This window comes from Streptomyces sp. NBC_00996 (assembly GCF_045162675.1).
In the GTDB taxonomy this organism is placed as follows: Bacteria; Actinomycetota; Actinomycetes; order Streptomycetales; family Streptomycetaceae; genus Streptomyces.
Genome location: NZ_CP108723.1, coordinates 7270664 through 7327302, shown reverse-complemented (window position 1 = coordinate 7327302; position 56639 = coordinate 7270664). Strand labels below are relative to the sequence as shown.

Sequence of the window (56639 nt, the reverse complement as noted above, 5' to 3'; positions counted from 1 at the left end):
GCACGTACGAGACCGCCAGGCCCACCGCGACGAGCAGGAGCGGTGCGGGGATCGGTGTGCGGCGAGCGGCCCCGGCGACCGCCGCGCTCCCCGCGACCAGCAACAGCAGTGGCAAAACGTGCATCGTCTTCCGCCCGCCCTCGTTTTCGCGCGGCTTTCCGCACACCCGACGTAACCTGGCAATCATGAAACAGTGCACGCACGCCGACGCGCTGCCTCACCCCGAGCCCGAGCCCCTGAGTGAGACCTGTCTGGAGTGTCTGGCCGCCGGCACGCATCCGGTGCAGCTTCGCCTGTGTCTGGAGTGCGGGCACCTGGGTTGCTGCGATTCCTCACCGCTGCGTCACGCGACGGAGCACTTCAAGGACAGCGGGCACCCGATCATGCGCACGTTCGAGCCCGGGGAGAACTGGCGTTGGTGCTTCACCGACCACGTCCTCGTTTGACGCGTGGACGGCATACTGAAAGAACTCGTGGATCACGAACGCGCGTGACCCTCGATCCCGACGGTTCGACGGTCTGACGCCTGGGTACGTCAACCCGGCGCGCGCTCTTCCTATTTGGGCCCGCAGACCCCTAGCCACTGTCCGTACTCATAGGCTTACTATGAGTGACAGCAAGGGGGCGGGGTCCCCAGGACAGGAAACTTGGGAGCGCGGTAGCGTCACCGCTGAACCACAATCGCGTTACCCCGGGGGGCGACCCTCGGCCCCGAGAGAGCTCGAATGAGCTTGTACCACCATGGAGGTGAGGGTGTCCCAGATCGCAGGCGAGCCCGCGACGAAGGACTTCGTGGAAGTCCGGCTGCCGGCCGCGGGTGCCTACCTGTCGGTGCTGCGCACGGCCACGGCCGGGCTTGCGGCCCGTTTGGACTTCACCCTCGACGAGATCGAGGACCTGCGCATCGCGGTCGACGAGGCCTGCGCAATCCTGCTGCAACAGGCCGTCCCCGGCTCGGTGCTCAGCTGTGTCTTCCGGCTCATCGACGACTCTCTGGAGGTCACGGTCTCGGCCCCGACCACGGACGGTCACGCCCCCTCCCGGGACACCTTCGCGTGGACCGTCCTCTCGGCCCTCGCCGGCAAGGTCGACTCGACCGTCGCCGAGGACAAGACCGTTTCGATCAGCCTCTACAAACAGCGCGGCGCGGGACCCGGGCCGGCGTGAGGAACGGGGACGGGCCGGTGCGGGACGAAGAGCGCGGCACACGGGAGCTTCCTGTCGAGCGTGTCGACGGCCTCGGCGGGCCGCGGCGCACGGCGGAAGGCGTCGACGGCATCCCCGAGCAGGCCCGACCGCACCCGGAGGACGGCGCCTCCTCGGCCGTATCCGCAGCGCCGATCGACGAGCACGAACGGGAGAAGCTCTCCGGCCAGGACGACGGGCAACGGGATCCGGAGGGTGCCGCGCGGAGCACGTCCTCGGAGGGGCGACGGCTGGTGACGGGCGGGACTATGAGCGAGCACGAGCGAGACGACGAGCTGGGAGCGCAGAGCGTGCAGGGCGCGCAGCACGGGCCGAGCGCCCAGCACATCCAGCACGACCCCCAGGACCGCAGCGGGGCACGGGCGATGTTCATCGAGCTGCGCAAGCTGAAGGAGGGCAGCGCCGAGTACGCCGAGCTGCGCAACCAGCTGGTCCGCATGCATCTGCCCCTCGTCGAGCATCTGGCACGCCGCTTCCGCAACCGCGGGGAGCCGCTGGACGACCTCACCCAGGTCGCCACCATCGGCCTGATCAAGTCGGTCGACCGCTTCGACCCGGAGCGCGGCGTCGAATTCTCGACGTACGCGACGCCGACCGTCGTCGGCGAGATCAAGCGGCACTTCCGCGACAAGGGCTGGGCCGTGCGGGTGCCGCGCCGGCTGCAGGAGCTGCGGCTCGCGCTCACGACGGCGACCGCCGAGCTCTCGCAGCTGCACGGCCGCTCCCCCACGGTCCACGAACTGGCCGAGAAGCTGGCCATCTCGGAGGAAGAGGTCCTGGAGGGCCTGGAGTCCGCCAACGCGTACTCCACGCTGTCCCTGGACGTCCCCGACACGGACGACGAGTCCCCGGCCGTCGCGGACACCCTGGGCGCCGAGGACGAGGCCCTGGAGGGCGTCGAGTACCGGGAATCGTTGAAACCGCTGCTCGAAGACCTCCCCCCGCGCGAGAAGCGCATCCTGCTGCTGCGCTTCTTCGGCAACATGACGCAGTCGCAGATCGCGCAGGAGGTCGGCATCTCCCAGATGCACGTGTCGCGGCTGCTGGCTCGCACGCTGGCGCAGCTGCGGGAGAAGCTCCTCGTGGAGGAGTGAGACCAGCCGAAGGGGGACCAGCCGAGCGGAACAAGCCGGAGTGGACCGGTTACTTCTGGTCCTGTGCGTCCCCGCCGGGCCCTCGGATTCCGAGGGCCCGCGTCGTTGCCGGGTTCACCAGCAGCACCAGGGCCGCGATCGCGACGACCGCCAGGGCGATGCCGCCGGGGATCGCGATGCTGTCGGCCTGGAGCAGGTTGTAGGCCACGGGCAGCGCCATGATCTGGGTGATGACGGCCGGGCCCCGGCTCCAGCCACGGCGCAGCAGCAGTCCGCGCGCGGCCAGCAGGGGCAGCAGGGCGAGCACGATCAGCGTGACACCGCCGGTGACGGCCTGCTGCCGGTCGTCGGGGTCGCCCGTGAGGCCCAGGACGAGCATGTAGCCGCCGCCCGCCACGAGGGCGAGCCCCTCCAGTGCGGCCAGCGCCGCCGCGGCGGTCAGCCGTCCGGGGCGGGATTCTGCGGTGGGGGCGTCAGGGGTGGGATTCTGCTCAGGGCTCACCCCTGAAGAGTAGCCGTCGACCCTGGGCCGCCGACGGCACCCGGTATACGGACTCTCGTCACCGGGTGGGCAGACTCACGTCCCCATCTCTTACCTGATCCCTACCTCGGTCTGGGATGAGTACCACCCAGTAGGTACGCTGCATCGCATGCGTGCACTTCTCGTGGTCAATCCGGCAGCAACCACCACAAGTGCGCGCACGCGTGACGTATTGATCCACGCGCTGGCCAGTGAGATGAAGCTCGAGGCGGTCACCACCGAGTACCGCGGACACGCCCGGGACCTCGGCCGACAGGCCACGGAGAGCAAGGACATCGACCTGGTCGTGGCCCTCGGCGGCGACGGCACGGTCAACGAGGTCGTGAACGGCCTGCTGCACCACGGCCCCGATCCGGAGCGCCTGCCCCGCCTCGCCGTGGTCCCCGGCGGCTCCACCAATGTCTTCGCCCGCGCCCTGGGCCTGCCCAACGACGCGGTGGAGGCCACCGGCGCGCTGCTGGACGCACTGCGCGAGGAGCGCGAGCGCACGATCGGCCTGGGCCTGGCCGCGGGCACTCCCGGCACGGAGGACGAAGCCGTGCCGTCCCGCTGGTTCACGTTCTGCGCGGGACTCGGCTTCGACGCGGGCGTGATCGGCCGGGTCGAACAGCAGCGCGAACGCGGCAAGCGCTCCACGCATGCGCTGTATCTCCGCCAAGCGATGCGCACATTTTTGGACGAACCTCACCGCAGACACGGAACGATCACATTGGAGCGCCCCGGTGCGGACCCGGTCGCCGATCTGGTCCTGTCCATAATTTGCAATACCTCGCCGTGGACGTTTCTCGGCAATCGTCCGGTGTACGCGGCGCCTAAGGCCTCGTTCGATACCGGGCTCGACGTACTCGGTCTCAGCCGCATGTCGACGACCGCTGTTGCCCGGTATGCCACGCAGTTGCTCACTTCGTCCCCCGAGCGCGGACCCCATGGCAAGCACGCCGCGTCTCTGCACGACTTGACAGACTTCACCTTGCATTCGAAGGTGCCGCTGCCCCTTCAGATGGACGGCGACCACCTCGGACTGCGCACCAGCGTGACGTTCACAGGCGTACGCCGTGCACTGCGTGTGATTGTGTGAGCGGAAGGGCTCAAAGTCCTTTCACTCGAACGTTTAGACCAGGATCCACCCCATGGAAGTACGGCTGTGACCTAGTCGACACCGAGGAATCAAAAAAAACTTTCCTGAAGGGGTTGTATCCGCCGCTGAGGTTTGCGAGTCTCTACGTGGCGCTCGGGACGGCCCGCAACATCGGCCACCACAGAGAGTCCAGAACCCCTCCTCAAATCACAGGACCACGCCAGTCCGTCTGGTAGTCGGCCCTTCACTTGTTGAGGGATTCGTGAAAGCGTTCACATTCACAAGCAACCTGCATGTAATACCAAGGAGAGGTAGCAGCCATGGACTGGCGTCACAACGCCGTTTGCCGCGAGGAAGACCCCGAGCTCTTCTTCCCCATCGGCAACACCGGTCCTGCGCTGCTGCAGATCGAGGAAGCCAAGGCCGTCTGCCGCCGCTGCCCCGTCATGGAGCAGTGCCTGCAGTGGGCGCTCGAGTCCGGCCAGGACTCCGGCGTCTGGGGTGGCCTCAGCGAGGACGAGCGCCGTGCGATGAAGCGTCGCGCCGCCCGCAACCGGGCCCGTCAGGCCACCGCCTGACACCCCACCCCGCACGAGCCTGAGCTTGGCGGCGCGTACAGCGAGTACGCATCTCCCGCCCCCGAGCCGCAGCGCGCAGTACCCCCGATGCGCATAGCAACGTGAGCGTGAGCCCCGAACCACCCAGTGGTCCGGGGCTCATTGCTGTTTGCGGTCGCAGGGATTGCTACTGAGCCTTGGTCACTTGTGCGGCCGCCTCGGTCACTTGTGGGCGAGCACCGGGATGTCCAGGATCACCTGGGTACCGCGCTCCGGGGCGGCCACCATGTCGAAGGTGCCGCCCAACTCGCCCTCCACCAGTGTCCGTACGATCTGCAGGCCGAGGTTGCCCGAGCGGTGCGGGTCGAAGCCCTCGGGCAGACCGACCCCGTCGTCCTGGACGGTGACCAGCAGACGGGCGTCCTTGGTGGTGCCGCCGCGCACGGCCGAGACCTCGACGGTGCCTCGGTCGCCCTCGCGAAAGCCGTGCTCCAGGGCGTTCTGCAGGATTTCGGTCAGGACCATGGAGAGCGGGGTCGCGACCTCGGCGTCCAGGATGCCGAAGCGGCCGGTGCGCCGGCCGGTGACCTTGCCGGGTGAGATCTCGGCGACCATGGCGAGCACCCGGTCGGCGATCTCGTCGAACTCCACGCGCTCGTCCAGGTTCTGGGAAAGCGTCTCGTGCACGATCGCGATCGAACCGACCCGGCGTACGGCTTCCTCCAGGGCTTCTCGGCCCTTGTCCGAGTCGATGCGCCGGGCCTGCAGCCGCAGAAGTGCCGCCACCGTCTGGAGGTTGTTCTTCACCCGGTGATGAATCTCCCGGATGGTCGCGTCCTTGGTGATCAACTCGCGCTCGCGGCGCCGCAGTTCGGTGACGTCGCGCAGCAGTACGAGGGAACCGACACGCGTGCCCTTGGGCTTGAGCGGGATCGCACGCAGCTGGATCACCCCGTCGCCGCTCTCGATCTCGAACTCGCGGGGCGCCCAGCCGCTGGCGACCTTGGACAGTGCCTCGTCCACCGGGCCGCGGGACGGCGCCAGTTCGGCGGTGGTCACACCGAGGTTGTGGCCCACCAGGTCGGCGGCCAGGCCGAGGCGGTGGTACGCCGACAGCGCGTTCGGTGAGGCGTACTGGACGATGCCGTCCGCGTCGAGCCGGAGCAGCCCGTCACCCACCCGCGGCGAGGCGTCCATGTCGACCTGCTGGTCGGGGAACGGGAAGGTGCCCGCCGCGATCATCTGGGCGAGATCGGAGGCGCTCTGGAGGTACGTCAGCTCCAGCCGGCTCGGGGTGCGCACGGTGAGGAGGTTGGTGTTCCGGGCGATGACACCGAGGACGCGCCCCTCACGCCGTACGGGAATGGACTCGACCCGGACCGGAACCTCCTCGCGCCACTCCGGGTCACCCTCGCGTACGATCCGGCCCTCGTCGAGCGCCGCGTCCAGCATGGGCCGGCGGCCGCGCGGGACGAGGTGGCCGACCATGTCGTCCTGGTACGAGGTGGGGCCGGTGTTGGGCCGCATCTGGGCGACGGAGACATAGCGGGTGCCGTCGCGCGTGGGGACCCACAGGACGAGGTCGGCAAAGGAGAGGTCGGAGAGCAGCTGCCACTCCGAGACCAGCAGATGCAGCCACTCGAGATCGGAGTCACCGAGGGCGGTGTGCTGGCGTACGAGGTCGTTCATGGAGGGCACGTCTGCGAGCGTACCCGGCGGATACGACATGCTCCGAAATCGGCCTTCGGCATCGGCTCCGGAAACACCCGCGGGCCGCGGCGCCTGGGAGGGACCCTCAACCCTCCCGGCACCGCAGCCCGGAGCAACAACGGCCGCGGGGTGTGCGGTCCCGGTCGGCCGAAGAGAGGAGCCGGAGCAGTCAGGGCAGAGAGCGCCGGTTCCTCGGTCCGCCTTCCTGTGCGGGGAAGACGGAGGCTTGTTCACTTGCCTGCAATGCCTTCGGTTGCCAAAGCATTGTGGACTAGACCATGGTCCTGCGTCCATGCGCCTTCTGTCCATGCGTCGACGGATGTTAGTTGTTGTCTGCTTATCGAACATCCAAAGGCATCCATCACGCAGACTAACCCGCTTCGGTTCATGAACGGGCCGGATTGGCGGATGAGGTGGCCCGGATTGACGCATGAAGGCGGCCGCCGCGGCTCATGGCCGGGGCCAGAGCGCCATGGCGAGTTCGGCGAGGGCCTCCAGCTGCTCCCTGGAGGCGCCGTCACGGGCTTGCTGGCTCATGCCTTGGATGATCGCTCCGGTGTGCCGGGCGAGGGCGGCCGCGTTCGTGTCGGCGGGCAGTTCGCCCGCGGCGATCCCCGCTTTTATACGACTCTCGAACGCGGCGATGTTGGCATTGCGCCGCTCGCGCAGGGACTGCTCCACCTCCGGTGAGGTGCAGTTGGTGGCCGCATGGATGACCAGACAGCCGTGCGGATGGCCCGGGGCGGTGTACTCGACCGCGGCCTCGCGCAGCATCCGCTCGACCGCGCCACGGGCCGTGGGCTCCTCAGCCAGCGCGCGTTCGCCGAACGAGCCGTACCTCGTGCCGTACTCGCGCACGACCTCGTCGAAGAGCGACCGCTTGTCGCCGAACGCCGCGTACAGACTCGGGGCGCCGATGCCCATGACGCGCGTGAGGTCGGAGACGGAGGTCGCCTCGTACCCGTGCTCCCAGAACGCGAGGATCGCCTTCTCCAGCGCGGTCTCACGGTCGAAGGAGCGGGGGCGGCCGCGCTGCCTGGTCACGGCCTTGGCGTCCTCATGCCTGGTCACGGCCTTGGCGTCCTCATGCCTGGTCACGGCCTTGGCGTCCTCATGCCTGGTCACGGCCTTGGCGTCCTCATGCCGGGCCGCGCCCACCTCGGTCTGCTGCCTGCTCACCATGAGGTGGATTTTATAGCGGGTGCTAGAGAAATGTCGGTGGGCTGTTGTACGGTTTTTCTGTAGCGGTCACTAGTGAAATGGGAAAGGGGCGCCGACATGGGCGTGCTCACGGGCAGGACGGCACTCGTCACGGGTGGCGGCAGGGGCATCGGGCGGGGCATCGCCGAGCGGCTCGGACGGGACGGTGCGCGAGTGGCCGTGCACTACGGCAGCAACGAGGCGGCGGCGAAGGAAACGGTCGCCGCGATCGAGGCGACAGGAGGATCGGCGTTCGCGATCGGGGTGGAGCTCGGACGGCCGGGCGACGCGACGGCCCTGTGGGACGCCTTCGACCGGCAGTCGGACGGGCTGGACATCCTGGTGAACAACGCGGGGATCGGTACGTCGCGGTCCCTCGAGGAGATCGACGAGGCGGAGTACGACAGGGTCTTCGCGGTGAACGTGAAGGCGCCGTATTTTATCGTCAAGCACGGCCTGGACCGCCTGCGGGACGGCGGGCGGGTCATCAACATCTCCTCCGGGCTCGCACGGACCGCCGTCATGCCGGACAAGATGGCGTACGCCATGACCAAGGGTGCCCTGGATGTCTTCACCCGGGACCTTTCCAAGGTGCTGGGTCCTCGGGGGATCACTGTGAACTCGGTGGCGCCCGGCATCATCGACACCGACAACACCGCCGAGTTGCTGCACGGGACCGAGGGCGGATGGGCGCAGGCCTCGGCGATATCGGCGCTGGGCCGGGTGGGGGTGCCGGCCGATGTCGCCGACGTGGTGGCGTTCCTGGCCTCGGACGACGGGCGGTGGATCACGGGGAGTTGGGTGGATGCGACGGGGGGTTCGCTGACATAGGGCCCGCCGTGACCGAGGTGTTGGACCGGGCGGCATGCCGAAGCCGTGCCGACGGAGTGCCGAGGGCCGTGCCGGCGGGGTGCCGACGTGCCGGGTCCGGCGGACCCTGAGTCTCAACGGGTCTCCGTCACCTTCGCGAGGGCGCGCGGCGCGTCCGGATCCTGACCGCGGGCGACGGTGACCTCGTAGGCCAGGAGCTGGAGCGGGAGGATCTCCAGGATCGGCTGGACCTCTTCGGCGACGCCCTCGGTCGGCAGGACGAAACCGGCCGAGGCCTGTTCGACCTGGGCCCGGGGGCCGATGACGACGAGGTCGGCGCCGCGGCCGCGCAGCCGGTCGAGCACGGGCTGGAGCGCTTCGCCGCCATGGCCGTCGGTGACGACCGCGATGACCGGCGAGATGTTGTCGACCATGGCGAGGGGGCCGTGCAGGAGGTCGGCACCGGAGTAGGAAAGGGCGGGGATGTAGCTGGTCTCCATCAGCTTCAGGGCGGCTTCCTTGGCGGTGGGATAGCCGTAGCCGCGCGAGGTGATCACCATGCGCTCGGCGAAGCGGTAGCGCGAGGCGAGGATCCTGACCTCGTCCTCGCGGGCGAGGAGACCGGCCGCGAGGTCGGGCAGCACCTTCGCGGGAGCGCCGTCGCCGCCGCGCAGACCTTCGACGAAGAGGTAGAGAGCGAGAAGGGAGGCCGTATAGGTCTTGGTGGCGGGGAGCGCCTTTTCCGGGCCGGCCATGATGTCGATGTGGTACTCGGAGACGGCGGCCAGCGGTGAGTCCGGGTTGTTGGTCACCGCGAGGGTGATGGCGCCGCCCTCGCGGGCGGCCCGGGTCGAGGCGACCAGGTCCGGGGAGCCGCCGGACTGACTGACGGTGACCACGAGGACGTCGGTGAGATCGGGGTGCGCGCCGTACGCCGTGGTCGTCGACATCGAGGTGAGCCCGCAGGGCAGGCCCAGGCGGATCTCCAGGAGGTACTTCGCGTACAGGGCGGCGTTGTCGGAGGTGCCGCGGGCCGTGAGCAGCACGAAGCGCGGCTTGCGGGAGGCGATCTGCCGGGCCACGTCCTGGATCCGGGGCGCGCCTGCGTCGAGGATCCGCCGCAGCACGTCGGGCTGTTCGGCCATCTCCCGGGCCATGATCCGGCCCGGGCGGTCGCCTTGGGATGCGCTGTGGGGAGCGTGCGGGGGCGTGGCGGTCATGGGTGCCTCCTTGTGTGCGGTGAGCCCTGTGCGGTGTGCGGTGTGCCGGGCGGTGTGCGGCGGGAGTCGGTGTGCGCTGGGCTGGGTGCGGGGTGCCGCGTGCGGCGTGAGTCGGTGTGCGCTGCGCCGGGTGCGGCGTGCCGCGTGAGTCGGTGTGCGGTTTCCATTGCACTCCCCCGGGTGGGGGCGCGCGCGTCCGGGTGAGGCCTTGGGGGCGACGGGCGAGTGACGCTCTGCTAGATTGGTCTATACCACATGTCTCCCCCTTCGGGTTCCAGTTGAGTCCCCTGAGTCCCCTCTCCAGATCGGCAGGCCCAGCGTGGAAGTTGTCATCGTCCCGGACGCCAAGGCGGGCGGCGAGCTGATCGCCGAGGCCATGGCCGAGCTGCTCCGGCGCAAGCCCGACGCCCTGCTCGGCGTGGCCACCGGCTCGACTCCGCTGCCCATTTACGAGGCTCTGGCGGCCAAGGTGAGCTCCGGTGCCGTGGACGCCTCGGGCGTACGGATCGCGCAGCTCGACGAGTACGTGGGGCTGCCGGCCGAGCATCCCGAGTCGTACCGTTCGGTGCTGCGACGGGAGGTGCTCGAGCCGCTGGGCCTGGACATGGACGCGTTCATGGGGCCGGACGGCACCGCGCAGGACGTGCAGGCCGCGTGCGAGGCGTACGACAAGGCGCTGGCGGAGGCCGGTGGGGTGGATCTGCAGCTGCTCGGGATCGGGACGGACGGGCACATCGGGTTCAACGAGCCCTGCTCCTCGCTCGCCTCGCGGACCCGGATCAAGACGCTGACGGAGCAGACCCGGGTCGACAACGCGCGGTTCTTCGAGGGCGACATCGAGCAGGTGCCGCACCACGTCATCACCCAGGGCATCGGCACGATTCTGGAAGCGCGACATCTGGTGCTGCTGGCGACGGGTGAGGGCAAGGCGGACGCGGTTGCCGCGACGGTGGAGGGACCGGTTGCCGCGGTGTGCCCCGCTTCGGCCCTTCAGCTTCACCCGCACGCCACGGTGGTCGTGGACGAGGCGGCGGCTTCCAAGCTGAAGCTTGCGGACTACTTCCGGCATACGTTTGCCAACAAGCCGAGCTGGCAGGGGATTTAAGCCGGGCTGGTGTGTGCGAGGGCGCCGGAACTCCCTTTACAGGGGCTCCGGCGCCTTCTCATGTCGGACTCACGGCCGTCGGACGGGTGCGGCCCGGCGGGCGGTGGCTGCCCACCCTCCCCCAAGCTCTCGGCTTCCCTCGAGCAGGGAGACCCATCGTCGAGCAGGGGGACCCCAACGCCCCTTGCGGAATGCGCGCCCACACACCACGGCAAGCTCGCACGGCAGCCTCGGCGAGCGCGCCACACCGGCCGCCCCTGCCTGGCCCACCGCGCGGCTCACGCCCCCGTGATGACCTCCGCCGCCGCCAGGCCGCACACCCTTGCCGCGCCATGGGTGGCGATGTGCAGGGCGCCACGGGGTGGGGACTGGGGTACGCCCATCTCGACCACGATGGTGTCGGGGCGGGCCGCGAGGAGGGTGTCGAGGGCGGCCGCCATCCAGGGATGACGGTGTTCGTCCCGGACGACGGCGACGATGCGGCGGGAGCCCGCGGCGGCGAGGGCCGAGGGGCCGGCGTCGTCGCCGGTGAAGCTGCCGGTCTCCGTGCCGGGGAGCAGACGGGCCAGTTCCGCCGCGACGCCCCAGGGGGTCTCTTCGCCGACGGCGATGTTCGCGACCGGGGTGAGGGCGGCGACGTACGGGGCCTGGGTGAGCGGGGCGTACGTCTCGGAGTGGGTCACCGTGAGCGCGCGCCGGGCGGCCACGAGGCCGACCTCGACACGATCACTCGCGCCCGCACCCACTCCCGCACCGGCACCGGCACCGGCACCGGCACCGGCACCCGTAAGTACGCCCGGTCCCCCGCCCGCACTCGTGCCCCCGGACGAGGCCGTCCAACGAGCCAGTTCCCGCACCCGGCCGGCCGCCTCCACGAGTCGTTCCTCCGGGAGTTCGCCGGTGCGCACGGCGGAGACGAGGGCGTCGCGCAGGCGGCACACCGTGTCGTCGTCCGCCAGTCCCCCGCCCACGCAGATCGCGTCGGCGCCGGCGGCGATGGCGAGCACGCTGCCGCGTTCGATGCCGTAGGTCGCGGCGATGGCCTGCATCTCCATGCCGTCGGTGACGATGAGGCCCTCGTAGCCGAGTTCCTCTCGGAGCAGGCCGGTGAGAATGCGGCGGGAGAGGGTGGCCGGGCGGTCGGGGTCCAGAGCGGGGACCAGGATGTGCGCACTCATCACGGCGCGGGTACCGGCGGCGATCGCGGCCCGGAACGGGGCGAGTTCGCGGCCCTCCAACACCGACAACTCGGCGTCGATGCGCGGCAGCGCGTGGTGCGAGTCGACCGCCGTGTCGCCGTGGCCCGGGAAGTGCTTGGTGCAGGCCGCGACGCCGGCCGCCTGGAGTCCGGTGACGTAGGCCGCCGTGTGCCGGGCCACCAGATCGGTGTCGGCGCCGAAGGACCGCACGCCGATGACCGGGTTTCCCGGATTGGAGTTGACGTCGGCGGACGGGGCCCAGTTGAGGTTCACGCCGCAGGCGGCCAGCCGGCGGCCGAGCTCGAAGGCGACATGCCGCGTGAGCGATACGTCGTCCACGGCGCCCAGCGCGTGGTTGCCCGGAAAGGACGAACCCGTCCGCACCTCCAGGCGGGTGACATCACCCCCCTCCTCGTCGATCGCGACGAGCACGTCGTCGCGTTCGGCGCGCAACTGGGCGGTCAAGGCGGCCAGTTGCCCGGGCGAGGCGATATTGCGGCCGAACAGGCCGACCGAGGCGAGGCCTTGGCCGAGGCGGCGCAGCAGCCAGTCGGGGGCCGTGGTCCCCGTGAAGCCGGGCTGCAGGACGGTCAGGGCGTCACGGGTCAGGCCATCTTTTTCTGAATTGGACGCAGCGGTACCACTGGCGAGTGTCGTCATCGGGGTGGCGTTATCCCTTCACGGCGCCTGCGACAAGGCCACTGACGGCCTTCCGCTGCAGGAAGACGAAGAGGATCAGGATCGGTACGGCGAAGAGCGAGGCCGCCGCCATGGTGGCACCCCAGTCGTCGCCGAAGGTCGTCTGGAAGCTGGACAGCCACAGCGGGAGGGTCTGGGCCTCGATGTCCTTGTTGAGGATGAGGACCATGGGGAACTCGTTCCAGGCGGTGATGAACCCGAAGAGCGAGGTGGCCATCAGGCCGGGCGCGAGCAGCGGGAAGATCACCTTGATGAAGGCCTGGGTGCGGGTGCAGCCGTCGACCATGGCCGACTCCTCCAGCTCCTTCGGCACGGCGGCGACGTATCCGCGCAGGGTCAGGATGGTGAAGGGCAGCACCATGACCATGTAGAAGAAGGTCAGCGGGACCAGGCTGTTCAGCATCTCTCCGTCGCGCACGATCATGTAGATCGCGATGACCATGACCTCCCAGGGGGCCATCTGCGCGATCATGAACGTGACAATGAAGCCGCGCCGCCCCCTGAACCGCATCCGGGCGAGCGCGAAGGACGCGAGCAGCGCGATGACGAGCGACATGAGCACCGACAGCACGGTGACCGTCACGGAGTTGCCGACCAGCGTCCAGAAGTGGTCCGCGTCCACGGCTTTCTTGAAGTGCTCGAACGTGACGTCGGTCGGGAAGAAGACCGGGTTCTCGGCGATGATGTCGCCGGTCGGCTTGAAGGCCGTGGCGAACATCCAGTAGACGGGGAACGCGAAGACCACGAAGAGGACGATCGCTGTCGCGTTGGGCCAGAGACGGCGGATCGCCGAAGAAGCAGTGCGCTTCACAGCTCGTCCTCCTCCTGCTTGAGCACGGTGCGCAGGTAGTACGCGGTCAGGGCCAGCAGGATCAGGATGGTGAGGAACGAGATCGCCGCGCCCATCCCGAAGTGCTGGTTGCCGACACCTTCGACGAAGGCGTAGATCGGCAGGGTCTCGGTGAGCCGGTTGGGACCGCCCTCGTTCATCACGAAGATCTGCGGGAACGCCTTGAAGACCCAGATGACCTCAAGGAACGTCGTGGCCCACAGGAACGGTCGCAGGAACGGGAAGGTCACCGAGGTGAAGGAACGCCAGGCGTCGGCGCCGTCCAGCGAGGCGGCCTCGTACAGCTCCTTGGAGATCGTGGTCGTCGCGGCGTAGAGGTTGATCGCCACGAACGGGACGGACTGCCAGACGATCAGCAGGGTGACCACGGAGAAGGTGGAGAACTGCGTGCCGAGCCAGTTGTAGTCGGCCATGGAGTGCCAGCCGAGCTTGTCCAGGACCCAGTTGACGACGCCGAAGCGCTGTGCGAAGAGCCACTGGTAGACGGTGGTGGCCGCGACCACGGGCATCGCCCAGGCCAGCACCAGTCCGAGCATCAGCGTCAGCCGCATGCGCCTGCCGAGCCGGGCCAGGAGCAGGCCGATGAGGGTGCCGAGCACCATGATGAGGACGACGTTGGCGGCGGTGAAGACGACCGACCGGCCGACGACCTTCCAGAAGTCGGAACCGGACAGCACGTCCCGGTAGTTGTCGATCCCGTTCCACTCGGTGAGGTGGAGGATCAGTTGCCGCGGGTTGAGGTTCTGGAACGACAGCATGCCGTTCTTCACCAGGGGCCAGCCCAGAAGCACCGCGGTGGCTGCCAACGCCGGCAGCAGGAGCAGATAGGGCGCGGACGCGCCGCCTCGTCCCTTCGTCCGGCTCTCCCCGTCTCCCGGTGGGGACGCGTCACTCTCGCGGATCCCGGCCGCCGGGACCGTGTCCGCGCGTTCGGTCTGCACTGACATGCTCGCCATCTCTCTGTGGCCCTACTGGTCGATGCACCACTGCTCGATGCACCACTGCGTCGGGGCGCCCACTTCGGGGCGCCCCGGCACGGGTGATCAGCTCGTCTGCGAGAGACGCTTGTTGATCTCGGCCTCGACCTGCTTGGCGGCGTCGGCGGGCGACTTACCGTTCAGCACCGCGGTCATGTAGGTCTTGATCGGGTTCGGGGCGTTCTCGACGGCGGCCCATTCGGGGATCAGCGGCGTGGTGCCGCCGCCGGCCGCGGCCGGGGCGGCGGCCACGGCGGCGGGGTTGGCCGAGAGGTTGGTCTGCAGCGACTCCTTGTTCGGGATGACGCCGTTCTCCTTGGCGAGCGCGCCCTCGAACTTGTCGGACAGGGCCAGCTTCAGGAACTCCTTGGCCAGCTCCTGCTTCTTGCTGCCGGCGGCCACCGCGAAGTTGGAGCCGCCCAGGAAGACGCCCTCGGGCTTGTCGGCCGTCTCACCCGGGATGGTGAAGTAGCCGATGTTCTTCTCGATGCTCTTGTTGGCCGCGATGGCCGTGCCGGCCTCCCAGCCCATGCCGATGAAGGCGCCGGTCTTGCCCTTGGCGAAGACCTCGGCCTGCTGCGGGGTCGCCTCGTCCTTGTCCTTGGGGGCCTTGGAGTAGGCCTGGTACTCCTTGTAGATCTCCATGGCCTTGCCGACCTTCGGGTCGGCGAGGTTGGAGACGTACTTGTCGCCGTCCTTCTTCACCAGGTCGGCGCCCTGGCCGATGGTCAGACCGTCGAAGAAGTACCAGTTCTGGCCGGGCAGGTAGATCGGCTCGGCGTCGGTCTTCTTGTCGATGGCCTGAAGGTCCTTGAAGAACTCGTCCCGGGTCTTCGGGGTGTCCTTGATGCCGGCGTCGGACCAGATCTTCTTGTTGTAGACGACGACGCGGTTGGCGAAGTACCACGGGGCCGCGTACTGCTTGCCCTGGTAGACCGAGGAATTGTTCAGGGCCGCCGTCCAGTCGGCACCGATCTCCGACTTGAGGTCCGACAGGTCCGCGAGACCGCCGGTGGCCGCGTAGGCGGGGGTCTGGGTGTTGCCGACCTCGATGACGTCCGGCGGGTTGTCCTCGGAGAGTGCGGTGGTGATCTTCTGCTGGATGCCGTTCCACTGCTGGGTCTGGAACTTCAGCTTGGCGCCGGTCTTCTTCTCGAAGGCCGCCGTCAGATCCTTGGTCCAGCCGGGAGGCGTCGAGCCGTCCATCGCCCAGACGGTCAGGGTCTGCCCCTTGAAGCCGTCGGCACCCGCCTTCTTGCCACTGTCGCCGTCGTCGCCCCCGCACGCCGCGATGGAGACCATCATGCCCGCGATACCGATCGCGGCTATCAGCTTGCGCTTCACGCCACCCTCCTCAGGGATGCCACAAACCCCCTGGCTCCCCGCGGTGACATAAGACGTGTACCGCCCGTGGGGCCGGGACTGGACCAATGGTGTAGACCAGTACGGGGAGCTTGGCCTAGACCTGGAGGGGTGTCAAGGAGTTCGCGAACCCTCCGACCGTCCGTTATGGGACCTACATATGCAGGGACCTTTAAGTAGGTAACCGGCATAATTCACGGCGCCGTTCGCGCGCCCACGGGTGGACCACTTCAGCGCGGTGGACTAGACCAACAGGTGCGCCGACGGTATATAGGGGGGATCACGGAGCGTGCGGGGGACACTCGCACATGAAGCCGTGCCACGATGTGAGCCGTGGCCGATGGGGATGTCGGCCGTTTCGGCATCCGGAGCCGGGAAGGCAGAGCATGAGCGCCGACGTCAGCCGTGCGGAGAACGAGGGTGGGGCCCCCATCCGTACCGCGCGCGTGCCCAAGTACTACCGCCTGAAGAAGCACCTGCTCGACATGACGGAGACACTGCCGCCCGGCACGCCGGTACCGCCCGAGCGCACCCTCGCCGCCGAGTTCGACACCTCGCGCACCACCGTGCGGCAGGCCCTTCAGGAGCTGGTCGTCGAGGGTCGGCTCGAACGCATCCAGGGCAAGGGCACCTTCGTGGCCAAGCCCAAGGTCTCCCAAGCGCTGCAGCTCACCTCGTACACCGAGGACATGCGCGCCCAGGGCCTCGAACCCACCTCGCAGCTCCTGGACATCGGCTACATCACCGCCGACGAGACCCTCGCCGGGCTGCTCGGCATCTCGGCCGGCGGCCGGGTGCTGCGCATCGAGCGCCTCCGCCTCGCCAGCGGCGAACCGATGGCCATCGAGACGACCCACCTGTCCGCGAAGCGCTTCCCCGCCCTGCGCAGGTCACTCGCCAAGTACACCTCCCTCTACACCGCCCTGGCCGAGGTGTACGACGTCCATCTCGCCGAGGCCGAGGAGACCATCGAGACCTCGCTGGCCACCCCGCGCGAGGCCGGACTGCTCGGCACCGACGTCGGCCTGCCCATGCTGATGCTCTCCCGGCACTCACTGGACAAGCAGGGCGAACCGGTGGAGTGGGTGCGCTCGGTGTACCGCGGCGACCGGTACAAGTTCGTGGCACGCCTGAAGCGCCCGCAGGAGTAGTGCGGTCCACGCGCCCGCAGGACTGTTGAGGCTCAAGCGCCTGCAGAAATAAGCCACTTGAGGTAGGCGCGTGGTGTAGCGCGACTCACCTTCCTGCTCTACGTTCCTCCCGTCACCGCATGGACGGGAGGACGAACGGTGCGTACTGCCAAGCCTCGAACCATCGCCGTCTGGACCCTCGTCGCGCTGGTGGGCGCCGCGGGCTGGTCCGTACTCGCACTCGCGCGGGGCGAGAACGTGTCGGCCGCCCGGATGGTCGCCGCCGCGCTCGGCTCGCACGCCATCGCCTATCGCTTCTACGCGAAGTTCATCGCGCACAAGGTGCTCAAGGTCGACGGGACTCGGGCCACCCCGGCGGAGCGGCTGAACAGCGGCATCGACTTCCATCCCACGGACCGGCGCGTGCTGCTCGGCCACCACTTCGCGGCGATCGCGAGCGCGGGCCCGCCGGTCGGCCCGGTGAGCCACGCACGGACCGTCACCGTCGGGAGGAGGATCCGCGCCAGGGCTTCCGCTGCTGCTGACGGCATGAACCGGAGCCCACACGAATCCTCCACATCCGCTATCCGGAGGGGGGTTCCATAAAGCGGGACCGTCGCCTAGATTGCCTGCGCGTTACACAGGTGATCAGTGAGGGGACGGAGCCGCCCTATGTCAGATGTGCCCGAAGTGAAGCCACCGGCGGTGACGCCGGTCCGCGTCGTGATAGCCCTGTGCCTGCTCGTCCCCTTCGTGGCGATGCTGTGGGTCGGCTCGTACGCGAAGACGGATCCGACCTTCATCGGCATCCCGTTCTTCTACTGGTACCAGATGCTGTGGGTGCTCATCTCCACGGCGCTGACGATGATCGCCTACAAGCTCTGGCAGCGTGACCAGCGCGCCCGCGCGACCACGAAGGGCGGTGCCGAGGCATGAAGGACGGCGTGAACGGCGTGGCACTCGCCGTCTTCATCTTCTTCTTCCTGGCCGTCACGGTCATGGGCTTCCTGGCCGCGCGCTGGCGCAGGGCCGACGACGAGCACAGCCTCGACGAATGGGGCCTGGGCGGACGGTCGTTCGGTACCTGGATCACCTGGTTCCTGCTCGGTGGCGACCTCTACACGGCGTACACCTTCGTCGCCGTACCCGCCGCGATCTACGCGGCAGGCGCCGCCGGCTTCTTCGCGGTCCCCTACACCATCCTGGTCTACCCGCTGATCTTCACGTTCCTCCCCCGCCTGTGGTCGGTCTCCCACAAGCACGGATACGTGACGACGTCGGACTTCGTGCGCGGCCGCTTCGGCTCGAAGGGCCTGTCCCTCGCCGTGGCCGTCACGGGCATCCTGGCGACCATGCCGTACATCGCGCTCCAGCTGGTCGGCATCCAGGCCGTCCTGGACGTGATGGGCGTGGGCGGCGGAGAGAACACGAACTGGTTCGTGAAGGACCTCCCGCTCCTCATCGCCTTCGGAGTACTGGCCGCGTACACCTACTCTTCCGGCCTGCGCGCCCCGGCCCTGATCGCGTTCGTGAAGGACACCCTGATATACATCGTGATCGCGGTGGCCATCATCTACATCCCGATCAAGCTCGGCGGGTTCGACGAGATCTTCAAGGCGGCGAGCGACAAGTACACGGCGGCGGGCGCGGGCGGAATCGTCCCCGCCGAAGCGGGCCAGTGGACATATGCCACCCTCGCCCTGGGCTCGGCACTGGCGCTCTTCATGTACCCGCACTCGATCACGGCGACGCTGTCGAGCCGCAGCCGCGAGGTGATCCGCCGCAACACCACGATCCTGCCCCTGTACTCGCTGATGCTGGGCCTGCTCGCCCTGCTCGGGTTCATGGCGATCGCCGCCGGAGTGAAGGTCACGAACGGCCAGCTCGCCATCCCGCAGCTCTTCGAGACCATGTTCCCGGACTGGTTCGCGGGTGTGGCCTTCGCCGCCATCGGCATCGGAGCGCTGGTCCCCGCGGCCATCATGTCCATCGCGGCCGCGAACCTCTTCACGCGCAACATCTACAAGGACTTCATCAAGCCCGACGCGACGCCCCAGCAGGAGACCAGGGTCTCCAAGCTGGTCTCGCTCCTGGTGAAGGTCGGCGCGCTGGTCTTCGTCCTCACCATGGACAAGACGGTCGCCATCAACTTCCAGCTGCTCGGCGGCATCTGGATCCTGCAGACCTTCCCGGCCCTGGTCGGCGGCCTGTTCACCCGGTGGTTCCACCGCTGGGCGCTGCTCGCGGGCTGGGCCGTCGGCATGGTCTACGGCACGCTCGCGGCGTACGGGGTCGCCTCCCCGGCGCAGAAGCACTTCGGCGGCAGCTCGAAGGAGATCCCCGGGCTCGGGGAGATCGGCTACATCGGCCTCACCGCGTTCGTCCTCAATGTCGTGGTGACCGTCGTCCTCACCTTCGCCCTCCGGGCGTTCAAGGCTCCCGACGGCGTCGACGAGACATCCCCCGAGGACTACACGGCGGACGCGGGCGACCCGGGGGTAGAGACGGAACTGCCCCCGGCCACGGCCGGAGCGACGCACTAGGCACCGGGCATGGCCTCGGGGTGAGTGCGCGTACCGGCACCCGCAGGGTGCCGGTACGCGCTCCCGTGTCGCTGGGGCGGCGCGATTGCCCGCAGCTGAGCCAGTACGCACCTGCAGTCGCCGGCGCATGGGAGGGGCCGTGCCGGTACATCACATGCCCCGTCGCTTACGTGGTTGCCAACAGGCCGAGCCCTGAAAGCCAAGCGATCTGCCACCGGCGACGGGGCGGATGTACCGGCACGGCCCCGACCCACCCACCAGCCGCAGGCGCCGACGCAGACACCGGCCGCAGGCGGAACCACCCACCGGCGCGAACCCGCCCCACCCGCCAGGCGCAAGCGCCGACGCAGCCACCACAGGACGGGCCGCCGGAAGGAAAACCGGCGGCCCGTCGCCGTACCCGTCCGGCACACTCCCCGCATGGACATCGTCATCAGACGGGCTCAGCCCGAGGAGTACCCCACCGTCGGCGAGCTCACCGCGCAGGCCTACCTCGGAGACGGCCTGCTCGACTTCGGGGAGAACGACGAGTACCTCGGAGAGCTGCGGGACGTGCCCAAGCGGGCCGCCGCCGCGGACGTACTCGTCGCGGTGGCCCACGAGCGCGTACTCGGCGGCGTGACCTTCGTCCCGCAGGGCGGCCCCATGGCCGACATAGCCCGCCGGGGCGAGGCCGAGATCCGCATGCTCGCGGTCGCGCCCGAGGCGCGGGGCAGGGGCGCAGGCGAAGCCCTCGTCCGCGCCTGCGTCGACCGCGCACGCGCCACGGAAGGCTGCGTACGCATCGTCCTGTCCACCCAGCGCACGATGCACGCAGCCCACCGCATCTACGAACGCCTCGGTTTCACCCGCACTCCCGACCGCGACTGGAACCCGATCCCCGACATCGACGACATCCTGCTGCTCACCTACGAGTTGACGATCCAGCACACTCCGTAGCACTCCGCGACGCCGACCCGACACAACATGTGGGGGTGCTCCCGCAGCCCGGCACAAGATGTATGCTCATGCTCGCTGTCGCCGCAGGGGAATCCGGTGTGAATCCGGAACTGTCCCGCAACGGTGTACTTGTACGTGTTCATGCCCCGCACGGCCGCGTACGAGTGTCAGTCCGAGGACCTGCCGACAGCGCGCCCCGGCCACCCGGCCCGGGCGCCGACGACGTCCGGGCCTCGCGGAATGGGCCGGTGGACGCGGTGCGCCGCTGCCCTGAAGCGCCCCCGTGTGCCCCGCTCCTCGCCAACAGGCCCCGTGCCGAGCGAGGGAGAGCCCCAAGTGACCATCGCGCCAGCCGACCCGGCTTCAGCTTCCGTTTCCGCGAAGCGGGCCCCGGTGGAGACGGACGGTCCCGGTACCACGCTGCTGCGTACCCTGACCGACCTCACCTCCGACCTCCCCGACGCCGACCCCGGCCGGGTCGCCGCCGCCGCGCTGCGCGGCCGGTCCGCCCGCGCGGACGACGCGGAGCTGCGCGAACTGGCCACCGAGGCCGCCGCCGGCCTCATCTCCGAGGACCCGGCGTACTCCCGCCTCGCCGCCCGCCTGCTGACGATCAGCATCGCGGCGGAGGCCGCCTCACAGGGCGTGCGATCCTTCGCCGAGTCCATCGCCACCGGCCACCGCGAGGGCCTGATCGCCGACCGCACGGCGGAATTCGTAGGGCTGCACACGGCCGGCCTGAACGAACTGATCGACGTGCACGCCGACGACCGCTTCGGCTACTTCGGCCTGCGCACCCTGCACAGCCGCTATCTGCTCCGGCATCCGATCACCCGCAAGGTCATCGAGACGCCCCAGCACTTCATGCTCCGGGTGGCGTCGGGCCTCGCCGAGGACGACACGGCCAGAGCGCTCGACGAAGTCGCGGCGCTCTACCGGCTCATGAGCCGCCTCGACTACCTCCCCTCCTCCCCCACGCTCTTCAACTCCGGTACACGGCACCCGCAGATGTCGTCCTGCTACCTCCTCGACTCCCCGCTGGACGAGCTGGACTCCCTCTACGACCGCTACCACCAGGTCGCGCGCCTCTCGAAGCACGCGGGCGGCATCGGCCTGTCGTACAGCCGGATCCGTTCCCGCGGCTCCCTCATCCGCGGCACGAACGGGCACTCCAACGGCATCGTCCCGTTCCTGAAGACCCTCGACGCCTCGGTCGCCGCGGTGAACCAGGGCGGCCGGCGCAAGGGTGCCGCCGCGGTCTACCTGGAGACGTGGCACTCCGACATCGAGGAGTTCCTGGAGCTGCGCGACAACACCGGTGAGGACGCCCGGCGTACGCACAATCTGAACCTCGCGCACTGGATCCCGGACGAGTTCATGCGCCGGGTCAACGAGAACGGGATCTGGTCCCTGTTCTCCCCCTCCGACGTGCCGGAACTGGTCGACCTGTGGGGCGACGAGTTCGACGCGGCCTACCGCAAGGCGGAAGAGGCGGGCCTCGCCAAGAAGACCATCCCGGCCCGCGACCTGTACGGCCGCATGATGCGCACCCTCGCACAGACCGGCAACGGCTGGATGACCTTCAAGGACGCCGCCAACCGCACCGCCAACCAGACGGCGGAGCCGGGCCACACCGTCCACTCCTCGAACCTGTGCACCGAGATCCTGGAGGTCACGGACGACGGCGAGACGGCGGTCTGCAACCTCGGCTCGGTGAACCTGGGCGCCTTCGTCGACCGGGCGAGCGGCGACATCGACTGGGACCGCCTGGACGAGACGGTCCGCACGGCCGTCACCTTCCTGGACCGGGTCGTCGACATCAACTTCTACCCGACCGAGCAGGCGGGCCGCTCCAACGCCAAGTGGCGCCCGGTCGGCCTCGGCGCGATGGGCCTCCAGGACGTCTTCTTCAAGCTCCGCCTGCCCTTCGACTCGCCGGAGGCCCGCGCCCTCTCCACGCGCATCGCCGAGCGCATCATGCTCGCCGCGTACGAGGCCTCGGCCGACCTCGCCGAGCGCAACGGCCCGCTCCCGGCCTGGGAGAGGACCCGTACCGCCCGCGGTGTCCTCCACCCCGACCACTTCGACGTGGAGCTGACCTGGCCGGAGCGCTGGGCGGCCCTGCGGGAACGTATCGCCGCCGTAGGCATGCGCAACTCCCTCCTTCTCGCCATCGCGCCCACCGCGACGATCGCGTCCATCGCGGGCGTGTACGAGTGCATCGAGCCGCAGGTGTCGAACCTCTTCAAGCGCGAGACGCTGTCCGGAGAGTTCCTCCAGGTCAACTCCTACCTGGTGGACGAGCTGAAGAACCTCGGCGTGTGGGACGCGCAGACCCGGGAGGCACTGCGCGAGTCCAACGGCTCGGTGCAGGGCTTCACCTGGGTGCCGCAGGACGTCCGCGACCTGTACCGGACGGCGTGGGAGATCCCGCAGCGCGGCCTCATCGACATGGCCGCCGCCCGGACCCCGTTCCTGGACCAGGCCCAGTCCCTGAACCTGTTCCTGGAGACGCCGACCATCGGCAAGCTCTCCTCGATGTACGCCTACGCCTGGAAGTCGGGCCTGAAGACGACGTACTACCTGCGCTCCCGCCCGGCGACCCGCATCGCCCGCGCCGCACAGGCCCAGGCGCAGCCCGAGAAGATCATCCCCGTCCAGCAGGCGACCGCCCCCGACGCCGTCGCCTGCTCCCTGGAGAACCCCGAGTCCTGCGAGGCCTGCCAGTGATGACTACCGCCCCCGAAAAAACCGAGAAGAACCTCCTCGACCCGGGCTTCGAACTCACCCTCCGCCCCATGCGCTACCCGGACTTCTACGAGCGCTACCGGGACGCCATCAAGAACACCTGGACCGTCGAGGAGGTCGACCTCCACTCGGACGTCGCCGACCTCGCGAAACTGTCGCAGGGCGAGCAGCACATGATCGGCCGGCTGGTCGCGTTCTTCGCGACGGGCGACTCGATCGTGGCGAACAACCTCGTACTGACGCTGTACAAGCACATCAACTCCCCCGAGGCGCGGCTGTATCTGTCCCGCCAGCTCTTCGAGGAGGCCGTGCACGTCCAGTTCTACTTGACCCTGCTGGACACCTACCTCCCCGACCCGGAGGACCGCGCCGCCGCCTTCGCCGCCGTGGAGAACATCCCCTCCATCCGCGAGAAGGCCGGGTTCTGCTTCAAGTGGATGGACTCGGTGGAGAAGCTGGACCGGCTGGAGACCCGGGCCGACCGGCGCCGCTTCCTGCTCAACCTCATCTGCTTCGCCGCGTGCATCGAGGGGCTCTTCTTCTACGGGGCCTTCGCGTACGTCTACTGGTTCCGCAGCCGGGGTCTGCTGCACGGCCTGGCGACCGGTACCAACTGGGTGTTCCGCGACGAGACGATGCACATGAGCTTCGCCTTCGAGGTCGTCGACACCGTACGCAAGGAGGAGCCGGAGCTCTTCGACGACCTGCTCGGGCAGCAGGTGACGGACATGCTGCGCGAGGCCGTCGAGGCCGAGCTGCAGTTCGCGCGCGACCTGTGCGGTGACGGTCTGCCGGGCATGAACACCGACTCGATGCGGCAGTACCTGGAGTGCGTCGCCGACCAGCGCCTGCAGCGGCTGGGCTTCGCGCCGGTGTACGGATCCGAGAACCCGTTCTCCTTCATGGAGCTCCAGGGCGTTCAGGAACTGACCAACTTCTTCGAGCGGCGGCCGTCCGCGTACCAGGTCGCGGTGGAAGGAACCGTCGACCTCGACGAGGACTTCTGACGTCACCTCAGAAATGATGCCGGGCCGCGGGCGTGGCCCGGCATCATCGCGTCTCGTCCATGGACCGTCCATGGGTCGTCCATGGACCACCTATGGAGCGGCAAAGTTCTTCGGGCGCCGCTATCCGCGCCTCATCGGCCCCGGCTAAGTTCTGGCCGTCCTGACATGTCACACACAGCGGCATACCAGGGTGACTGATTTGGCATGCCCATGACACTCCCTTCATGTACTGGCGCTACGCGCGTCACGGGCCTGCCGCGCAACGCCGAGAACCCCCACTTCCGGCTGTGGAGCCGCGTACGGCCCTACCCCGGCCCGCGCGGCACCGGCCTCAAACCGATGGAGGCAGCACCCCCATGCGTGAGACACGCTCCGTCAGACCCGCCCGGAGACTGCGAAGACTGCTGACCGCCGCCCTCCCCGCCCTCGCCCTCGGCGTCGCCGGGTTCGCCGCGGCCCCGCCCGCGGGTGCGCAGACAGCGCCCACCGCGCACATCTCCCGGGCCGCCCAGAACGCGAAAGCCCTGACTTCCCCCGCCGCCCAGGCCGTGCACCCGACCGGCAAGGCCGGTCAGAAGGTGCCCACCACGCATCTGTGCGGCACCCCGACACCGGGTCACGCCGCCTGCTTCGCGCAGCGGCGCACGGACATCAAGCAGCAGCTGGCCGCGGCGATATCCCCGGACGCCGCCGCCGCGGTGTCCGGCCTCAGCCCGGCCAACCTGCACAGCGCGTACAGCCTGCCCTCGACCGGCGGCTCCGGCCTGACGGTCGCCGTCGTCGACGCGTACAACGACCCCAACGCCGAGTCGGACCTGGCCACTTACCGCTCGCAGTTCGGCCTGTCGGCCTGCACCAAGGCCAACGGCTGCTTCAGGCAGGTCAGCCAGACCGGCTCGACCACCTCGCTGCCGACGAACGACACCGGCTGGGCCGGCGAGGAAGCGCTCGACATCGACATGGTCAGCGCGGTCTGCCCCAACTGCAACATCATCCTGGTCGAGGCCGACTCCGCGAACGACACCGACCTCGGGATCGCGGAGAACGAGGCGGTCTCGCTGGGCGCGAAGTTCGTGTCCAACAGCTGGGGCGGCGACGAGTCCTCCTCCCAGACCAGCGAGGACACCCAGTACTTCAAGCACCCGGGCGTCGCCATCACCGTCTCCGCCGGTGACTCCGGCTACGGCGCCGAGTACCCGGCGACTTCGCAGTACGTGACCGCCGTCGGCGGCACCGCGCTGTCCACGTCGTCCAACTCCCGCGGCTGGACCGAGTCCGTGTGGAAGACCAGCAGCACCGAGGGCACCGGCTCCGGCTGCTCCGCGTACGACACCAAGCCGAGCTGGCAGACCGACACCGGCTGCACCAAGCGCATGGAGTCGGACGTCTCCGCGGTCGCCGACCCCGCGACAGGTGTGGCCGTCTACGACACCTACGGCGGCTCCGGCTGGGCGGTCTACGGCGGCACGAGCGCCTCCGCGCCGATCATCGCGGGCGTGTACGCCCTCGCGGGCACCCCGGGTTCCAGCGATTACCCGGCGAAGTACCCGTACTCCCACACCTCGAACCTGTACGACGTCACCAGCGGCAACAACGGCTCCTGCTCGACCTCGTACTTCTGCACCGCGGCCACCGGCTACGACGGCCCGACCGGCTGGGGCACCCCCAACGGCACCACCGCCTTCACCTCGGGCACCAGCACCGGCAACACGGTGACCGTCACCAACCCGGGCAGCCGGTCCACCGCGACCGGCGGCTCGGTCAGCCTGCAGATCTCGGCCTCCGACAGTGCGGGCGCGAGCCTCACGTACCGCGCGAGCGGCCTGCCCACCGGCCTGTCGATCAGCAGCTCGACCGGCCTGATCTCCGGCACCGCGAGCACGGCGGGCACCTACAGCGTGACCGTCACCGCGTCCGACAGCACCGGCGCCTCCGGCTCGGCCTCCTTCACCTGGACCGTCAGCACATCCGGTGGCGGCACCTGCACCGCGGCGCAGCTGCTCGGCAACCAGGGCTTCGAGTCGGGCAACACCATCTGGAGCGCCTCCAGCGGAGTCATCACCAACGACAGCGGTGAGGCGGCGCACGGCGGCTCCTCCTACGCCTGGCTGGACGGCTACGGCTCCACCCACACCGACACGCTGTCCCAGTCGGTGACCATCCCGAGCGACTGCAAGGCGTCGCTCACCTTCTACCTGCACATCGACACGGCCGAGACCAGCACCAGCACGGCCTACGACAAACTCACCGTCACCGCCGGCTCCACCACGCTGGCGACCTACTCCAACCTCGACAAGGCTTCCGGCTACGCCCAGAAGACCTTCGACCTGTCCTCCTTCGCCGGCTCGACCGTCACGCTGAAGTTCAGCGGCGTCGAGGACTCCTCGCTCCAGACCAGTTTCGTCGTCGACGACACCGCCCTGACGACCAGCTGACCCCCGAAAGCCCTGGCCGCCGTCGCGGCCAGGGCTTTTCCGTGCCCCGAAGTGGATCCTGATGCGGGGGTGGCACGTCCAAGCGACGAGGAGGCCCCCCATGCGCCGAACGACCCACCACCGGACCATCACCCTCGCGGCACTGACGCTTCTCGTGGCCGTGGGCTGCGGCACGCAGAGCGGAGGCGACGCGGGCGGCAGCGGCACCGTGTCACCGTCCCCCACGACATCCCACAAGGGCTGTGCGCAGGCGAAGGCGGAGCTCGGCGCCGCCGACACCGGCCACACGTTCTGCCTGACGACGGGCGACGTGATCCGCATCAGCCTGGACGGCACCACCAGCCGGCCCTGGGCGCCCGTCAAGGTCGGCGGCAGCGGTCTGGAGGCCACCAACAGCGGCATCGTCCTGCAGGCGGGCGACGCCTCCTCCGCCTTCAAGGCGGTCTCGGCCGGGACGGCGCAGCTCACCTCGTCCCGCCCGTTGTGCCCCAGCGACCCGGCCCGAATCTCGTGCAAGGGCCTTCAGGATTGGACGGTCACGGTGGTGGTGACGAAGCCCTGAGGGCGCAAGGGGCGGTCGACCTCGGAGCGGGCGGCCCCGGCCGCCTTGAGCTGGCGGTCGACGCGCCGCTCGTGGGCGAGCCCGATCAGCGAGGGGAGCGCCACGACCGCGAAGATCCCAAGGACGGTCAGGATTCCGACGAGGTTGTCCATGAGTGTGTTCATGAACACTACTGTCGCGCCGGTTGCTCCCGACCGTCAGTGGCAGGACTGCCGCACACCCTCGAATTACTGCCACTTCCGAGGCACACTGGAGAACATGCTGCCGCGCCTTCCCGGGGGCCAACCCCCAGGCCCCCGGCCGGAGAAGCAGGTCGGACAGGCCGGCCGAAGTCGCAAGGCGAGGTGAGCTGTGCTGAAGAACGTGGCCGCGGTCCTGCTGGACGGTGTGCACCCCTTCGAACTCGGTGTCGTCTGCGAGGTGTTCGGCCTCGACCGCAGCGACGAGGGACTGCCCGTCTACGACTTCGCGATCGCCTCGGCCGAGGGCCCCACGCTCAACACCCATGTCTCCGGGTTCACCGTCTCCACCCCGCACGGCCTCGACCGGCTCGACGATGCCGACCTCGTCGTCGTGCCGGCCGGGGACACCTATGCGGTGCGCGACTATCCGCCCGAGCTGCTGGACGCGCTGCGCCGGGCCGTCGAGCGCGGTGCGCGGGTGCTCAGCGTCTGCTCCGGTGTCTTCGTGCTGGGCGCGGCCGGGCTCCTGGACGACCGACGCTGCGCGGTGCACTGGCATCACGCGCAGGCGCTCGCCCGGCAGTATCCGCGGGCGATCGTCGAGCCGGACGTGCTGTACGTCGACGAGGACCCGGTGATCACTTCGGCGGGCACCGCCGCCGGCATCGACGCCTGCCTCCACCTCGTCCGCAAGGAGCACGGCCCGGAGGTCGCCAACGCCATCGCCCGCCGCATGGTCGTACCGCCGCACCGCGACGGCGGCCAGGCCCAGTTCATCGAGCGCCCGCTGCCCCGCTCCCGGTGCGACACGGTCGGCGAGGTGCTGGTGTGGATGCAGCAGCACCTCGACGAGGAGGTGACCGTCGAGCAGCTCGCGGCCCGCGCGCACATGTCCCCGCGCACCTTCGCGCGCCGCTTCCAGCAGGAGACGGGGACGACTCCGTACCGCTGGATCCTGCGCCAACGGGTGCTGCTGGCCCAGGAGTTGCTTGAGGCCACGGACGAGACGATGGACGCGATCGCGGGCCGCGCCGGGTTCGGCAACGCGGCCGCGCTGCGCCATCAGTTCGTCCGGAGCCTGGGGACGACCCCGCAGGCGTACCGGCGCACGTTCAGGGGCCCGCGAGCGGCCTGAACGTGCGCCGGTAAACACGCACGGTCAGCGCGGCCGGGCCTTCAACAGCAGCTTGTGCGGTCGCAGCGTGATGCCGACGCGGGTCGCATCCTTGGAGCCCGACACCTGCTCGAAGCGCCACCGCGACGCCACGGTCGCCGTGATCAGACTGAGCTGGGCCATCGAGAAGTGGTCACTGGGACATTTCCGGTTGCCCACGCTGAACGGGCGCATCGCGTACTTCGGTATGTCCTTGGACCGTTCCGGAAGCCAGCGGTCGGGGTCGAAATCCTGGTGCTCCTGGTACGACCGGGGATCGCGCTGGATCGCGTACGGGCTGTAGACGATGTCGGCACCGGCCGGAATGCGATAGCCGCCCAGCTCGGTTTCGGTCACCGTGCGCCGCGTCAATATCCATACGGCGGGGTGCAAACGCATCGCCTCGACGATGACATTGTTCGTGTGCGACAACTTCCGGACGTCGTCGAATCCGACGGGCCGGTCGCCCGCAACGGATTCGACCTCCTTGCTCACCTTGTCCGCCTGTTCCGGGTGTTCGGTGAGGACTTGCAGGAGCCACATGACCGTGGACGCGATGGTTTCGCTGCCGGGGGTGAGTATGGCTACGACTTGGTCGTGGATCTCCTGTTCGTCGATGGGGTCGCCGTTGTCGTCCTTCGCCTCCAGCAATGCCGTCAGCAAATCGTCCGGCTTTTGACCAGATGCCCGCCGCTCGTCGATGATCTCGTCGACGAGGTCATGCAAATCGGCCAAAGCGCGGTCGAATTGACGGTGGGACGGAAGAGGCAGCCGATAGAGCGGTCCGGCCGGGATGACCATGCGCCGGTACATCCCGCGGAACACGGCGCCCAGCGCGATGCTCAGCCGCTCGGCCCGCTCGTCCATGAACTGACCGCGCAGCAGACAGCGGGCCGCGATGCGGACGGCGACGCGGAACGACTCGGAGGTGCAGTCGATCGTCTCCCCCGGCACCATGCGCGCCGCGAACGCGCGCGCCTCCTCCTCCATGATCGGCCCGTACTCGTGGATGATGTCGGCCCGGAACGCGGGCTGGATCGTCCGCCGCTGGCGCCGGTGCTGCGGCCCGTTGGCGGTCGCGACCCCCTTCTTGCCGAGCAGCCCCTCGAGGGACTCCCACAGCGGGCCGCCGATCTCGTAGTCGGGGTTGAGCGCCAGCGCCCCGGTGAGTGCGGGGGTGGTGACGGCGTACACCGTCTTGGGGCCCAGCTTGAGCCCGACGACGTCGCCGTGGTCGCGCAGTTGGGCCAGGAAGCCCAGCGGGTCGCGGACCAGTTTCCAGCCGTGGCCGAGACCCGGCACGCCTCCGCCCGCGAGGGGCGGGGTGGACAACTCCAGCGTCTCAGGTACCTCGGGTCGCACTGACTCGACGGTCATTTCTCACCTGCCGCTTCATTGTTGACGTACGGGGGTGTGGAGCGGTCGTCCCAGCTGTCGACCATGTACCGGCCCGACTCGTGGTGGAACCAGTACACGGAGCTGAACCAGTTCCGCATATTGCCGAGGCAGTCCTTCACGGCGACGCTGCATTCCTTGCCGCGCACGGTCCCGTCCGCGAGGGTGTCAGCGAGCCGTAATACGTCCTTTTCGGCGACGAGGAATTCACGAATGGATTCCTCGACTCGTCGCCGTACTTCCGTGACGGCCTCTTCAAGAGTCAGCCCCTCGTGGTGAATGAGACTGATTCCGAGATTGTGGACTTCGTCGCCCGCGATTTCCTTGGGGAGCGAGCACAGGTCGTTGTACCAGGCGGCGAATTCCTGGCTGAGCAGTGCCGCCTTCCGATATGCGGGGTGATTCCGCACCGCGGTGGGGAGTTCGTACCCCGCGCTGGGTTCCAGAAGGTCGGTCCAGATCCAGTGCGCGAATGTCAGCCGACGGAGTTCGAGATACTCCTCGACCGTTGGAACGGTGCCCGAGGCGCGATTTCGGAACTCCCGGTCGTACGCCTCGATCACCGCGTGGAAGTGGAGTGCGAACCGCGCGTTCCACTTCTTGCTGAGGAACGAGTACAGCCGCACCATGCTGTCCGCGAACCCCGCGACCAGGGGATCCTGGTGGTGCAGATGGTCCCTGGGGGAGTCGAGGGCCGCGTGCAGCTGGAACCTGAGCCTCCGCCAGGCGCCGGTGCGGCCGTGGATGACGTCGCGGTCGTGGCGGTCGTCCCAGACGAAGAACCACGCGCTGTAGTCGGCTATCGCCTGCATGACCTCGTCGGGGGCGCCAATGTAGTAGCCCGCCATGAGGTCCGTGTAGCACAAGCCGTCGGCATATTCCTCGACCTTGTCCGCCGGCATGAGCCGTTTTTCGAGCAGCCAGGTCCTGGTCTTCTTCTGGAGCCTGGGCCAATACGGATGCAGTTGTCGAGGAAATGCCGTCTCGATCACCGGAAGAGAGAGCGCCGGTGGAACCGCGACCGCTGTCGGTGTCGATGAAGTGCCGTGTGAGAAAGCATGCACGAACAAACCCCTCTCAGCCGCCTGCTGGCGCTACACCCCTCCCGCTGTGCCGGGCGTGCGCCGTTGCGTATCCCCGCACTTCCCATTCAGCACCACAACTGACCGCCCTGGGAACGGATTTGCCCCACTCACTACCCCATGATGCCGAGAATCTCCCCTTGTGTGACTGAATATGGATCACTAGAGGAGCACAAGGGATCGAACGTGCGACGTACACACGAACGGCGCCTGGTCAGGAAAGCTCCCTGACCAGGCGCCGTTCGAGCAAGCTCACAAGAGACTGCGAGCCCCACCTGTCATTTTCTGTCTCAGTCGTTCGCGAGGACGGTCGCCGTCACGTCTCAGCCGTTCGCGAGGACGGTCGCCGTCACGTCTCAGCCGTTCGCCACGATCGGGTAGCGGGGCTCGTTCTCGGCCATCTGCCGCAACGCGTCCTTGCGCTCGCGCTTGGAGAGCCGGTCGATGTACAGGTAGCCGTACAGATGGTCCGTCTCGTGCTGGAGGCAGCGGGCGAAGTAGCCGGTGCCGCGCACCTTGATCGGGTTGCCCTTCTCGTCCTGCCCGGTGACCTCGGCGTAGTCCGGGCGGGCCAGCGGCGCGTACGCGGTCGGCACCGAGAGGCAGCCCTCGTTGCTGTCGTCCAGACGGCGCTGCTCGGCGGGCAGCTCGACCAGCACGGGGTTGCAGACCACGCCCACGTGCCGCTTGCCCTCGTCGTCCATGCAGTCGTAGACGAAGACCTTCAGGTCGACGCCGATCTGGTTGGCGGCCAGGCCCACGCCCTCGGCGGTGCGCTGGCTGGCGAACATGTCGGCGACCAGCTGGTCCAGCTCTTCCCCGAACTCGGTGACGTCCTTGCACTCCTTGTGCAGCACCGGGTTCCCGACGACCGTGATCGGCCGCGAGGTGCCGCGCCCGCGGTAGGCCTCCTCACGCTCCTCGCAGTCCTCGGTGTCGATGACGAAGCCCTCGTCGTCCACGGGGAGCACGCCCGCGTGCTGCTGATCGGTGTCCTGCTGCGCCATGACCGACGTATGCCTTCCTGAAAAACGGGGGTGTGATGCTGATACAGGGTACGGGGCAGCGCCCCGTGAGGGGCGCGGGACCGTGCCTGCGGTGCGGCTCCGCCGCGTGGGCGCGACCGGCCACGACAACCCGCGGCCGACCTTCCTCCCCGCAGTCTCCTAACAGACCTCTTCGAGGTCCCGCCAGTCCCTGGAGTCGGGGCTGTCCGCGACCCACCCGTCCAGCAGCCCCTTCACCAGCGAGGCCGGCGCGGCCACCCCGCACTCCCGCTCGGGCACCCACAGCTGCCCGTCGGTGCGGTGGCCGAGCGGACCCGGATGGCCGGGCTCGCTGTGGTCGTGCGGGTCCAGGTGCTCGCCGTCACCCTCGTCGGACGGCATCCGCGACTCGGAGCACATCCGGCACAGCAGCCGTACGGACGACGACCAGTCCTCGGCGGCGAAGCCGGCGTCGGCGGCGAGCTGCTCCAGCGCGTCCCGGTCGTCCTCGGTGGCCGCCTCGAGGAGGACCACCCAGGTGGGGACGGGCGAGGGCGCCCACAGCTCGATCTCGTCGAAGACGGGGTAGGAGTGCCCGGCAGCGGTGGTCCGCTCACCGTGCGGGACACCGTCGTGCAGCACGACCTCGCCCCAGCGCCGCCCGGAGGACGGCAGCGGAATGGACAGCACCTCGATGCGGGCGGGGTCGAGCCTGCGGCCCCACACCACTTCGGCCTCGCCCTCGGGCGACAGCCGTACGGCCGCGCTGCCGAGGTCCATGCCCACCGGTTCCCCGGAGACGGCGGCGCCGCCGGGTACCCGCAACCCGTACGCCTGCCAGGCGCGCCGGGCCAGCGGCCAGTCCTGCAGGGCGGTGGCCGCGATGCCCACGTTCCACCAGTCGGGCGCCCCGGTCTCGCGGTCGAGCAGCGCGACGGCCCTGAGGCCCGCCGCCCGCGCCTGCTCCCAGTCGTGCCGGAACTTGTGCAGCAGGGCCAGGTTGAACCAGGACTCGGACAGCCACGGCTCCAGGTCCGCGGCGCGCGTCAGCAGCGCGCCGGCGTCTTCGTACCGGCCGTCACCGATCAGCGTGAACGCACGGTCGGTGGCCTGCCGCCATGAGGCGGAGGGCCGGTGTCGTCCCTTGCCGAAGATCCTCACCATTCCCGCCTGCCAGTTCCTTGCGTTTCCCGCCTGCCGGTCCCTTGAAGAGTCCTTTGAAGACAGTGCAGCCCCGGGCTGGCCCGTGCCCCCGAACACCCTCTTCCTCGCATCCAACCACGTACCGTCGGACGGGCGCTCATTACCCATGGGTTACCCAGCCTGGGGCAGGGTCAGACCGCCCCTTGCCAGGACCCTGGCCAGCGACTCCACGACCTCCGGCTGATAGTCGCGGGCCGTGGCCAGACGCAGCTTCTCCAGGGCGGTCAGAGTCCCTCCCGGCCCTGCTTCCCTGGCCATCTCCTCGTATGCGTTCACGGCCCGTACGATCCGCGCGGTGACCGGCTGCTCCCGGTACGGGTCGGCCTGCCGCTCCACCACCACGGCGACCTCGGCATCCACCCCGGTCTGGCGTACGACGGCACCGCCGAGCAGAGCTATCCGCCGCTGCTCCTCTGCGGGCAGCACGGCAGTGGCCCCGGCGGGGACGGGATCGACGAGACTCAGCTGCCCGATGTCGTGCATGAGTGCCGCGTACTCCAGGACGGTCAGATCGGGCTCGGAAAGCCCCAGCTCGCGCCCGACCGCACTGCTGAGCGCGGCGACCCGCCGGGCATGACCGGCGGGGGTGTACCCGGCTATCTCGGTCGCCCGAGCGAGTGAGGCGATGGTCTGCCGGTAGGTGACCCGCACGCCCGCGTACCGCCCGAAGGACAGCTGGGTCAGCAACAGGGGCAGCGAGAAGACGGGCAGGGCCCAGAGCCCGACCACGGCGACCGTGAGCGACATCACGGCCCCGGTCGCGCACACGGCCGACCCGATACCGAGCACGGACCGCAGCTCGTCCCGCAGCAGCGGCCCGAACGGCCACCGGGTGCGCGAGTGCGCCATCGCCGCCGCGAGGACGGCGTCGCACAGCGCGGTGAGCACGAGCAGCGCGACCAGCAGCAGGGCGTACGCGGGGCCGCTCCACTCGTGCAATCTCCCCTGGGTGTACAGGGGTTGGAAGCAGACGGCGGCGAAACCGACGGTCAGTATGCGCCGGGTGAGGTGGTCGAGGGTCGGGCCCCGCCCACCCGCGACATGGGGCACGCACCCCAGGAGCGCGGCCGCGGTGACGACGGCGACGACCTGGGCCGCGCCGTGGTGCGTGGGTTGCCCGGCCTGCTCCCCCAGCAGGGCGTACGACAACGCCCCCGCGGCCCCGAGCGGAGCGGTCTCGCGCTCCTCGGTACCGCTCCAACGGGTGAGCTCGCCGAGGAGGATGAGGAGACCGAAGACGAGGGCGGTACCGCGTTCTTCCAGGCCGGTCCAGAGGGTGACGGCGAGGGAGAGGAGTGCGAGGGCGAGGGTGACGGCACGGACGAGGGTGAGGGCAAGGGGTTTGGGTGCCCTTCCAGCCGACCGGAAACCGGCGGAGCGGGTGGGGAAACTCGGCCGCGGAGCGGCGGTGCTCATGTCGGGTGCCCTTCCAGCCGACCGGAAACGGGCGGAGCGGGCGGACAGGCACCGTTGTCTGCGGTGACGGCGGGATGCCACCCCTGGCGGGAAAGGGCCCGCGCCAGTGCCCGCACCATCCCGGGGTCGAACTGCGCCCCCGCACACCGCTCCAGCTCCTCCAGCGCCGCGGGCACGGGCCGGGCCCGCCGGTAGGACCGAGTGGACGTCATCGCGTCGAACGCGTCGGCAACTGCCACCACCCGCGCGAACTCCGGAATCTGGCCCCCCACCAGCCCGTACGGATACCCGCTCCCGTCCAGCCGCTCATGGTGGTGCAGGATCGCCGACCGCGCCTCCCCGAGGAAGCCGATCCCCCGGACCATCTCGTGCCCGTACTCGGGATGCAGTTCGATGACCCGCCGCTCCTCGGGGGTGAGCGGCCCGTCCTTGCGCAACAGCCGGGTGGGAACGCCGAGTTTGCCCACGTCGTGCAGGATCCCGGCGAACCGCAGCACTTCGACCCGCTCGTCGTCCATCCCGAGTTCCCGCGCGATCATCATGGACGCCTGCCCGACCCGCTCGCTGTGGCCGCGGGTGTATCCGTCCTTGATGTCGACGGCCTGGACCAGCGCGCGAATGGTGGCCTGGTGGGCGGCACGCTCCCGGTGGTATTGCGCGAACACCCAGCAGGACACGTACATCGGCAACAGCACGAGCAGCGCGGCGACAGGCCCGTAGGGACTGCGCCACAGCACCGCCATCATCAGCCCCGCGAGTCCGTGCACGGCAACCGGGGCGAGAGAGCGCGCGAAGAGGCCGCGCCAGGCGCCCCGCACCGGCACCCGCTCGGCGAGCGCCAGGATCCCGCCGTCGAGGACGGTCAGCACAAGGCAGAACGTGAGCACCGCGGCCCCGGCGGGCACGAGCGCGTACGGAAAGTGGGGCTCGATCACCGCGTTCCGGCCGCCCAGCGCCCAGTGCACCCGGGAGGCCGCCCAGATCGCGACGGCGAGCTGGGCCGCGCGCCAGATCCGGCGCAGCCACCGCGGCCGCTGCTCGACCCGGGTGAGCAGGGCCCCCGGCAGCGCGACGAGCGCGGCGGCGGGCGGCGGGAGCAGAAAGGCCCCGGCCAGCAGCACGGGGAGGAAGGCGCCCATCCCTTTGGGGGCCTCATGGCCAGGGGCACCGGCGGCACGGGGACCACGGGGCAGCGGGATCCGCTCGCACCCGGCGTACAGCACGGCGAGCAGCGCGACGACCCACCACGGCCCATGGAGGACCGGCAGGGGGGCCAGGCAGACCAGGGCCCCCAGAACGACACAGGCCACGTAGACACGGGCCCACGCCGGAACCGACCCCATCCTCGTCCCCTCCCCGACTTCAGGCTCCGGAGCCTAGAGCGGCGGGGACACCGCGGGGACGCGTACAGCCGAATCCGCGGGCTCCAAGCCCGCGGATTAGCACGTTCGGGTGATAACCGGGCGATCTCCGTCAGGAGTTCAGGACTCCTGAGGCGTCGCCGTCACGTCGTGCTCGGGCACGACCTGTCCGGAGCGGATCAGATCGATGCGCCCCATGACCTTGGCCCGCAGATCGCTCGGCACGTCGTCATGACCGCAGCACCGCTTCACCAGCTTCTTCACCGCCTGCTCGAGGCCGTACTTCTCGAGGCACGGGGAGCACTCCTCGAAGTGCACCTCGAACTTGGTGCAGTCCGCGTCCGGCATCTCATGGTCGAGGAACTCGTAGAGATGGTCGAGTACCTCACTGCAATCCGTCTCGTGCGGCTCTCCGCAGCTCATGAGGCCGAGCCTTTCGCTTCGTTCGACTCCCCGGCGCCGGCCGGGACCAGCCCGCGGTCACGCGCGTAGTCCTCGAGCATGCCGCGCAGTTGACGGCGGCCCCGATGCAGCCGGGACATCACCGTACCGATGGGTGTCCCCATGATGTCCGCGATCTCCTTGTACGCAAAGCCCTCTACGTCCGCGAGATAGACGGCGATGCGGAATTCCTCGGGGATCGCCTGCAGCGCTTCCTTGACGTCCGAGTCGGGCAGGTGGTCGAGCGCCTGCGACTCGGCGGAGCGCAGACCGGTCGACATGTGCGACTCGGCACGCGCCAGCTGCCAGTCCTCGATCTCCTCCGCCGCGGAGCGCTGGGGTTCGCGCTGCTTCTTGCGGTACGAGTTGATGAAGGTGTTGGTCAGAATGCGGTACAGCCACGCCTTGAGGTTGGTTCCCTCACGGAACTGATGGAAGGACGCGTACGCCTTCGCGTACATCTCCTGCACCAGGTCCTCGGCATCGGCCGGGTTGCGCGTCATGCGCAGGGCGGCCGAGTACATCTGGTCGAGGAATTCGAGCGCGTCCCGCTCGAAGCGCGCGGTGCGCTCGGCGGACGACTCCGTGCTCGTGCCCTGGCCCTCGGGCTGCTCCGCCTGGCCGTGTTCGGTCCCTGCGTCGGTCCCAGTGACCGGACCCACCTCCTCCAGCGACGACGTGAGACCGAGACCGGTCCCACTGGAATCGGAGGATAGACGACGATCCGTACCCGCCGCCGCCCGAATAGGGGCGGTCTTCGCCGCGTGCAGCACCGTCCAGTCCAGGTCAGCACTGCTGCGACGGCTCGGGCAGATGGTCGAACCCATGCGGCGGACTTCCTCTCGTACGAACGGTCAGCACGCTCCGTGCTGTCTGATCCGCACAACAGATGTCCGCCACTCGACATTCCCGGGCGTTACACGAGTGACGCGATCCACTTCACGACACCGTCAGTGATGATCGTCAGCGCCTCGTCCTGCTCGATCGGCGCCCTCTTCGGAACGGCGAAGCCATGATCGCCGTACGGCACCTCGATCAGCTCGTACGCCCCCTTCGGGAACTCCTCCGGCTTCCCGAACGGGTCGTTGGCGCCCTGTACGACCAGTGTGGGCACCCCGGAGCCGAGCAGCTCGTCGGCACGTGACTTCTCGGGCTTGCCCGGCGGGTGCAACGGAAAGCTGAGCGCAAGCACGGCACGGGCTCCCAGCTCGACAGCCGTACGACAGGCAACCCGCGCCCCGGCACTCCGCCCGCCGGAGACCACGGGCAGCCCTGGACGCGTGAGCGCGGGCCACAGCCCCCGCCACCCGACATCCAGCGTCTTCGGCGCGGGCGCCACCTTCTTCCCGGCCACCCGCCAGGGCTGCTCGACCAGCGCGACACTCACCCCGTGACCGGGCGACACCCCGGCCAACGCCTGCAGATCCCGCGCCTCGATGCCACCACCCGCCCCATGACTGACGGCAAGCACCAGCCGCGCCTTCTCGGCAGGGTGCCAGGTGACACGGGCACTGCCCGCCTCGGTCTCAACCGTCTCACTGTGCGCCACGGAACCATCCTGTCACTGCCCTGACCGAGGGTGAGCTCCGCCAAAGCCGTCGCAGCTGTGGCACGCGTGCGCCGCAGCTGTGCCACACGTGCGCCGCAGCCGTCATCGCTGTGGGCAGGAGCGCCGCAAGGGGCGGCACGGGTGGGCACAGCGGCACCCGGCAAGCGCGCCCACGCCGACCTGCCTCAGCCCTGCCCCCGGGAGCTCTTTCAGAAGAGCGTCCCCTCCTCCGGCCCCTCCAGCTCCTTCAACAGCTCGGGCCCGTTGTTGCGCACATTGCTCACGGCCGTGGACACGGGATACGCCCGCATCAACCCCTCCGGAGGCGGAGCGAGCAGCGACCGCAGGTCGTCGACATCGGTCCGCGCCGGATCGAGCCAGGCGTCCCACCGATCCGGCGTGAGCATCAACGGCATCCGCGGATGGATGTCGGCCAGGGCCCGCGGCCCCTCGGCCGGAGCGACCGCGAGCGGCGAGCTCTCCGCCTCGGTCGTGATGACCGAACACGTCACCCACCACGCCTGCGGATGGTCATCGGGCAACGTCTTGTCGCGCCAGAACTCGTACAGCCCTGCCATCGCGAAGACAGAACCGTCCGCGGGAGTCACGAAGTACGGCTGCTTGCGGGGCCGCTTCTTCTTGCCCTCGACCTCCAGATCGCGCTCGGCGCCACTGGTGACCCACTCGTAGTAGCCGTCCGCGGGCACGATGCAGCGCCGGGCGGCGAAGGCTCGACGGTACGAGGGCTTCTCGTGCACCGTCTCCGCACGCGCGTTGATCATCCGGGCGCCGCCCTCGGGCGTCTTGGCCCAGGACGGGACGAGCCCCCACTTGAGCTTGCGCAGCTGGCGAACCGGCTTCGGGCTGTCCGCGTCCTTAAGGGGGCGGTCGAGGACGGCGTAGACCTCCTTGGTCGGGGCCACGTTGTAGTCGGGCGCCGGCGTCTCCTCGGGCTCCCACTTCTCGATCTCAAAGACTCCTGCGAGATCCTCGGGCCTACGACTCGCTGCATACCGTCCGCACATACGTGCCACACTGCCAGATTCCGCGTTACGAGAGGGAGCTCCCGCCGACAATGGACAGCACCGCATCCACCTCGCTGGCCGGCCTCTGGGACCAGATCTTCGGCAGCCAGCCGGACCCCGACCTGTGGGTGGTGATCGCCACGATGGTCGCCGCGCTGGCGGCGATCGTCCCGCACGGCGTCTGGCGCGTCTCCCGCAACGCCATCACCATCGCCCACGAGGGCGGCCACGGTCTGGTGGCCCTGCTCACCGGGCGCAGCCTCAGCGGCATACGACTGCACTCGGACACCAGCGGCCTCACCGTCAGCCGCGGCAAGCCCACCGGCGTCGGCATGATCCTCACCGCCGCCGCGGGCTACACCGCTCCCCCGCTGCTCGGCCTGGGCGGCGCTGCGCTGCTCGCCGCGGGCCACATCACCGCACTGCTGTGGCTGGCGACGGCCCTGCTCGTCGCGATGCTGGTGATGATCCGCAACGCGTACGGCGCGCTCACCCTGATCCTCACCGGCGGCACGTTCGTGGTGGTGTCCTGGCTCGCCGGGCCCCAGGTGCAGGCCGCGTTCGCGTACGCAGTGGTGTGGTTCCTGCTGCTCGGCGGGGTCCGCCCGGCCTTCGAACTCCAGGCGAAGCGGATGCGAGGCGGAGCGGGCGACTCGGACGCGGACCAGCTGTCACGCCTCACCCACGTCCCCGCGGGCCTGTGGCTGTTCCTGTTCCACGCGGTGTCACTGTGCTCACTGCTGGGCGGAGGCCGCTGGCTGCTCGAGGTCTGACAGCGCCCTGCCATGGGCGCGGGGCTGCGACATGTGCGGCTCCGCCTCGTGGGCGCGACCAGCCACAACGCACCCGCAGCCGACATACGACCCGCGTCGCCCGGCCAAACCCGGCGGAGCGAACCCCCATTAAAGTGGGGCGCATGACCGTGAACCCCGCCCACACCGCCCTCTGGCCCGCCCCGCACGCGAGCGGAGCCGTCGACGCGACGGTCCACGTGCCGGGGTCGAAGTCGGTCACCAATCGCGCCCTCGTGCTGGCGGCGCTGGCCTCCGAGCCGGGCTGGCTGCGCCGCCCACTGCGCTCCCGAGACACCCTGCTGATGGCGGGCGCCTTGCGCGCGATGGGCGTCGGCATCGAGGAGACGGTGGCGTCCAGCTCCACGGTCGCGGCCGGTCCGGACGCCTCCGGCGAGGCCTGGCGGATCATCCCCTCCGGCCTGCACGGCCCGGCCACGGTCGACGTCGGCAACGCGGGCACCGTGATGCGCTTCCTGCCCCCGGTCGCCGCGCTCGCCGACGGCCCCATCCGTTTCGACGGCGACCCGCGTTCGTACGAGCGCCCCCTGAACGGTGTGATCGACGCGCTGCGCCTGCTCGGCGCCCGGATCGACGACCACGGCCGCGGCGCACTGCCGCTGACCGTGCACGGCGGCGGCGCCCTGGACGGCGGCCCGGTCGAGATCGACGCGTCCTCGTCCTCCCAGTTCGTGAGTGCCCTCCTCCTCTCCGGCCCGCGCTTCAACCAGGGTGTGGAGGTCCGGCACATCGGCTCGACGCTCCCCTCCATGCCGCACATCCGGATGACGGTCGACATGCTGCGCGCGGTCGGCGCGCAGGTGGACACCCCGGAGTCGGGCGGCGAGCCCAACGTCTGGCGGGTCACGCCGGGCGCCCTGCTCGGCCGCGATCTGATCGTCGAGCCGGATCTCTCCAACGCGCAGCCGTTCCTGGCGGCGGCCCTGGTGACGGGCGGCAAGGTCGTCATCCCCGACTGGCCCGCACGCACCACCCAGCCCGGTGACAGGCTGCGGGAGATCTTCGCCGAAATGGGCGGTTCCTGCGAACTGACCGAGAGCGGCCTGGAGTTCACCGGTTCCGGCGCGATCCACGGCATCGACGTGGATCTGAGCGAGGTCGGCGAGCTGACCCCTGGCATCGCGGCGGTCGCCGCCCTCGCCGACTCCCCCTCGACCCTGCACGGGGTGGCCCACCTCCGCCTGCACGAGACGGACCGCCTGGCGGCGCTCACCAAGGAGATCAACGAGCTGGGCGGCGACGTCACCGAGACCGCCGACGGTCTGCACATCCGCCCGCTCCGGCTGCACGGCGGCGTCTTCCACACGTACGACGACCACCGCATGGCGACCGCCGGCGCGATCATCGGCCTGGCCGTGGAGGGCGTACAGATCGAGAACGTGGCGACAACGGCGAAGACCCTGCCGGACTTCCCGGACATGTGGACCGGAATGCTCGGGAACTGACGGGCGGACCGGGATCATGCGCCGTTACGGCAAGCACACCGACGAGGACGACATCCGCCAGCGCCCCAACCGCAAGGGCAACCGTCCACGTACGAACATCCGCCCCAAGCACGAGGAGGCGGTCGAGGGCATGGTCCTCACCGTCGACCGGGGCCGCCTGACCTGCCTGGTCGAGGACCGCGTCGTGATGGCGATGAAGGCCCGGGAGCTGGGTCGCAAGGCAGCCGTGGTCGGCGACCGGGTGGCCATCGTCGGCGACCTGTCCGGCGCCAAGGACACCCTCGCCCGCATCGTCCGCATCGAGCCGCGCACCTCCGTGCTGCGCCGCACGGCCGACGACGACGATCCCTACGAGCGCGTGGTCGTCGTCAACGCCGACCAACTCGCCATCGTCACCGCCCTCGCCGACCCCGAGCCGCGCCCCCGTCTGATCGACCGCTGCCTGGTCGCGGCGTACGCCGGCGGCCTCACCCCGCTCCTCGTCCTCACCAAGTCCGACCTGGCCTCACCCGACGAACTCCTGGAGCTGTACGGGGCGTTGGGCGTCCCCTATGTCGTGACCAGCCGGGAGGAGCTGGAGAGCGGCGAGGCGGTGGACCGGGTGCGCAAGCAGCTGGACGGCAAGATCACGGCGTTCGTCGGCCACTCGGGCGTGGGCAAGACGACCTTGGTCAACGCTCTGGTGTCCCTGGAGCGGCGGCGCAGCACAGGAGTCGTCAACGCGGTCACCGGGCGCGGTCGGCACACCACCACATCGGCGCGTGCGATCCCGCTGCCCGACGAGGCCGGCTGGGTCATCGACACCCCGGGCGTCCGCTCCTTCGGCCTGCACCACGTCGATCCGTCCCGGGTCATCCACGCCTTCCCCGACCTCGAACCCGGCACCGAGGGCTGCCCCCGCGCGTGCAGCCACGACGAGCCGGACTGCGCCCTCGACCAGTGGGTGGCGGACGGCCACGCGGACCCGCAGCGGCTCTACTCGCTGCGCAGGCTGCTCGCGACGCGCGAGCGGAAGGAAGGCGACTGATCGCCGTGCGACTGACCTCCGCGTTGTTTGCGTCGGCGGCCCGTCGGTAAGGGCTTAGCCGGTCGGTAAATGCATAATCGCCCCGAGCGACCCCGGAGAGGCCGCTGACCGGATCCAAGCCAGACGGAGCAGTCGACGTGCGGACGCGGGAGGACAGGACATGGCGTGGCTGCTGGTCGTTGTGGCGGGACTGCTCGAAACCGGCTTCGCCGTCTGTCTGAAACTCTCGCACGGCTTCACCAGACTCTGGCCGACCGTCGCGTTCTGCATCTTCGCGCTCGGCAGCTTCGGCCTGCTGACCCTCTCCCTGAAGAAGCTCGACGTCGGCCCGGCGTACGCGGTGTGGACCGGCATCGGCGCGGCCGGCACCGCGATCTACGGCATGATCTTCCTCGGCGACCTGGTCTCGACACTGAAGATCGTCTCGATCAGCTTCGTCATCATCGGAGTCATCGGCCTGCAGCTGTCGGGCTCCGCCCACTGACCCCGCGCTCCAGGCGCACGTCGCGGACGGCAGCACGCCTGCCGTCCGAGTCGGCGTCCGGTCCTGACCCGTCGCGCACCGAGGTCGTCGAGTCGGCTTCCGCCGAGTCGGTCAGACGCTCTGGACACCGAGCCGGTGGGCCGGGGGCAGCGCCGCCTTCACCAGGTCCGTGACCCCGCCCTCACCGGGCGGCGCGGCCACACACGACAAGGCGAGACGGACGACGAGCTCGCAGGAGCGTGCCAGCTCGGCCGCGTCCGCCCTGGAGCTGGACAGCGAGGCCACCGCACGGTCCCGGACCAGCGCCACGAAGTCGGCGGGCGAGGGCAGCGGCCCGTCGGCCCGCCGCTGCGCGGGCACGGCGGACGAGGAGGGTACGGCCGACAACGTCGGCGAGGGCAGCCGTTCGCTCCAACAACCCGTGAGCATCGCCCGCACAAGAGCGTTGCTCCGCGCGGCCGACGCGGTCCACTCGGCAGTCGCCACCAGCCGCTCCCGCGCGTCCGCATGAGCGCCGAGCGCCCGCTCGACCCCTGCGAGATACGCATCGGCCTCCCGCCGCACCAGGGCACGCGCGAGCCCCTCCTTGCTCCCGAACTCGTTGTAGAGCGTCTGACGTGACACCCCGGCCACGGCGGCCACATCGACCATCCGCACCGCGGACCACGCACGACGCGCGAGTGCCGTATAGGCGGCGTCCAAGAGGGATTCCCGCGCTGCAGGCATCATCGCCTCCCTGGGGCGAGCGAGTCTGCAGCTCAGATTTGACGCGCACAGAGGCACTGTCAAGGGTTCACGGCGGCCCGAAGGGGCGCACTCCGGCCATCGTGCGCGGTGCCTGTGATCGTCTCAGGCTGCGCGCAGTCGTGCCGTCAGGGGCGGCGCCCGTCCCGAAGAGAGTCGTCAGGGGCGGCGCCCGTCCCGAAGAACGCCGTCAAGGGCGGCGCCCGCCCCGAAGAGAGCGGCACCCGGCAAGCGCCGGTGGGCACACCCGCCCCAGACCGGCTCCGACTCCGGGCACCCCGCGTACGTGCCCATAGTGATCCCGAGGCCGTGTGGCCCTCTCCCGGAAGGGACAGATACGGTTCACCCATGCCCGACTATCGCGATGACCTGCGCCTCGCCCATGTCCTGGCGGACGCCGCCGACGCCGCGACGATGGACCGGTTCAAGGCGCTCGACCTGAAGGTCGAGACCAAGCCGGACATGACGCCGGTGAGCGAGGCGGACAAGGCCGCCGAGGAGCTCATCCGCGGCCAGCTCCAGCGGGCGAGGCCACGCGACGCGATCCTCGGCGAGGAGTACGGCATCGAGGGCACGGGCCCGCGCCGCTGGGTCGTCGACCCGATCGACGGCACCAAGAACTACGTACGCGGCGTCCCCGTCTGGGCCACGCTGATCTCCCTGATGGAGGCGGGCGAGGGCGGCTACCAGCCGGTCGTCGGCGTCGTCTCCGCCCCCGCGCTCGGGCGCCGCTGGTGGGCCGCGAAGGGCCACGGCGCGTTCACCGGCCGCAGCCTCTCCTCCGCGTCCCGGCTGCACGTCTCCCACGTCTCGCGCATGGCCGACGCCTCGTTCGCGTACTCGTCGCTGAGCGGCTGGGAGGACCAGGGCCGCCTCGACGGCTTCCTGGACCTCACGAAGGCCGTCTGGCGCACCCGCGGATACGGTGACTTCTGGCCGTACATGATGGTCGCCGAAGGCTCGGTCGACATCTGCGCGGAGCCCGAGCTGTCCCTCTGGGACATGGCGGCGAACGCGATCGTGGTGACCGAGGCGGGCGGCTCCTTCACCGGGCTGGACGGCCGCCCGGGCCCGCACAGCGGCAACGCGGCCGCGTCGAACGGCATCCTCCACGACGAGATGCTGGGGTATCTGAACCAGCGATACTGAGCGGGGTTCACAGTGAGCGAGGTTCACAGCTGAGCCTTCTTCACAGTGAGCAGGGTTCCGCACCGATGGAAAAATGCACCACCGAGCGGGGCTCCTGAGCAACCCCACCTGAGCTGGGACTACCGAGTAACCCCCGGGCGCCCCCGAACTCACCGCACGCGCCCCCTTGTTGACCCTCCCTTTAACTGCGACTCTGAGAGTCCCCCCACTTGTGAACTTGTGAATCGCTTCTCTTGGCGCTTCACCAAGGAGGTGGCTCCAGCCCATGCTCGTCCGCGACGCCATGAGCACGGTGGTTCTGACCATCGGCCCGGCACATACCCTCCGTCAGGCGGCCCGACTGATGTCCGCACGCCACGTCGGCGCGGCCGTAGTCCTCGACGAGGACTCGTCCGGCCTCGGCATCCTCACCGAGCGCGACATCCTCAACTCCCTCGCCCTCGGTCAGAACCCGGACACGGAGACCGCAGGCACCCACACCACCACCGACGTCGTCTTCGCCGCACCCGCCTGGACCCTGGAGGAGGCCGCGACCGCGATGTCCCACGGCGGCTTCCGTCACCTGATCGTGCTCGACTCGACCGGCCCGGTCGGCATCGTCTCGGTCCGCGACATCATCCGCTGCTGGGCACCGACGCGACAGCACGTACCTGCCTGAGCATGCGAGCGGGCCGGAATCCCGAAGGAATCCGGCCCGCCACCCACGACAAGCGTCCCAGTACTGGTCGTCAGCCGCGCAGGGCCTGGACCGCGGCTGCCAGCCGCTTGCCGAAGTCGCCGTCCGCCCGGCGGAAGTTGTCGATCGCGCGCTCGGCGATGTCGTCACGGGAGACCTTGGCGATGAAGCCCGCCAGATTCTCGATCAGACGGCCCTTCTCGTCCTCGGACATCAGGCGGTAGAGGTTGCCCGCCTGCACGAAGTCGTCGTCCTCGACGTGGACCGGAGCCGCGGTGTCGCCGGTCACGCCGGTGACCGGGATCGGCTGCCACAGCGGACGATCCGTCTGGAACGGGCCGCCGAAGCTGTTCGGCTCGTAGTTCTTCGCACCCTTGTGGCGTCCGTCGTACAGGAAGCCGTCACGGGAGTTGGTGCGCGCCTGAGTGGCGTGCGGGCGGTTCACCGGCAGGTGGTCGGCGTTGATGCCGACGCGGTAGCGGTGCGCGTCGCCGTACGCGAAGAGGCGGCCCTGGAGCATCTTGTCCGGGGAGGGACCGATACCCGGCACGAAGTGCGCGGGGCTGAAGATCGACTGCTCGACCTCGGCGAAGATGTTCTCCGGGTTGCGGTTGAGCTCCAGCTTGCCGATCTCGATCGGCGGGTAGTCCTCGTGCGGCAACACCTTGGTCAGGTCGAACGGGTTGAAGCGGTACGTCGCCGCGTCCGCCGCAGGCATGATCTGCACCTGCACGGTCCAGGACGGGAACTCGCCGCGCTCGATGGCCTCACGCAGGTCGCGCTGGTGTGAGTCGGGGTGCTCACCGGCGAGCTTGTTGGCCTCGGCCTGGGTGAGGTTCTTGATGCCCTGGTCGGTCTTGAAGTGGTACTTGACCCAGAAGACCTCGTCGGCCTCGTTGTTCCACTGGAAGGTGTGCGAGCCGTAGCCGTTCATGTGGCGGTACGAGGCCGGGATGCCGCGGTCGCCGAACAGCCAGGTCACCTGGTGGGTGGACTCGGGCGACAGGCCCCAGAAGTCCCAGACGTTGTCGGCCTCCTGCGAGCCCGTGTACGGGTCACGCTTCTGGGTGTGGATGAAGTCGGGGAACTTGATGGCGTCCTTGATGAAGAACACCGGGGTGTTGTTGCCTACGAGGTCGTAGTTGCCCTCTTCGGTGTAGAACTTCAGCGCCCAGCCACGGGGGTCACGGACCGCGTCCGCGGCACCGAGGTTGCCGGCCACGGTCGAGAAGCGCAGGAACGTCTCGGTCTGCTTGCCGACCTCGGAGAGGAACTCGGCGCGCGTGTACCGGGTGACATCGGCGGTGACCGTGAAGGTGCCATAGGCGCCGGCGCCACGGGCGTGCACGACACGCTCCGGGATGCGCTCACGGTTGAAGTGCGCGAGCTTCTCCAGCAGCAGCTGGTCCTGAACGAGGACGGGCCCGCCGACGCCCGCGGTCTCGCTGTTCTGGTTGTCGGCCACCGGCGCGCCGGCCTCCGTCGTAAGCGGTCCCTGCGTCACGTGCGCCTCCTGCGTCATTCCAGCCATTCCTGTCCCTTGGCCAATGCTGGCCTCGATCCTACAATGGACATTGTCTAAGTCAAGTCCAGCTCCAAAGTCACACCCGTTCGGGATCTGGTCCTCTTGCTGTTAGGCTGTCCATATGAGTGACCTGTTGGAACGGCTGCGCGGACGCGGATGGCGAATGACCGCGCAGCGACGTGTCGTGGCCGAGGTCCTCGACGGCGATCACGTCCACCTGACGGCCGACGAGGTACATGCGCGTGCCGTCGCCAAACTGCCCGAGATCTCCCGGGCGACCGTCTACAACACGTTGGGTGAGCTGGTCTCACTCGGCGAGGTGCTGGAAGTCGCCACCGACAAGCGCGCCAAGCGGTACGACCCGAACGCGCACCGTCCGCACCACCACTTGGTCTGCGCCCAGTGCGGCGCCATCCGCGACGTCCACCCGACCGGCAACCCGCTCGCCGACCTCCCGGCCTCGGAGCGCTTCGGCTTCACGGTCTCGGACGTCGAGGTGACGTACCGAGGCGTCTGCCCGAACTGCGCGGCAGGCTGAGACCCGCCTCCTTGCACGAAAGCCCCGGCACGCGCTGCGTGCCGGGGCTTTCCGCTGTTCGCCGTCCATAGCGGCACCTGTGCGCCACCGGCCATGAACACACCGAGGGCCGGAACCCTGTCGGATTCCGGCCCTCGGCCTTCAGTAGCGGGGACAGGATTTGAACCTGCGACCTCTGGGTTATGAGCCCAGCGAGCTACCGAGCTGCTCCACCCCGCGTCGATGAACTGAACAGTACGTCAACTGTGTGGACCAGCGCAAATCCCTTGATCGAGCGCTCCAGGGGGCAGCCTTCAGCTCCGGCCGGCGATCGCGCTTCAGCCCGTCCGGCCTTTCGAGGACTGGGCCGTCAAGGCCGAAGCGGGGGTCTGGGGCGGCAGCCCCCAGGGGCCGAGACGGGCAGGGGCGGAGGGGGCGAAACCCCAGGGGCCGAGACGGACGAGGGCGGAGGGGACGAAACCCCAGGGGCCGAGACGGACGAGGGCGGAGGGGACGAAACCCCAGGGGCCGGGACAGACGAGGGCGGAGGGGGCGAAACCGGCATGGACACCAGCCCCACCGCACCCCCAGCCCAACCGTCACGCGGACAACTCCTCCCGCAGCGCATCCCGCAACCGAGCCGCCCGCTCGGACACCTCCGCCGGCCCAAGAGAAACGGCACGGTCGGCCCACCGCTGCCCCTCGGCAAGCTCCCCCCGCCGCGCGTAGACGAGCGCCAGCCGAAGCGCGGCCCGCCCGTGCCCCGCGTCAGCGGCCCGCGTCCACCACAACGCGGCCTCCGGCTCACTCCCCTCCCGAACCAGCAGCAGCCCAAGATTGAACGCCCCGTTCCGAGACCCGGCCTCGGCAGCCTCGCGGTACCACCGGGCCGCCTCGACCACATCGCCCCGCGCGGCGGCCAGCATCCCGACCCGCACCTGCGCCCGCCGATGCCCCTGGGACGCCGCCCGTTCGTACCACTCCTCGCACTCGCTCTTCTCCTGAGCGGGCTCACCCAGCTCATGAGCGGGCGTCGGCGGCCGACGTGCGTCGAGCACGGCGGCAAGCCGGTACGCGGCCTCAGCGCTACCGCCCCCCGCCGCACCCCGCAGATGCCGTTCAGCGGCCCGTTCGTCCCCCTCACGGAGCCTCGCGATGGCGACCTGGAGTGCGGCTTCGGTGTGCCCGGCGGCGGCAGCCCGCTCGTACCAGCGCAGCGCGGCCGCGTCGTCGTCCTCGGTCCCCCGCCCGGCATGCAGAATCCCCAGGTTGAACGCGGCGTCCACGCTCCCGGCCTCGGCGGCCTTGGAGAACCAGGGCTCGGCCCCGGCCGCATCGCCGACCTGCAGCAACAGGATCGCCAAGGCATTCGCGGCCTCGCGATGACCGGCGTATGCGGCCCGCCGGTACCACTGCTCGGCCTGCGCGGTCCGCCCCTGCTCGGCGCAGAGCAGCCCGAGGTTGTACGCCCCGTTCACATCGCCCGCGTCCATCGCGGCCCGGTACCAGCGCTCGGCGGTCTGCGTCTCACCGCGCTCGGCGTGCAGCGCGCCCAGGGCGTTCGCCGCGTTCCCGTCCCCGTCCTGCGCGGCGCGCAGCCACCAGACGGCGGCGCTCTCCGTGTCCCCCGCGTCCCGCAGCAGGAACCCGAGCGCGCAAGCGGCCCGCGCCTCGCCGTCCTTGGCGGACGTCAGATACCAGCGCCCTGCCTCCTTGAGGTCGCCCCGCTTCTCCAGAATCGCCCCGAGGTGCAGCGCGGCCCGCCGGTGCCCGCGCGCGGCGGCCTGCCGGTACCACTGCTCGGCCTCTTCACCCGCCGCGCCGATGACACCGTTGTCAGTTCCGGCCTGGCCTGCGTCCGCGGCCTTGCGATCAAGCGTCCGCGCCAGCCGGTAGGCAGCCTCGCGGTGCCCGCGCTCGGCGGCGGCCCGCATCCACTGCTCGGCGCCGACGTCACTGCGGTGCTCCAGCAGATCGGCGAGCGCGTACGCGCCGAGGGCGTGCCCCTGCTCCGCGGACTGGCGCAGCCAGTACTCGGCGGCGGGCTCGTCGCCGCGCTCCCGGTGGTGCCGCCCGAGCGCGTGCGCGGCGGCCGCGGAACCCGCGACGGCGGCGATCCGCCACCATCCGGCGGCCTCGTCGGCGTAACCGCGCTGGTGCAGGAGGACACCCAGATTGTTGGCGGCGGCGCGGTCCCCGGCGGCGGTGGCAGCGCGCAGCTGAGGCTCGGCTCCGTCGAGATCACCACGGCGCAGCAGCATGGCCCCGAGGACGCTCATCGCCTCGACGTCGCCGGCTTCAGCGGCGAGCCGCTGGCGCGCTTCCTCGACAGCCTCGCCGGTTTCGTCCCGGTCGGAAGGCTGCGTGACATCCACAGACTGCGCAAAGTCGGCAGGCTGCGCAAACCGCCCTGTATCCAACAGAGTTGCCTTGTCCCCCATAACGTCCATCGTCGCACCACCTGCAACCTGGGTACACCTGGTATACCGCAGCCAGTGAGGTCACTTCAGCGTTTTGTCGACATGCCCACAGAGAGACAAGTCAAACACAGATTTCCCAACTCCCCCCGCATGGCGCAGCACTTCACGCAAGTCGCCAGGTCACCACGTGCGTCTCGGCGTGGCGCGGCACACGTCGAAGGCCCGGATCCATGATCAGGATCCGGGCCTTCGACTTCAGTAGCGGGGACAGGATTTGAACCTGCGACCTCTGGGTTATGAGCCCAGCGAGCTACCGAGCTGCTCCACCCCGCGCCGTTGTGTTGCAACCGTACCACGGCGCGGGGTGGGCTCCTGATCAGCCGCTTCCGGAGCTCTTGTCGCTGCTCTTGCTTGAATCGCCGGCGCTGCCGCCACTGGTCTTGTCGGCCTTGGTCTGCGCGTCCTCCGCCCGCTTCAGCGCATCCTCAAGATCCTTCTGCGCCTGGCCGTATGCCGGCCAGTCACCCTTCTTCAGGGCTTCCTGGCCCTGGTCGAAGGCCTTCTGGGCGTCCTTGAGCGCCTCTTGGACCGTCGGGTTGCTCGACGTGGGCGGTTTCGTGGTCCCCTCGTCGGAGGGTGGCGTGGTCGAACCCTCCGCTCCGAAGACCTTGTTGAGCGCCTTGTCGAGCGTGTCCTCGAAGGCGGTGCTGCCTCCATAGGTCACCAGGACCTTGCGCAGCAGTGGGTACTTGAGGTCACCACCGCGTACGTAGACGGGCTCCACATAGAGCAGTCCTCCGTCGAGCGGAACCGTCAGCAGGTTGCCGTACTCGATGTCCGAGTCACCGCCCTTGAGGAGTCTGATGGACTCGGCGATGGACGGCTCGGAGTTGAACTGGCTCTGCACCCGTTTGGGTCCGTCGACGGTTCTGCCCGTCGGCAGTTTCAGGATGCTGATCTTGCCGTAACCGGACTTGCCTGCTTCGGCGTTGACGGACACGAAGGCGCTCAGGTTGTCACGGCCGTTCGGCGTCATCGTCGTCGTCAGCGAGAACGACTGTGCCGTCTCGCCGGGCAGCTTCATGCTCAGGTAGTACGGCGGCACGGCGCTGCCCGACTTGTTGGTCGGGTCGTCCGGGACCTGCCACACCTCACTGCCGCTGAGGAACGTCTGCGCGTCCTTCACGTGGTAGCGGGTGAGCAGCTCACGCTGGACCTTGAACAGGTCCTGCGGATACCGCAGATGATCCATCAGCGACGGCGAGATCGAGTCCTTGGACTTGACCGTGTTCGGGAAGGCCTTCATCCAGGTCTTCAGGACCGGGTCCTTGGTGTCCCACTGGTAGAGCTTGACCTCGCCGGTGTACGCGTCGACGGTCGCCTTCACCGAGTTGCGGATGTAGTTGACCTGGTTCTGCTGGGCCACCACCGCGCGCTGGTTGTTGGCCGCCGTCAGCGAGTCCGCCGTCGTGTCACCGAGCGTGGTGCGGGAGGCGTACGGATACCCGTTGGTGGTCGTGTACGCGTCGACTATCCATTGGATCTTCCCGTCGACGACCGCCGGGTAGGCGTCACCGTCGATGGTCAGCCAGGGGGCGACCGCCTCGACACGCTCCTTGGGAGTGCGATTGTAGAGAATCCGCGACTCCTCGCCGATCGCACCGGAGTACAGGATCTGCGGCTCGCCGAACGCCACCGCGTACGCGGCCCGGTTGATCGGGCTGGAGAGGCTGACGCCGCTCTTGCCCTTGTAGCTGGTGGTCTTCTCGCCGCTGTCGTCGGAGTAGTCGATCTCCTTCTGGGGACCGCCGACGATCGAGTACTGGGTGGTCTTCTCGCCGTAGTAGATCTGCTGCTGATACGTGCCCAGGTCGCCCTTGGACGGCAGGTTGTACTCGGTGAAGACCGGGCGGCCCTCGCTGTCGGCCGTGGTGCCCTTGGCCGCGACGACGCCGTATCCGTGTGTGTACCGGAAGTGGTCGTTGATCCAGTTGTTCTTCGGGATGCCCTGGAGGTTCAGCTCGCGCAGACCGATGACCGTGTCCTGCGCCTTGCCGTCCTTGGTGTACCGGTCGACGTCCAGGTTCGACGGGAAGCCGTAGTAGTTCCGCACCTGCTGGAGCTGCTGGAAAGTCGGCGACACGATGTTCGGGTCCATCAGACGCAGGCTCGCGGCGGTGTTCGCGTCGTCGCGCAGCTCGGCCTTGTCCTTGGTGTTGCTCGTGCCCGGGTAGTCCGTCACCTTGGTGCCGTCGATCCCGTAGGCCTCGCGGGTCGCCTTCAGGTTCTTCTCGACGTACGGCGCTTCCTTGGCCTGCTCGTTCGGCTGGACCTGGAACTTCTGGACGATCGCCGGGTACAGGCCGCCGATGAGGATCGCCGAGAGCACCATCAGGCCGAAGCCGATGACGGGCAGCTGCCAGGTGCGCCGCCACAGGGTGGCGAAGAAGAGCAGCGCGCAGATGACGGCGATGCAGAACAGGATCGTCTTGGCGGGCAGATACGCGTTCGCGTCGACGTACCTCAAACCCGTCCAGTTGCCGGTCGCCTTGAAGTCACTCGACTTCACGGCGAGCCCGTACCGGTCGAGCCAGTAGGCGACCGCCTTCAGCGCGACGAAGATGCCGAGGAGCACCGAGAGGTGCCCGGTGGCCGCGCCCGTGGCGCGCGCCCCCGGGCTGGTGATCCGCAGCCCGCCGTACAGGTAGTGCGTGAGCGCGGCGGCGATCAGCGAGAGCACCGCTGCCGCGAAGCCGAAGCCGAGCAGGAAGCGGTACCAGGGCAGGTCGAAGGCGTAGAAGGCGACGTCGAGGTGGAACTGGGGGTCCTTCTGGTGGAAGGGCACCCCGTTCACCCACATCAGCCAGGTGCGCCACTGGCCCGAGGCGGACGCACCGGCGATCAGCCCGACCAGGGAGGTGATGCCGAGCAGCAGCCACGTCTTGTAGGGCGCGATGCCCATCCGGTATCGGTCGAGGCTCTGCTGCTCCATCGACATGGCACTGAGCGGCGGGCGCAGCCGGTGCGCCAGCCAGATGTTCACGCCGACCGAGAGCGCCATCAGCAGACCGAAGACGAAGAAGAGCCCGATCTTGGTCCACAGGGTGGTCGTGAAGACGGACGAGTAATGAACCGACCGGTACCAGAGCCAGTCCGTCCAGAACCCCGCGAACATGACGAAGGCCATGGCCAGCACGGCCAGCACGCCCAGCGTCATGAGCAGGGTCCGGACACGCCGGGAGGGTCGGCCCACTCTGATCCGTGGCCCCGTCGGGCCTCCGCCGCGGTCCGGCATCTGGAAAGCCAAGGTGCGCACCTCGAAGTCGCTGTTGATCCGTCAGGTCCCCGTGATGGTGGACCGTCCGTAAGGCTCCGTGATCGTGGAGCCTCATCTATGCAACTTACTCACGCTTTACTCGGTTCCCGGTTCCGGGTATTAACGAGGCAGGATTGTGACCATGTCCAACACTCCCATGGCAGCGAGCCCGCTCACCCGAGCCGTACTCGAAATCGACGAGTACGCCTCAGGCCTCGGCTGGGACCAGCCCGCTCGCCTCTTCGCCCTCGTAGACACCGCGCGACTGCGGGCCCAGGAACCCGGCCTCGCGGCCCAGCTCGGCCTGCAGGACGAACCGGAGACCACCGGTCTCACCCCCATCGAGCAGGACGAGATCCCTGCCGGCAAGCCGCTCGACGAGTTCCTCGGCACCATCGCCTGGCCGGACGCCGTAGTCGGCTGCGCGCTCACGGTGGAGCGGCTGATGCTGCCGCCGTCAGCGGAGGCCTCCGTACCGGAGGGCCTCAGCGAGAAGAAGCTCGCGACGTGGGTCGCCGAGCACCCGGACCGTCAGGAGGTACGCATGACGGTCGGCGTCCTGCGCGACGGCACCCGCGACTCGGCGCTTCGCCTGCGCGAGAAGGACGCGCCCACGGAGGTGCTCACGGGGTCGGACCTGGTACCGGGCCTGGCGGAGGCACTGTCGGCGACGTTCGCGGACTGATCTCTAGTGCCGCGTCAGCCAGGGTTTGCCCGTTGAGGAGCGGCGTCCGGTGCGTGCTCTGGGGGTCCCCCCGGCCGAAGGCTGGGGGAGTGCCGGCCGGAAGTCCCCGTACTGGACGTACTTGGGCTTTCGGCCGGTGCGGCGAGTGGGGGCACCTCCCACGCCCTTGAGGCAGTGGGGGAGCGCGCCGGGCGTCACGACGGGGCGAACCTTGGCTGACGCGGCACTAGCTGTACGTGGCTGGGGGCGCCCCCTGATCACGGGACGCCCCCAGCCGTGTACAACCCGATGTCCGTCAGCCCTCGGTGGTGCACTTCGGCAGGTCGGCCGTGTTGCCGGAGCTGATGTCCTTGAGGGCGCTCATCGCGTCGTCGATGGTGTTGACCTTGACGAGCGTGAGCCCCTTGGGGGTGTCCTTGGCGGCGGCCGCGCAGTTGTCCTTGGGCGTCAGGAAGTACTGAGCGCCCTTCTCTCGCGCGCCCACCGTCTTCAACTCGATGCCGCCGATCGGGCCGACCTTGCCGTCGTCGTCGATGGTGCCGGTGCCGGCCACGAACGTGCCGCCGGTCAGGTTCCCCGGGGTGAGCTTGTCCACTATGCCGAGCGCGAACATCAGGCCGGCGCTCGGTCCGCCGACGTCGGCGAGCTTGATGTCGATGGCGAACGGGAACGTGTGATCGGTTCCGGCCGAGATCCCGACGATCGCCCGGTCCGTACCGCTGTCTTCGGACTTGGTCGTGGTGATCGTCACGTTCTTGGTCGCGGTCGCCGTCTTGTTCTCCTTCTCGGCGGCGGCCTGCTCCTTGGCGGGCACGATCGTGAAGACGACCTTGTCGCCCGGCTTGTGCTTGGTGACCAGCTTCGCGACGTCGTCGGGCGCTTTCACCGTCGTACCGTCGACGGCCTTGATGACGTCTCCGGCGTGCAGCCGGCCTTCGGCCGGGGATCCCTTGAGGACCGTGGAGACGATCACCCAGGACTTCACCGGGACGTTCAGCTCCTTCAGGGCGGCCACCTTGGCGCTCTCCTGGGACTGGCTGAACTCCTCGGCGTTCTCCTGCGTCGACTGCTCCTCGGTCTTGCCGTCGGGGTAGAGCGTGTCGTGCGGCACGACCTTGTTGTCATGCGCGAGCCACCCGTACACGGCCTCGACGAGGTTCATGTTGTAGTCGGCGCTGGTGACCCGGACCGTGGTCATGTTCAGATGCCCGGTGCTCGGATAGGTCTTGTGACCGGAGATCTGCAGCACCGGCTCGCCGTCGTGCTCGCCCAGTGTGTTCACCGTGGGGCCCGGTGACATCTCCGAGTACGGCACTTTGATGAACACTCCCGCGCACAGGAGCGCGATCAGGATCAGAGTCGAGGCGAGCATCGTCGCGGTGCGGCGTGGCATGGAACGACAGTACGGGACGGTGCTGTCAGCGCACCGTCAGGGCCGTCCGTACGGGGTCGGACGGGGCCGTCCGTACGGGGTCGGACGGGGCCGTGCTCACAGGCCGGAGCGCCACCGTGGATACGGGGTCGGAACGCGTCGGGCTCACACGGCGTCGGAGTGGGACTTCTCCCCGCCCGTGGACCTCTCCATGGCGTCGGACCTCTCCATGGCTTCACGGAAGCGCGTATATCCCGCGAGCTCGACGCCGTCTCCCATCACCTTGCGATTGCGGCCGGCCCAACTGCCCCACAGTCCGGCACCGATCGCAGCCACAAGCGGAATCAGCAACCAGGCAAGCGCCGCCATGTCGACCTCCCAACCCCATGAGCGACCGCAACTGACTGATCAGCAGATTAACCATTCGCAGTGTTAACGCTCACGGCAGGGCCCCGGTTACGCAACCGGAGGGCAGGTGAGAGGTTGGCTAACTCTCAAGGCCGAATGAGCGGCCGAATCCTGAGGACGAGTGACCGGCCGGATCCTCGGGTCGAATGACCGGCCGCCTCAGCCGGCTCCGACCCACTCCTCCGTACCGTCGGAGAACTTCTGGTGCTTCCAGATGGGCACTTCGTGCTTCAGGTCGTCGATGAGCTTGCGACACGCCTCGAAGGCCTCACCCCGGTGCGGGCACGAAACGGCGACGACGACCGCGAGGTCACCCACGGCCAGGTCCCCGATACGGTGCACGGCGGCCAACGCCCGCACCGGATAGTCGGCCACCACCTTCTCGGCGACCCGCAGCATCTCCGCCTCTGCGCCGGGGTGACACGAATACCCCAGCTCATCGACGTCGGCACCACCGTCATGGTTCCGGACGGTCCCGACGAACAGCGCGGTCCCGCCGGAGGCGTCGTCCCCCACGGCCTTGAAGACCTCGTCCAGGGAGAGCGGCGTCTCACGAATGGCGATCAACTTGATCGCGTCCTGCGCCGCCTGCTCACCGGGATGGTCGTTCATGGATGCCATGAGCCCATCGTGCCCCACACCACTGACAACACGAAATAGAGGTTTCACCCGGCACACGCACGTGCGCCTTTGGAGCCTCCTACAGGAGATCATTCAGCCCGTCCGGCGTTCGAGGACGAGGCCGTCAAGACCGAAGCGGGGGGGCTGAGGGCGGCAGCCCCCAGGTACGGGACGGCTTGAGACGGAGGGAGAACCCTCAGGCCGACGCCCACGCCGGGTGCCCTGAAGCGCGGGCCGGGCCCCAAGCGCCCTCAGACCCGCCGCCGAGCCTTCCGAGCCCGCCGGACCACGGCAGCCGCACCCAGCAGAGCCACCGTCGCCCCCGCGGCCCCCGCCGCAGTCGCATCCTTGCGTCCGAGCCGCCGCCCGGCCACGGTGTGCCGCCCTGCGACCTCCTCCAGCAGCTCCGCGAGGACCTCCTCATTGGTCCACTGCGGCCGCCACCCGGCGTCATGCAGCCGGCTCCCGCTCACCACCCAGGGATACATCGTGTACGCCAGATCCCCGGCAGGCGAAGGAGTGAGCCCGATCCGGTGAAGCCGAGCAGCAGCCCCCAGGGCGACGGCGGACGGCAGTTCCATCCGCCGAATCCCGCTCAGCTCCTCGACCTCCTCCTGCTCCAGCCATCCGTCACACCCGACGGCGAGCTCTCCCTCCACCTTCTCGACGACGG

Annotated in this window: 52 protein-coding genes, 2 tRNA genes, 1 pseudogene and 1 riboswitch (2 of these 56 running past the window's edge); of the genes and pseudogenes, 25 read left to right on the top strand and 30 right to left on the bottom strand. The window is 69.2% G+C overall.

The annotated features are described in order from the left end of the window. A protein-coding gene (locus OG390_RS34455) for a Na+/H+ antiporter (RefSeq protein WP_406173260.1) crosses the window boundary here: on the bottom strand, positions 1–124 show its 5' end (the start). It extends 1472 nt beyond the left edge of the window; the window shows 124 of its 1596 coding nt (coding positions 1–124); the start codon lies at positions 122–124; its stop codon lies beyond the left edge, outside the window. A gap of 61 nt (positions 125–185) precedes the next feature. Between OG390_RS34455 and OG390_RS34450 the strand changes: the two genes are divergently transcribed. From OG390_RS34450 to OG390_RS34440, 3 genes are all read left to right on the top strand, one after another. Further along, entirely contained in the window at positions 186–446 is a 261-nt protein-coding gene (locus OG390_RS34450; RefSeq protein WP_406173259.1) for a UBP-type zinc finger domain-containing protein, read from the top strand. Positions 447–753: 307 nt separating this feature from the next. Next, positions 754–1167, top strand: a complete 414-nt coding sequence (locus OG390_RS34445) for an anti-sigma regulatory factor (RefSeq protein ID WP_054228129.1) — start codon at positions 754–756, stop codon at positions 1165–1167. Further along, positions 1164–2300, top strand: a complete 1137-nt coding sequence (locus OG390_RS34440; protein ID WP_406173257.1) for an RNA polymerase sigma factor SigF — start codon at positions 1164–1166, stop codon at positions 2298–2300. The genes OG390_RS34445 and OG390_RS34440 overlap by 4 nt, the downstream gene beginning before the upstream one ends. A gap of 49 nt (positions 2301–2349) precedes the next feature. Here OG390_RS34440 and OG390_RS34435 read toward each other — a convergent pair whose 3' ends face one another. After that, on the bottom strand, positions 2350–2802 hold the full coding sequence (locus tag OG390_RS34435; RefSeq protein ID WP_406173255.1) for a hypothetical protein: 453 nt from the start codon (positions 2800–2802) through the stop codon (positions 2350–2352). A gap of 148 nt (positions 2803–2950) precedes the next feature. On the opposite strand from OG390_RS34435, the gene OG390_RS34430 reads away from it, so the two are divergent. Then, on the top strand, positions 2951–3919 hold the full coding sequence (locus OG390_RS34430) for a diacylglycerol/lipid kinase family protein (RefSeq protein ID WP_406173253.1): 969 nt from the start codon (positions 2951–2953) through the stop codon (positions 3917–3919). A gap of 320 nt (positions 3920–4239) precedes the next feature. Beyond that, positions 4240–4497 (top strand): WhiB family transcriptional regulator, encoded by a 258-nt coding sequence (locus tag OG390_RS34425; protein ID WP_006380970.1) that lies wholly within the window; start codon positions 4240–4242, stop codon positions 4495–4497. Between the two features lie 201 nt (positions 4498–4698). Here OG390_RS34425 and OG390_RS34420 read toward each other — a convergent pair whose 3' ends face one another. Continuing rightward, positions 4699–6165, bottom strand: coding sequence for a sensor histidine kinase (locus tag OG390_RS34420; RefSeq protein ID WP_406178022.1), 1467 nt, complete (start codon positions 6163–6165; stop codon positions 4699–4701). Between the two features lie 471 nt (positions 6166–6636). Beyond that, a complete protein-coding gene (locus OG390_RS34415) occupies positions 6637–7368 on the bottom strand; it encodes a TetR/AcrR family transcriptional regulator (RefSeq protein WP_406173251.1) in 732 nt (243 codons plus the stop codon). Between the two features lie 96 nt (positions 7369–7464). Here OG390_RS34415 and OG390_RS34410 point away from each other — a divergent pair, with 96 nt between their 5' ends. Next, on the top strand, positions 7465–8217 hold the full coding sequence (locus tag OG390_RS34410; RefSeq protein WP_406173249.1) for an SDR family oxidoreductase: 753 nt from the start codon (positions 7465–7467) through the stop codon (positions 8215–8217). A 113-nt stretch (positions 8218–8330) separates the two neighbouring features. On the opposite strand, the gene OG390_RS34405 is transcribed toward OG390_RS34410, so the two are convergent. Next, positions 8331–9416, bottom strand: a complete 1086-nt coding sequence (locus OG390_RS34405) for an SIS domain-containing protein (protein ID WP_406173247.1) — start codon at positions 9414–9416, stop codon at positions 8331–8333. Positions 9417–9735: 319 nt separating this feature from the next. On the opposite strand from OG390_RS34405, the gene nagB reads away from it, so the two are divergent. Further along, positions 9736–10521: a glucosamine-6-phosphate deaminase gene (gene nagB, locus OG390_RS34400; protein ID WP_406173245.1), complete on the top strand. Its 786-nt coding sequence runs from the start codon at positions 9736–9738 to the stop codon at positions 10519–10521. Between the two features lie 278 nt (positions 10522–10799). On the opposite strand, the gene OG390_RS34395 is transcribed toward nagB, so the two are convergent. The 4 genes from OG390_RS34395 to OG390_RS34380 all read right to left on the bottom strand — a co-directional run bounded on the left by OG390_RS34395 (position 10800) and on the right by OG390_RS34380 (position 15590). Beyond that, positions 10800–12380, bottom strand: a complete 1581-nt coding sequence (locus tag OG390_RS34395; protein ID WP_406173243.1) for a glycoside hydrolase family 3 protein — start codon at positions 12378–12380, stop codon at positions 10800–10802. Between the two features lie 10 nt (positions 12381–12390). Further along, the gene (locus OG390_RS34390; protein WP_406173241.1) at positions 12391–13230 is read right to left on the bottom strand and encodes a carbohydrate ABC transporter permease; all 840 of its coding nucleotides are present in this window, start codon (positions 13228–13230) and stop codon (positions 12391–12393) included. Further along, positions 13227–14216, bottom strand: coding sequence for a carbohydrate ABC transporter permease (locus OG390_RS34385; RefSeq protein WP_406173239.1), 990 nt, complete (start codon positions 14214–14216; stop codon positions 13227–13229). Before OG390_RS34385 ends, OG390_RS34390 begins: the two co-directional genes overlap by 4 nt. A 96-nt stretch (positions 14217–14312) precedes the next feature. Next, positions 14313–15590 carry an extracellular solute-binding protein gene (locus tag OG390_RS34380; RefSeq protein ID WP_406173237.1) on the bottom strand — a complete coding sequence of 426 codons (1278 nt, stop codon included), beginning with the start codon at positions 15588–15590 and terminating at the stop codon, positions 14313–14315. A 404-nt stretch (positions 15591–15994) separates the two neighbouring features. Between OG390_RS34380 and OG390_RS34375 the strand changes: the two genes are divergently transcribed. The 9 genes and pseudogenes from OG390_RS34375 to OG390_RS34335 all read left to right on the top strand — a co-directional run bounded on the left by OG390_RS34375 (position 15995) and on the right by OG390_RS34335 (position 26972). Beyond that, positions 15995–16759 (top strand): GntR family transcriptional regulator, encoded by a 765-nt coding sequence (locus OG390_RS34375; RefSeq protein WP_406173235.1) that lies wholly within the window; start codon positions 15995–15997, stop codon positions 16757–16759. A gap of 138 nt (positions 16760–16897) precedes the next feature. Next, positions 16898–17233: pseudogene (locus OG390_RS34370) on the top strand (carbon starvation CstA family protein); the annotation flags it as partial. Positions 17234–17410: 177 nt separating this feature from the next. After that, positions 17411–17674, top strand: coding sequence for a DUF3311 domain-containing protein (locus OG390_RS34365; RefSeq protein ID WP_406173233.1), 264 nt, complete (start codon positions 17411–17413; stop codon positions 17672–17674). Next, on the top strand, positions 17671–19281 hold the full coding sequence (mctP, locus tag OG390_RS34360) for a monocarboxylate uptake permease MctP (RefSeq protein WP_406173231.1): 1611 nt from the start codon (positions 17671–17673) through the stop codon (positions 19279–19281). The genes OG390_RS34365 and mctP overlap by 4 nt, the downstream gene beginning before the upstream one ends. Before the next feature lie 420 nt (positions 19282–19701). Further along, complete coding sequence (locus OG390_RS34355; RefSeq protein ID WP_406173229.1) at positions 19702–20220, top strand: GNAT family N-acetyltransferase; 519 nt, start codon at positions 19702–19704, stop codon at positions 20218–20220. Between the two features lie 87 nt (positions 20221–20307). Then, positions 20308–20401, top strand: a riboswitch (cobalamin riboswitch). Between the two features lie 155 nt (positions 20402–20556). Continuing rightward, positions 20557–22950 carry a ribonucleoside-diphosphate reductase subunit alpha gene (locus OG390_RS34350; RefSeq protein WP_406173227.1) on the top strand — a complete coding sequence of 798 codons (2394 nt, stop codon included), beginning with the start codon at positions 20557–20559 and terminating at the stop codon, positions 22948–22950. Continuing rightward, positions 22950–23975, top strand: coding sequence for a ribonucleotide-diphosphate reductase subunit beta (locus OG390_RS34345; RefSeq protein ID WP_406173225.1), 1026 nt, complete (start codon positions 22950–22952; stop codon positions 23973–23975). Before OG390_RS34350 ends, OG390_RS34345 begins: the two co-directional genes overlap by 1 nt. 356 nt (positions 23976–24331) lie before the next feature. Next, positions 24332–26410: a putative Ig domain-containing protein gene (locus OG390_RS34340; protein ID WP_406173223.1), complete on the top strand. Its 2079-nt coding sequence runs from the start codon at positions 24332–24334 to the stop codon at positions 26408–26410. Between the two features lie 100 nt (positions 26411–26510). Beyond that, a complete protein-coding gene (locus OG390_RS34335; protein ID WP_406173221.1) occupies positions 26511–26972 on the top strand; it encodes a hypothetical protein in 462 nt (153 codons plus the stop codon). On the opposite strand, the gene OG390_RS34330 is transcribed toward OG390_RS34335, so the two are convergent. Further along, complete coding sequence (locus tag OG390_RS34330; RefSeq protein WP_406173219.1) at positions 26933–27136, bottom strand: hypothetical protein; 204 nt, start codon at positions 27134–27136, stop codon at positions 26933–26935. The two genes, OG390_RS34335 and OG390_RS34330, sit on opposite strands and share 40 nt — an antisense overlap. Positions 27137–27323: 187 nt before the next feature. Between OG390_RS34330 and OG390_RS34325 the strand changes: the two genes are divergently transcribed. Further along, positions 27324–28289, top strand: a complete 966-nt coding sequence (locus OG390_RS34325; RefSeq protein ID WP_406173217.1) for a GlxA family transcriptional regulator — start codon at positions 27324–27326, stop codon at positions 28287–28289. Between the two features lie 24 nt (positions 28290–28313). On the opposite strand, the gene OG390_RS34320 is transcribed toward OG390_RS34325, so the two are convergent. The 10 genes from OG390_RS34320 to OG390_RS34275 form a co-directional block, all read right to left on the bottom strand. Continuing rightward, a complete protein-coding gene (locus OG390_RS34320; RefSeq protein ID WP_406173215.1) occupies positions 28314–29684 on the bottom strand; it encodes a cytochrome P450 in 1371 nt (456 codons plus the stop codon). Continuing rightward, positions 29681–30766, bottom strand: coding sequence for an epi-isozizaene synthase (gene cyc1 / locus OG390_RS34315; protein ID WP_406173213.1), 1086 nt, complete (start codon positions 30764–30766; stop codon positions 29681–29683). The genes OG390_RS34320 and cyc1 overlap by 4 nt, the downstream gene beginning before the upstream one ends. 374 nt (positions 30767–31140) lie before the next feature. Further along, the gene (gene def / locus OG390_RS34310; protein ID WP_406173211.1) at positions 31141–31791 is read right to left on the bottom strand and encodes a peptide deformylase; all 651 of its coding nucleotides are present in this window, start codon (positions 31789–31791) and stop codon (positions 31141–31143) included. Between the two features lie 159 nt (positions 31792–31950). Continuing rightward, entirely contained in the window at positions 31951–32931 is a 981-nt protein-coding gene (locus OG390_RS34305; protein ID WP_406178020.1) for a tetratricopeptide repeat protein, read from the bottom strand. A 153-nt stretch (positions 32932–33084) separates the two neighbouring features. Next, on the bottom strand, positions 33085–34389 hold the full coding sequence (locus OG390_RS34300) for an HD-GYP domain-containing protein (protein ID WP_406173210.1): 1305 nt from the start codon (positions 34387–34389) through the stop codon (positions 33085–33087). After that, entirely contained in the window at positions 34386–35732 is a 1347-nt protein-coding gene (locus tag OG390_RS34295) for an HD-GYP domain-containing protein (protein WP_406173209.1), read from the bottom strand. Before OG390_RS34295 ends, OG390_RS34300 begins: the two co-directional genes overlap by 4 nt. Before the next feature lie 138 nt (positions 35733–35870). Further along, entirely contained in the window at positions 35871–36173 is a 303-nt protein-coding gene (rsrA, locus tag OG390_RS34290) for a mycothiol system anti-sigma-R factor (RefSeq protein ID WP_189189351.1), read from the bottom strand. Continuing rightward, entirely contained in the window at positions 36170–36853 is a 684-nt protein-coding gene (gene sigR, locus OG390_RS34285) for an RNA polymerase sigma factor SigR (RefSeq protein ID WP_406178018.1), read from the bottom strand. The genes rsrA and sigR overlap by 4 nt, the downstream gene beginning before the upstream one ends. A gap of 254 nt (positions 36854–37107) precedes the next feature. Next, entirely contained in the window at positions 37108–37740 is a 633-nt protein-coding gene (locus OG390_RS34280; RefSeq protein ID WP_406173208.1) for an alpha/beta family hydrolase, read from the bottom strand. A gap of 209 nt (positions 37741–37949) precedes the next feature. Continuing rightward, positions 37950–38765, bottom strand: a complete 816-nt coding sequence (locus OG390_RS34275; protein WP_406173207.1) for an SOS response-associated peptidase — start codon at positions 38763–38765, stop codon at positions 37950–37952. 50 nt (positions 38766–38815) lie between these two features. Here OG390_RS34275 and OG390_RS34270 point away from each other — a divergent pair, with 50 nt between their 5' ends. From OG390_RS34270 to OG390_RS34255, 4 genes are all read left to right on the top strand, one after another. Next, positions 38816–39538, top strand: a complete 723-nt coding sequence (locus tag OG390_RS34270) for a M50 family metallopeptidase (RefSeq protein WP_406173206.1) — start codon at positions 38816–38818, stop codon at positions 39536–39538. A 143-nt stretch (positions 39539–39681) separates the two neighbouring features. Continuing rightward, positions 39682–41022 carry a 3-phosphoshikimate 1-carboxyvinyltransferase gene (aroA, locus tag OG390_RS34265; protein WP_406173205.1) on the top strand — a complete coding sequence of 447 codons (1341 nt, stop codon included), beginning with the start codon at positions 39682–39684 and terminating at the stop codon, positions 41020–41022. 16 nt (positions 41023–41038) lie between these two features. Further along, positions 41039–42049: a ribosome small subunit-dependent GTPase A gene (rsgA, locus tag OG390_RS34260; RefSeq protein ID WP_406173204.1), complete on the top strand. Its 1011-nt coding sequence runs from the start codon at positions 41039–41041 to the stop codon at positions 42047–42049. Positions 42050–42209: 160 nt separating this feature from the next. After that, positions 42210–42533: a multidrug efflux SMR transporter gene (locus OG390_RS34255; RefSeq protein ID WP_189189358.1), complete on the top strand. Its 324-nt coding sequence runs from the start codon at positions 42210–42212 to the stop codon at positions 42531–42533. Positions 42534–42644: 111 nt separating this feature from the next. Here the strand turns inward: OG390_RS34255 and OG390_RS34250 are convergent, their stop codons facing one another. After that, on the bottom strand, positions 42645–43259 hold the full coding sequence (locus tag OG390_RS34250; RefSeq protein ID WP_399087479.1) for a TetR/AcrR family transcriptional regulator: 615 nt from the start codon (positions 43257–43259) through the stop codon (positions 42645–42647). A gap of 366 nt (positions 43260–43625) precedes the next feature. Between OG390_RS34250 and hisN the strand changes: the two genes are divergently transcribed. Both hisN and OG390_RS34240 read left to right on the top strand, forming a co-directional pair. Beyond that, positions 43626–44426: a histidinol-phosphatase gene (gene hisN / locus OG390_RS34245; RefSeq protein ID WP_399087477.1), complete on the top strand. Its 801-nt coding sequence runs from the start codon at positions 43626–43628 to the stop codon at positions 44424–44426. A 265-nt stretch (positions 44427–44691) separates the two neighbouring features. Beyond that, complete coding sequence (locus OG390_RS34240) at positions 44692–45084, top strand: cyclic nucleotide-binding/CBS domain-containing protein (protein WP_399087475.1); 393 nt, start codon at positions 44692–44694, stop codon at positions 45082–45084. A 70-nt stretch (positions 45085–45154) separates the two neighbouring features. Here OG390_RS34240 and OG390_RS34235 read toward each other — a convergent pair whose 3' ends face one another. Continuing rightward, positions 45155–46624, bottom strand: coding sequence for a catalase (locus OG390_RS34235; RefSeq protein ID WP_406173203.1), 1470 nt, complete (start codon positions 46622–46624; stop codon positions 45155–45157). A gap of 124 nt (positions 46625–46748) precedes the next feature. On the opposite strand from OG390_RS34235, the gene OG390_RS34230 reads away from it, so the two are divergent. After that, positions 46749–47165: a Fur family transcriptional regulator gene (locus OG390_RS34230; protein WP_189189362.1), complete on the top strand. Its 417-nt coding sequence runs from the start codon at positions 46749–46751 to the stop codon at positions 47163–47165. Positions 47166–47310: 145 nt separating this feature from the next. On the opposite strand, the gene OG390_RS34225 is transcribed toward OG390_RS34230, so the two are convergent. The 4 genes from OG390_RS34225 to OG390_RS34210 all read right to left on the bottom strand — a co-directional run bounded on the left by OG390_RS34225 (position 47311) and on the right by OG390_RS34210 (position 52859). After that, positions 47311–47384, bottom strand: a tRNA-Met gene (locus OG390_RS34225). 359 nt (positions 47385–47743) lie between these two features. Beyond that, on the bottom strand, positions 47744–49594 hold the full coding sequence (locus tag OG390_RS34220; RefSeq protein WP_406173202.1) for a sel1 repeat family protein: 1851 nt from the start codon (positions 49592–49594) through the stop codon (positions 47744–47746). 229 nt (positions 49595–49823) lie between these two features. Then, positions 49824–49897, bottom strand: a tRNA-Met gene (locus tag OG390_RS34215). A 43-nt stretch (positions 49898–49940) separates the two neighbouring features. Next, positions 49941–52859 carry a UPF0182 family protein gene (locus OG390_RS34210; RefSeq protein ID WP_406178016.1) on the bottom strand — a complete coding sequence of 973 codons (2919 nt, stop codon included), beginning with the start codon at positions 52857–52859 and terminating at the stop codon, positions 49941–49943. A 163-nt stretch (positions 52860–53022) separates the two neighbouring features. Between OG390_RS34210 and OG390_RS34205 the strand changes: the two genes are divergently transcribed. Then, positions 53023–53565, top strand: a complete 543-nt coding sequence (locus tag OG390_RS34205) for a PPA1309 family protein (RefSeq protein WP_406173201.1) — start codon at positions 53023–53025, stop codon at positions 53563–53565. Positions 53566–53860: 295 nt separating this feature from the next. On the opposite strand, the gene OG390_RS34200 is transcribed toward OG390_RS34205, so the two are convergent. The 4 genes from OG390_RS34200 to OG390_RS34185 form a co-directional block, all read right to left on the bottom strand. Next, positions 53861–54958, bottom strand: a complete 1098-nt coding sequence (locus OG390_RS34200) for a PDZ domain-containing protein (protein WP_406173200.1) — start codon at positions 54956–54958, stop codon at positions 53861–53863. Between the two features lie 144 nt (positions 54959–55102). Continuing rightward, positions 55103–55306 (bottom strand): hypothetical protein, encoded by a 204-nt coding sequence (locus OG390_RS34195; RefSeq protein ID WP_406173199.1) that lies wholly within the window; start codon positions 55304–55306, stop codon positions 55103–55105. Between the two features lie 198 nt (positions 55307–55504). Beyond that, entirely contained in the window at positions 55505–55966 is a 462-nt protein-coding gene (locus tag OG390_RS34190; RefSeq protein ID WP_406173198.1) for a molybdenum cofactor biosynthesis protein MoaE, read from the bottom strand. 251 nt (positions 55967–56217) lie between these two features. Then, positions 56218–56639, bottom strand: the 3' portion of a protein-coding gene (locus OG390_RS34185; protein ID WP_399087461.1) for an SDR family oxidoreductase. It continues 691 nt past the right edge of the window; 422 of the gene's 1113 nt are visible here — the last part of the coding sequence; its start codon lies beyond the right edge, outside the window; its stop codon occupies positions 56218–56220.

What these genes read in the sequence shown, in the direction of transcription:
- OG390_RS34230 (WP_189189362.1), top strand. Translation starts at nt 46,749, where the DNA reads ATGAGTGACCTGTTGGAACGGCTGCGCGGACGCGGATGGCGAATGACC.
- OG390_RS34320 (WP_406173215.1), bottom strand. Translation starts at nt 29,684, where the DNA reads ATGACCGTCGAGTCAGTGCGACCCGAGGTACCTGAGACGCTGGAGTTG.
- OG390_RS34210 (WP_406178016.1), bottom strand. Translation starts at nt 52,859, where the DNA reads ATGCCGGACCGCGGCGGAGGCCCGACGGGGCCACGGATCAGAGTGGGC.
- OG390_RS34335 (WP_406173221.1), top strand. Translation starts at nt 26,511, where the DNA reads ATGCGCCGAACGACCCACCACCGGACCATCACCCTCGCGGCACTGACG.
- OG390_RS34410 (WP_406173249.1), top strand. Translation starts at nt 7,465, where the DNA reads ATGGGCGTGCTCACGGGCAGGACGGCACTCGTCACGGGTGGCGGCAGG.
- OG390_RS34385 (WP_406173239.1), bottom strand. Translation starts at nt 14,216, where the DNA reads ATGTCAGTGCAGACCGAACGCGCGGACACGGTCCCGGCGGCCGGGATC.
- OG390_RS34425 (WP_006380970.1), top strand. Translation starts at nt 4,240, where the DNA reads ATGGACTGGCGTCACAACGCCGTTTGCCGCGAGGAAGACCCCGAGCTC.
- OG390_RS34430 (WP_406173253.1), top strand. Translation starts at nt 2,951, where the DNA reads ATGCGTGCACTTCTCGTGGTCAATCCGGCAGCAACCACCACAAGTGCG.
- def (WP_406173211.1), bottom strand. Translation starts at nt 31,791, where the DNA reads ATGGCGCAGCAGGACACCGATCAGCAGCACGCGGGCGTGCTCCCCGTG.
- OG390_RS34235 (WP_406173203.1), bottom strand. Translation starts at nt 46,624, where the DNA reads ATGACGCAGGAGGCGCACGTGACGCAGGGACCGCTTACGACGGAGGCC.
- rsrA (WP_189189351.1), bottom strand. Translation starts at nt 36,173, where the DNA reads ATGAGCTGCGGAGAGCCGCACGAGACGGATTGCAGTGAGGTACTCGAC.
- rsgA (WP_406173204.1), top strand. Translation starts at nt 41,039, where the DNA reads ATGCGCCGTTACGGCAAGCACACCGACGAGGACGACATCCGCCAGCGC.
- OG390_RS34195 (WP_406173199.1), bottom strand. Translation starts at nt 55,306, where the DNA reads ATGGCGGCGCTTGCCTGGTTGCTGATTCCGCTTGTGGCTGCGATCGGT.
- OG390_RS34220 (WP_406173202.1), bottom strand. Translation starts at nt 49,594, where the DNA reads ATGGACGTTATGGGGGACAAGGCAACTCTGTTGGATACAGGGCGGTTT.
- OG390_RS34295 (WP_406173209.1), bottom strand. Translation starts at nt 35,732, where the DNA reads ATGGGGTCGGTTCCGGCGTGGGCCCGTGTCTACGTGGCCTGTGTCGTT.
- aroA (WP_406173205.1), top strand. Translation starts at nt 39,682, where the DNA reads ATGACCGTGAACCCCGCCCACACCGCCCTCTGGCCCGCCCCGCACGCG.
- OG390_RS34355 (WP_406173229.1), top strand. Translation starts at nt 19,702, where the DNA reads ATGGACATCGTCATCAGACGGGCTCAGCCCGAGGAGTACCCCACCGTC.
- OG390_RS34405 (WP_406173247.1), bottom strand. Translation starts at nt 9,416, where the DNA reads ATGACCGCCACGCCCCCGCACGCTCCCCACAGCGCATCCCAAGGCGAC.
- OG390_RS34200 (WP_406173200.1), bottom strand. Translation starts at nt 54,958, where the DNA reads ATGCCACGCCGCACCGCGACGATGCTCGCCTCGACTCTGATCCTGATC.
- OG390_RS34395 (WP_406173243.1), bottom strand. Translation starts at nt 12,380, where the DNA reads ATGACGACACTCGCCAGTGGTACCGCTGCGTCCAATTCAGAAAAAGAT.
- OG390_RS34240 (WP_399087475.1), top strand. Translation starts at nt 44,692, where the DNA reads ATGCTCGTCCGCGACGCCATGAGCACGGTGGTTCTGACCATCGGCCCG.
- OG390_RS34255 (WP_189189358.1), top strand. Translation starts at nt 42,210, where the DNA reads ATGGCGTGGCTGCTGGTCGTTGTGGCGGGACTGCTCGAAACCGGCTTC.
- mctP (WP_406173231.1), top strand. Translation starts at nt 17,671, where the DNA reads ATGAAGGACGGCGTGAACGGCGTGGCACTCGCCGTCTTCATCTTCTTC.
- OG390_RS34340 (WP_406173223.1), top strand. Translation starts at nt 24,332, where the DNA reads ATGCGTGAGACACGCTCCGTCAGACCCGCCCGGAGACTGCGAAGACTG.
- OG390_RS34190 (WP_406173198.1), bottom strand. Translation starts at nt 55,966, where the DNA reads ATGGCATCCATGAACGACCATCCCGGTGAGCAGGCGGCGCAGGACGCG.
- OG390_RS34420 (WP_406178022.1), bottom strand. Translation starts at nt 6,165, where the DNA reads ATGAACGACCTCGTACGCCAGCACACCGCCCTCGGTGACTCCGATCTC.
- OG390_RS34450 (WP_406173259.1), top strand. Translation starts at nt 186, where the DNA reads ATGAAACAGTGCACGCACGCCGACGCGCTGCCTCACCCCGAGCCCGAG.
- OG390_RS34330 (WP_406173219.1), bottom strand. Translation starts at nt 27,136, where the DNA reads ATGAACACACTCATGGACAACCTCGTCGGAATCCTGACCGTCCTTGGG.
- hisN (WP_399087477.1), top strand. Translation starts at nt 43,626, where the DNA reads ATGCCCGACTATCGCGATGACCTGCGCCTCGCCCATGTCCTGGCGGAC.
- OG390_RS34205 (WP_406173201.1), top strand. Translation starts at nt 53,023, where the DNA reads ATGTCCAACACTCCCATGGCAGCGAGCCCGCTCACCCGAGCCGTACTC.
- OG390_RS34270 (WP_406173206.1), top strand. Translation starts at nt 38,816, where the DNA reads ATGGACAGCACCGCATCCACCTCGCTGGCCGGCCTCTGGGACCAGATC.
- OG390_RS34300 (WP_406173210.1), bottom strand. Translation starts at nt 34,389, where the DNA reads ATGAGCACCGCCGCTCCGCGGCCGAGTTTCCCCACCCGCTCCGCCGGT.
- OG390_RS34375 (WP_406173235.1), top strand. Translation starts at nt 15,995, where the DNA reads ATGAGCGCCGACGTCAGCCGTGCGGAGAACGAGGGTGGGGCCCCCATC.
- OG390_RS34345 (WP_406173225.1), top strand. Translation starts at nt 22,950, where the DNA reads ATGACTACCGCCCCCGAAAAAACCGAGAAGAACCTCCTCGACCCGGGC.
- OG390_RS34275 (WP_406173207.1), bottom strand. Translation starts at nt 38,765, where the DNA reads ATGTGCGGACGGTATGCAGCGAGTCGTAGGCCCGAGGATCTCGCAGGA.
- OG390_RS34250 (WP_399087479.1), bottom strand. Translation starts at nt 43,259, where the DNA reads ATGCCTGCAGCGCGGGAATCCCTCTTGGACGCCGCCTATACGGCACTC.
- OG390_RS34365 (WP_406173233.1), top strand. Translation starts at nt 17,411, where the DNA reads ATGTCAGATGTGCCCGAAGTGAAGCCACCGGCGGTGACGCCGGTCCGC.
- OG390_RS34415 (WP_406173251.1), bottom strand. Translation starts at nt 7,368, where the DNA reads ATGGTGAGCAGGCAGCAGACCGAGGTGGGCGCGGCCCGGCATGAGGAC.